This window comes from Adlercreutzia muris (genome assembly GCF_041223505.1).
GTDB classification, from domain to species: Bacteria; Actinomycetota; Coriobacteriia; order Coriobacteriales; family Eggerthellaceae; genus Adlercreutzia; species Adlercreutzia muris.
Window position 1 is genome coordinate 1 of record NZ_JBCLQK010000010.1, and the last position, 57,671, is coordinate 57,671.

At 67.2% G+C, this 57,671-nt stretch carries 47 protein-coding genes (1 of these 47 running past the window's edge); 36 read left to right on the forward strand and 11 right to left on the reverse strand.

Features of this window, described 5'->3' with window-relative positions:
* Positions 1-404: MFS transporter (locus tag AAK988_RS09310; RefSeq protein WP_369880654.1), on the reverse strand; the 404-nt coding region annotated here is incomplete at its 3' end.
* A gap of 453 nt (positions 405-857) precedes the next feature.
* Here AAK988_RS09310 and AAK988_RS09315 point away from each other — a divergent pair.
* From AAK988_RS09315 to AAK988_RS09335, 5 genes are all read left to right on the forward strand, one after another.
* Positions 858-1,394 carry a hypothetical protein gene (locus AAK988_RS09315; protein ID WP_135971180.1) on the forward strand — a complete coding sequence of 179 codons (537 nt, stop codon included), beginning with the start codon at positions 858-860 and terminating at the stop codon, positions 1,392-1,394.
* Positions 1,395-1,607: 213 nt separating this feature from the next.
* Entirely contained in the window at positions 1,608-3,011 is a 1,404-nt protein-coding gene (gene tig, locus AAK988_RS09320) for a trigger factor (RefSeq protein WP_263000153.1), read from the forward strand.
* Between the two features lie 310 nt (positions 3,012-3,321).
* Complete coding sequence (gene clpP, locus AAK988_RS09325) at positions 3,322-3,954, forward strand: ATP-dependent Clp endopeptidase proteolytic subunit ClpP (protein ID WP_117284827.1); 633 nt, start codon at positions 3,322-3,324, stop codon at positions 3,952-3,954.
* 60 nt (positions 3,955-4,014) lie between these two features.
* The gene (gene clpX / locus AAK988_RS09330) at positions 4,015-5,418 is read left to right on the forward strand and encodes an ATP-dependent Clp protease ATP-binding subunit ClpX (protein ID WP_135971182.1); all 1,404 of its coding nucleotides are present in this window, start codon (positions 4,015-4,017) and stop codon (positions 5,416-5,418) included.
* 81 nt (positions 5,419-5,499) lie between these two features.
* Positions 5,500-8,160: a valine--tRNA ligase gene (locus tag AAK988_RS09335; RefSeq protein ID WP_321194177.1), complete on the forward strand. Its 2,661-nt coding sequence runs from the start codon at positions 5,500-5,502 to the stop codon at positions 8,158-8,160.
* A gap of 181 nt (positions 8,161-8,341) precedes the next feature.
* On the opposite strand, the gene AAK988_RS09340 is transcribed toward AAK988_RS09335, so the two are convergent.
* From AAK988_RS09340 to AAK988_RS09370, 7 genes are all read right to left on the reverse strand, one after another.
* Entirely contained in the window at positions 8,342-12,934 is a 4,593-nt protein-coding gene (locus AAK988_RS09340) for a hypothetical protein (RefSeq protein WP_369880655.1), read from the reverse strand.
* Positions 12,935-13,172: 238 nt separating this feature from the next.
* Entirely contained in the window at positions 13,173-13,307 is a 135-nt protein-coding gene (locus tag AAK988_RS09345) for a hypothetical protein (RefSeq protein ID WP_262999841.1), read from the reverse strand.
* A gap of 233 nt (positions 13,308-13,540) precedes the next feature.
* Entirely contained in the window at positions 13,541-15,148 is a 1,608-nt protein-coding gene (gene panF, locus AAK988_RS09350; protein WP_262999839.1) for a sodium/pantothenate symporter, read from the reverse strand.
* The gene (locus tag AAK988_RS09355; RefSeq protein ID WP_135971563.1) at positions 15,141-15,518 is read right to left on the reverse strand and encodes a YhdT family protein; all 378 of its coding nucleotides are present in this window, start codon (positions 15,516-15,518) and stop codon (positions 15,141-15,143) included. Before AAK988_RS09355 ends, panF begins: the two co-directional genes overlap by 8 nt.
* A 91-nt stretch (positions 15,519-15,609) precedes the next feature.
* Entirely contained in the window at positions 15,610-17,529 is a 1,920-nt protein-coding gene (gene thrS / locus AAK988_RS09360) for a threonine--tRNA ligase (protein WP_135971562.1), read from the reverse strand.
* Between the two features lie 212 nt (positions 17,530-17,741).
* Positions 17,742-18,254, reverse strand: coding sequence for a zinc ribbon domain-containing protein (locus tag AAK988_RS09365; RefSeq protein ID WP_135971561.1), 513 nt, complete (start codon positions 18,252-18,254; stop codon positions 17,742-17,744).
* 249 nt (positions 18,255-18,503) lie between these two features.
* The gene (locus tag AAK988_RS09370) at positions 18,504-19,892 is read right to left on the reverse strand and encodes a cation:proton antiporter (protein ID WP_135971560.1); all 1,389 of its coding nucleotides are present in this window, start codon (positions 19,890-19,892) and stop codon (positions 18,504-18,506) included.
* A 225-nt stretch (positions 19,893-20,117) separates the two neighbouring features.
* Between AAK988_RS09370 and trxA the strand changes: the two genes are divergently transcribed.
* The 5 genes from trxA (at position 20,118) to AAK988_RS09395 (ending at position 24,923) form a co-directional block, all read left to right on the forward strand.
* On the forward strand, positions 20,118-20,426 hold the full coding sequence (gene trxA / locus AAK988_RS09375; protein WP_135971559.1) for a thioredoxin: 309 nt from the start codon (positions 20,118-20,120) through the stop codon (positions 20,424-20,426).
* Positions 20,427-20,660: 234 nt separating this feature from the next.
* Positions 20,661-21,614, forward strand: coding sequence for a thioredoxin-disulfide reductase (gene trxB, locus AAK988_RS09380; RefSeq protein ID WP_135970439.1), 954 nt, complete (start codon positions 20,661-20,663; stop codon positions 21,612-21,614).
* Positions 21,615-21,755: 141 nt separating this feature from the next.
* Positions 21,756-22,829 (forward strand): peptide chain release factor 1, encoded by a 1,074-nt coding sequence (gene prfA, locus AAK988_RS09385; RefSeq protein WP_321194104.1) that lies wholly within the window; start codon positions 21,756-21,758, stop codon positions 22,827-22,829.
* A 186-nt stretch (positions 22,830-23,015) separates the two neighbouring features.
* Entirely contained in the window at positions 23,016-24,068 is a 1,053-nt protein-coding gene (locus tag AAK988_RS09390) for a N5-glutamine methyltransferase family protein (RefSeq protein ID WP_135970443.1), read from the forward strand.
* An 18-nt stretch (positions 24,069-24,086) separates the two neighbouring features.
* A complete protein-coding gene (locus AAK988_RS09395) occupies positions 24,087-24,923 on the forward strand; it encodes a purine-nucleoside phosphorylase (RefSeq protein WP_135970437.1) in 837 nt (278 codons plus the stop codon).
* 20 nt (positions 24,924-24,943) lie between these two features.
* On the opposite strand, the gene AAK988_RS09400 is transcribed toward AAK988_RS09395, so the two are convergent.
* Both AAK988_RS09400 and AAK988_RS09405 read right to left on the reverse strand, forming a co-directional pair.
* The gene (locus tag AAK988_RS09400) at positions 24,944-25,498 is read right to left on the reverse strand and encodes a gamma carbonic anhydrase family protein (protein WP_135970436.1); all 555 of its coding nucleotides are present in this window, start codon (positions 25,496-25,498) and stop codon (positions 24,944-24,946) included.
* A gap of 212 nt (positions 25,499-25,710) precedes the next feature.
* Positions 25,711-26,907, reverse strand: coding sequence for a papain-like cysteine protease family protein (locus AAK988_RS09405; RefSeq protein ID WP_135970435.1), 1,197 nt, complete (start codon positions 26,905-26,907; stop codon positions 25,711-25,713).
* 542 nt (positions 26,908-27,449) lie between these two features.
* Between AAK988_RS09405 and ilvD the strand changes: the two genes are divergently transcribed.
* From ilvD to rnhA, 7 genes are all read left to right on the forward strand, one after another.
* Positions 27,450-29,126 carry a dihydroxy-acid dehydratase gene (ilvD, locus tag AAK988_RS09410; RefSeq protein WP_135970434.1) on the forward strand — a complete coding sequence of 559 codons (1,677 nt, stop codon included), beginning with the start codon at positions 27,450-27,452 and terminating at the stop codon, positions 29,124-29,126.
* Positions 29,123-31,180, forward strand: coding sequence for a biosynthetic-type acetolactate synthase large subunit (gene ilvB, locus AAK988_RS09415; protein WP_135970433.1), 2,058 nt, complete (start codon positions 29,123-29,125; stop codon positions 31,178-31,180). The genes ilvD and ilvB overlap by 4 nt, the downstream gene beginning before the upstream one ends.
* Positions 31,177-31,659 carry an acetolactate synthase small subunit gene (ilvN, locus tag AAK988_RS09420; RefSeq protein WP_028026253.1) on the forward strand — a complete coding sequence of 161 codons (483 nt, stop codon included), beginning with the start codon at positions 31,177-31,179 and terminating at the stop codon, positions 31,657-31,659. Before ilvB ends, ilvN begins: the two co-directional genes overlap by 4 nt.
* Positions 31,660-31,702: 43 nt before the next feature.
* Positions 31,703-32,716, forward strand: a complete 1,014-nt coding sequence (gene ilvC, locus AAK988_RS09425; protein ID WP_135970432.1) for a ketol-acid reductoisomerase — start codon at positions 31,703-31,705, stop codon at positions 32,714-32,716.
* A gap of 186 nt (positions 32,717-32,902) precedes the next feature.
* Positions 32,903-33,163: a twin-arginine translocase TatA/TatE family subunit gene (gene tatA / locus AAK988_RS09430; protein WP_135970431.1), complete on the forward strand. Its 261-nt coding sequence runs from the start codon at positions 32,903-32,905 to the stop codon at positions 33,161-33,163.
* A 119-nt stretch (positions 33,164-33,282) separates the two neighbouring features.
* The gene (locus tag AAK988_RS09435) at positions 33,283-34,827 is read left to right on the forward strand and encodes a helix-turn-helix transcriptional regulator (protein WP_135970430.1); all 1,545 of its coding nucleotides are present in this window, start codon (positions 33,283-33,285) and stop codon (positions 34,825-34,827) included.
* A gap of 95 nt (positions 34,828-34,922) precedes the next feature.
* Positions 34,923-35,402: a ribonuclease HI gene (gene rnhA, locus AAK988_RS09440; protein WP_135970442.1), complete on the forward strand. Its 480-nt coding sequence runs from the start codon at positions 34,923-34,925 to the stop codon at positions 35,400-35,402.
* Positions 35,403-35,411: 9 nt separating this feature from the next.
* Here rnhA and AAK988_RS09445 read toward each other — a convergent pair whose 3' ends face one another.
* A complete protein-coding gene (locus AAK988_RS09445; RefSeq protein WP_135970429.1) occupies positions 35,412-36,641 on the reverse strand; it encodes a deoxyguanosinetriphosphate triphosphohydrolase family protein in 1,230 nt (409 codons plus the stop codon).
* A 164-nt stretch (positions 36,642-36,805) separates the two neighbouring features.
* On the opposite strand from AAK988_RS09445, the gene dnaG reads away from it, so the two are divergent.
* The 19 genes from dnaG to AAK988_RS09540 form a co-directional block, all read left to right on the forward strand.
* Positions 36,806-38,683 carry a DNA primase gene (dnaG, locus tag AAK988_RS09450; protein ID WP_135970428.1) on the forward strand — a complete coding sequence of 626 codons (1,878 nt, stop codon included), beginning with the start codon at positions 36,806-36,808 and terminating at the stop codon, positions 38,681-38,683.
* Positions 38,684-38,832: 149 nt separating this feature from the next.
* A complete protein-coding gene (gene def / locus AAK988_RS09455) occupies positions 38,833-39,375 on the forward strand; it encodes a peptide deformylase (protein WP_240806213.1) in 543 nt (180 codons plus the stop codon).
* 1 nt (position 39,376) lies between these two features.
* Complete coding sequence (fmt, locus tag AAK988_RS09460) at positions 39,377-40,312, forward strand: methionyl-tRNA formyltransferase (protein WP_135970426.1); 936 nt, start codon at positions 39,377-39,379, stop codon at positions 40,310-40,312.
* Positions 40,305-42,404, forward strand: coding sequence for a transcription antitermination factor NusB (locus AAK988_RS09465; protein WP_135970425.1), 2,100 nt, complete (start codon positions 40,305-40,307; stop codon positions 42,402-42,404). The genes fmt and AAK988_RS09465 overlap by 8 nt, the downstream gene beginning before the upstream one ends.
* A 701-nt stretch (positions 42,405-43,105) precedes the next feature.
* The gene (locus AAK988_RS09470; RefSeq protein ID WP_135970424.1) at positions 43,106-43,690 is read left to right on the forward strand and encodes a helix-turn-helix domain-containing protein; all 585 of its coding nucleotides are present in this window, start codon (positions 43,106-43,108) and stop codon (positions 43,688-43,690) included.
* A 157-nt stretch (positions 43,691-43,847) separates the two neighbouring features.
* The gene (locus AAK988_RS09475) at positions 43,848-45,638 is read left to right on the forward strand and encodes an AMP-binding protein (RefSeq protein WP_135970423.1); all 1,791 of its coding nucleotides are present in this window, start codon (positions 43,848-43,850) and stop codon (positions 45,636-45,638) included.
* Complete coding sequence (locus AAK988_RS09480; RefSeq protein WP_321194101.1) at positions 45,638-46,420, forward strand: ParA family protein; 783 nt, start codon at positions 45,638-45,640, stop codon at positions 46,418-46,420. The genes AAK988_RS09475 and AAK988_RS09480 overlap by 1 nt, the downstream gene beginning before the upstream one ends.
* A gap of 81 nt (positions 46,421-46,501) precedes the next feature.
* A complete protein-coding gene (locus tag AAK988_RS09485; protein WP_135970422.1) occupies positions 46,502-46,708 on the forward strand; it encodes a 4Fe-4S binding protein in 207 nt (68 codons plus the stop codon).
* A 4-nt stretch (positions 46,709-46,712) separates the two neighbouring features.
* Positions 46,713-47,783 (forward strand): 3-methyl-2-oxobutanoate dehydrogenase subunit VorB, encoded by a 1,071-nt coding sequence (locus AAK988_RS09490; RefSeq protein ID WP_135970421.1) that lies wholly within the window; start codon positions 46,713-46,715, stop codon positions 47,781-47,783.
* A gap of 1 nt (position 47,784) precedes the next feature.
* Positions 47,785-48,630: a thiamine pyrophosphate-dependent enzyme gene (locus AAK988_RS09495; protein WP_369880668.1), complete on the forward strand. Its 846-nt coding sequence runs from the start codon at positions 47,785-47,787 to the stop codon at positions 48,628-48,630.
* The gene (locus tag AAK988_RS09500; protein ID WP_242369686.1) at positions 48,630-49,163 is read left to right on the forward strand and encodes a 2-oxoacid:ferredoxin oxidoreductase subunit gamma family protein; all 534 of its coding nucleotides are present in this window, start codon (positions 48,630-48,632) and stop codon (positions 49,161-49,163) included. Before AAK988_RS09495 ends, AAK988_RS09500 begins: the two co-directional genes overlap by 1 nt.
* A 9-nt stretch (positions 49,164-49,172) precedes the next feature.
* Complete coding sequence (locus tag AAK988_RS09505; protein ID WP_016308904.1) at positions 49,173-49,724, forward strand: helix-turn-helix domain-containing protein; 552 nt, start codon at positions 49,173-49,175, stop codon at positions 49,722-49,724.
* A 58-nt stretch (positions 49,725-49,782) separates the two neighbouring features.
* Positions 49,783-51,456, forward strand: coding sequence for an AMP-binding protein (locus AAK988_RS09510; protein WP_369880657.1), 1,674 nt, complete (start codon positions 49,783-49,785; stop codon positions 51,454-51,456).
* Positions 51,457-51,758: 302 nt separating this feature from the next.
* Positions 51,759-52,490 (forward strand): cytochrome c-type protein Cgr1, encoded by a 732-nt coding sequence (gene cgr1, locus AAK988_RS09515; protein ID WP_016308902.1) that lies wholly within the window; start codon positions 51,759-51,761, stop codon positions 52,488-52,490.
* A gap of 194 nt (positions 52,491-52,684) precedes the next feature.
* A complete protein-coding gene (locus AAK988_RS09520) occupies positions 52,685-53,221 on the forward strand; it encodes a rubrerythrin family protein (RefSeq protein ID WP_016308901.1) in 537 nt (178 codons plus the stop codon).
* 516 nt (positions 53,222-53,737) lie between these two features.
* Complete coding sequence (gene pyrR, locus AAK988_RS09525; protein WP_369873649.1) at positions 53,738-54,334, forward strand: bifunctional pyr operon transcriptional regulator/uracil phosphoribosyltransferase PyrR; 597 nt, start codon at positions 53,738-53,740, stop codon at positions 54,332-54,334.
* Positions 54,335-54,338: 4 nt separating this feature from the next.
* On the forward strand, positions 54,339-55,283 hold the full coding sequence (locus tag AAK988_RS09530; RefSeq protein ID WP_151430086.1) for an aspartate carbamoyltransferase catalytic subunit: 945 nt from the start codon (positions 54,339-54,341) through the stop codon (positions 55,281-55,283).
* On the forward strand, positions 55,267-56,559 hold the full coding sequence (locus AAK988_RS09535) for a dihydroorotase (RefSeq protein WP_151430059.1): 1,293 nt from the start codon (positions 55,267-55,269) through the stop codon (positions 56,557-56,559). The genes AAK988_RS09530 and AAK988_RS09535 overlap by 17 nt, the downstream gene beginning before the upstream one ends.
* 302 nt (positions 56,560-56,861) lie before the next feature.
* Positions 56,862-57,671 carry the 5' portion of an ABC transporter substrate-binding protein gene (locus AAK988_RS09540; RefSeq protein WP_151430060.1) on the forward strand. It continues 186 nt past the right edge of the window, so 810 of the gene's 996 nt are visible here — the first part of the coding sequence; its start codon is at positions 56,862-56,864; the stop codon falls past the right edge of the window.

Sequence of the window (57,671 nt, forward strand, 5' to 3'; positions counted from 1 at the left end):
AAGGGGATAAGGCCCAGCACCGAGGGGATCATGAAGCTGGCGCCGAAGCCGACGAGAATGCGGCCGCCCCAGATGAACACGGTCATGTTCGGCGACAGCGCCATGACAAGCTCGCCGGCCGCGCAGAGGGCGGCGCCCATGCGGAAGTTCGTGCGCCAGCCGATGATGGTGCCCATCAGACCGCCCGCCACCATGAAGGCGCCGGCCATGAGCGAGTACACCATGTTCGCCAGCTGGATGTCGGGGGTGGTGGCGCCCAGCACGTCGACCAGCTGCTGGTTTGCCAGGCCGAGCGCGCCGTTGTCGCCCGAGGTTCCCATCTGGGCCATGATGAGCACCAGGATGGGCAGCACCAGGAACTTCTCCGCACCTCCCTCGACTTGCTTTGCCTTGTCTTTGGTCATAGATTTCCTCCTTCTATCGGAACCGATATGCCATGCGCCTTCCTCGGCGCACGGGAGGGGGCTGCTCGGGCCGCGCGGGCGCGAGCCCTGCGAGACGAGAGACCCGAACGGCCGCCCCCTCCGTCGCCGCCATCGTAGTACCGCCGCCTCGGCGGCCATGGCAGAAGCTTTACCGCAGCAGCGGCAAGGGGCTTGCGCGGCCGGGGAGCCCCCTGTAGGGATCCCTCGCCGCAGCGACCCCGTATTTCCCCAGGTAAAACGGTTTGGAAACAACTCGGTTCCCCCTCTGTGGCGCAACGGCGGCGAAAGTGCCCCGCCGCCCACCCTTCCGTAACAGCGGTAAGGGTTCTTCCGCAGAGGCGGCGGCGCCCTCCCATAATGGAAGCGTCAGACGGCCCCGCTCCGGCTGCTATCGCCGATGCGGGCCAGCGGTTCTCGAGGAAAGGAACACCCATGGCAAAGTCAGTGGCAAGCTCGGGCGCGGCGACTCCGGCGCGTCCCGCGAAGCCCTTCAACTCCTATCTGCTGAACAAGTGCATCATCGGCTACGGCGTCATCAACGGCATCATTAACGCCGTCATCTTCTACCTGCTGCACATGGGCGAGCCCGAGGCCCTGCTCGGCCACGCCGACATTTTCCACGACTTCGCCCTGACCGGCGTGCTCCTGGGCCTTCTGCTGTTCGTCATCGTGGTGCCGCTCACCCGCATGGACCTGCGCAAGCACGTCTTCGCCGGCCCCAATGCGGCCAACCTCGGCGGGGCGGCCTCCCTCGTGCCGGCCAGCTACGCCCCGGCGCTGCTCGTCACCACCGTGGCGGCCACCGTCACCCTCATGGGCGTGGGCGCCTTCGCCTGCGTGCTTCTGCCCCTGCCGCTTACGGTCACGGCCATGATGCTGCTCAAAGGCGTCGTCTGCGCGTGCGCAGGCGGTGTGGCCGGCTACTTCACCATCTGCTACGTGGTGCGCTCCGGCAAGAGCGAGGCCTAAGGAGCCGATGCAATGACTCTTAGAGGCGCGGGCGTCCTGCCCGCGTCTCTTTTTTGTGTCATGGTTCGGGCGATGTGTAGCCACTGTGTGATGGTTGTGGCATAATGGGCAGCTGTGCGCTTCCGCGGGATTCCGCCTGGCGGATCGCCGAGGAAGTGTTCGCGCGGGCGCAAGCATCCCGCGCCGTGTCAGGAAACGATGGAGGAATTATTCGTGGAAACAAACGTTGAGTCCCTTGAGGGCAACAAGGCCAAAGTCACCGTGACCGTTGATGCCGTCGATATCGACGGGCGCATCAATAAGACCTACAAGGACTTCGCTCGCAAGTACAATTTCCCGGGCTTCCGCCGCGGCAAGGCCCCGCGCCCGGTTATCGACAACGCGCTCGGCGCCGAGGCCGTGCGCGCCACCGTCACCGACGAGGTGCTGAACAGCGCCTGGGCCGCCGCCATCGACGCCGAGGGCCTCAGCCCCGTGTCCGGCCCCACCATGGACGAGACCGAGCTTGTGGAGGCCGGCAAGCCCTACGTGTTCTCCTTCACCATCGACCTGCGCCCCCAGGTGGAGCTCTCCAGCTACGATGCCGTCGAGATCGAGCTGCCCTTCGCCGAGGCCACCGAGGCCGAGATCGACGACCAGGTGTCTGCCATGGCCGAGCACTACACCACCTTCGAGGACGCTTCCGCCGCCACGAAGCTGAAGCCGGAGAACTACGCCGACCTGGCCATCAAGGCCACCGACGCCGAGGGCAACGACATCGCCGCCATCACGAGCGAGTCCCGCCTGTACGGCCCGGGTACCGGCATGCTCTCTGAGGCCTTCGATGCCGAGATCATGGGCATGAAGAAGGGCCAGACCAAGGAGTTCACCCTGGAGGTGCCCGCCGACGAGACCGCCGTGCTCTTGGCCGACCAGGCCGGCAAGCCGGTGAACTTCGAGGTCACCTGCACCGTGGTGAAGAAGAAGGCCGCCCCCGAGATCACCGACGAGTGGGCGAAGGACACCATGGGCTTCGAGTCCGTGGCCGACATGCGTGAGCGCATCGCCGAGTCGCTGAACATGCAGAAGGGCGCCATGATGCCGCGCATCAAGGAGAACGCCATCATGACCAAGCTGCTGGAGCGCATCGACGCCGAGGTGCCCGCGGCCATGGCCGCCGAGGCCGAGACCTCGCTGCTCCAGGACTTCTTCACCCAGCTGCAGCAGGCCGGCATGACCTTCGACGCCTACCTGGGCAGCCAGGGCATCACCTCCGATCAGTTCAAGGCCGATCTGAAGGCCCAGGCCGCCGACCATGTGAAGGAGCAGCTCGCCCTTGAGGCCTGGGGCCGCCATGCCGGCATGGAGGTCACCGACGAGGAAGTGGCCGCCGAGTTCGCCAAGACCGGCGTGGAGGATCCCGCGGCTCTGGAGAAGGAGTGGCGCGAGGCGGGCCGTCTGCACCTCATCCGCACCGGCCTTCTGCGCACCAAGGCCATCGAGGACCTCATGGAGAACGCCAAGGTGACCGAGAAGGACTTCGCCGCCGAGGCCGCTGCCGAGAAGAAGGCCGCCAAGAAGCCGGCGAAGAAGAAGGCCGCCAAGAAGGCCGACGACGCCGAGGAAGCCGCCGAGTAACGGCGCTTCGCATCGCGAGTCACAAGGGCGGGGGAGACCCCGCCCTTTTTCGTGGCGAATCTTCCGGGTCGGGACCGCCCGGTATTCTGATTCGCTCAGACAGTCCTCGCTTTGTGCGACAGTCCACTGGACTGTCGCAGTCGCTGCGGAACTCGCTCGGTCAGAACACCGGGCACTCCCTCTACACTCAACCTCCGCTGCTGTGTTCATTTCCCCGTTCCCCTTGCATTGCGAACGGATGTATAGCAATATAGTTCTGAACTATGGACAGGCCGCGTTATGCGGCCCTATTTGCGAAAGAGAGGCACCCATGGGCATCGAACGCGCGAGCAACGCCCTCATCCCCTACGTCATCGAGCAGTCGCCGCGGGGCGAGCGCAGCTACGACATCTACAGTCGCCTGCTGAACGACCGCATCATCTTCCTCGGCGAGCAGATCGACGACCATGTGGCCAACTCCGTGGTGGCCCAGCTGCTGCACCTGGAGGCCACCGATCCCGATAAGGACATCTCCCTGTACATTAATTCCCCGGGCGGTTCGGTCACGGCCGGTCTCGGCATTTTGGACACCATGAACTTCATCAAGTGCGACGTGTCCACCATCTGCATCGGCGAGTGCGCCTCCATGGCCGCCGTGCTTTTGTCCTCGGGCACCAAGGGCAAGCGCTTCGTGCTGCCGAACTCCATGGTGCTCATCCACCAGCCGCTCGGCGGCGCCCAGGGCCAGCAGACCGAGATCGCCATCGTGGCCGACTTCATGCTGAAGACCCGCAAGCGCTTGAACAAGATCCTGTCCGAGAACACCGGCCAGTCCATCGAGCGCATCCAGCTGGACACCGAGCGCGACAACTACATGACCGCCGAGGAGGCCAAGGAGTACGGCCTCGTGGACGAGATCATCTACCACCACGGCGCCATGCCCGGCCAGAAGAAGGGCGAATAGCGCGCATCGCTTCCCGATGCACCGCGAAGCCGAACGAGCGAGGAACCTGAAAAGGAAGCCATGAACAACCATCATCATCCCTACGACCCCCATCGGGGCGATTACACCTGCGCCTTCTGCGGTAAGACCGGCGACCTGGTCAACGCCATGATCTCTGGCCCCAACGGCATCTACATCTGCGACGAGTGCATCTCGGTATGCGCCGATGCCATGATGCGCGACATGGGCTACACCATGGCCCAGGAGTTCGAGCCGGTCGATGACGGCCGCTTCGGCGGGGGCTGGGGCCGCTGGGGCAATCCGCCCGAGGCCGAGATGGTCCGCGAGGAGAGCCCCGTGGTCGACGACGGCCCCTCGCCGGCCGAGGTGCTGGGGGACTTGCCCACGCCCCACGAGCTGTACGCGCGGCTGTCCGAGCACGTGGTGGGCCAGGAGGAGGCCAAGCGGGCCCTGTCCGTGGCCGTGTACAACCACTACAAGCGCATCTCCATGGGGGAGGCGGCCGCCGAGGGCGACGTGGAGCTGGCCAAGAGCAATATCATGCTCATCGGTCCCACGGGCTCGGGCAAGACGCTTCTGGCCCAAACCCTGGCCCGCACCCTGCAGGTGCCCTTCGCCATCGCCGACGCCACCACGCTCACCGAGGCGGGGTACGTGGGCGAGGACGTGGAGAACATCCTGCTGAAGCTCATCACCGCCGCCGACTTCGAGGTGCCCCGGGCCGAGATCGGCATCATCTACATCGACGAGATCGACAAGATCGCCCGCAAGGCCGAGAACCTCTCCATCACCCGCGACGTATCCGGCGAGGGCGTGCAGCAGGCCCTGCTGAAGATCGTCGAGGGCTGCGAGGCCTCGGTGCCGCCCCAGGGCGGTCGCAAGCACCCCCAGCAGGAGCTCATCCCCATCGACACGACGAACATCCTGTTCATCCTGGGCGGCGCCTTCGTGGGCCTGGCCGACATCGTGGCGAGCCGCGTGGGCACCACCTCGCTGGGCTTCGCGAGCGAGCTGGCCGCTTCCAAGAAGGAGTCCGAGGCCGAGCTTCTGCGCCAGGTGCTTCCCGAGGATCTGAACAAGTACGGCATGATCCCCGAGTTCGTGGGCCGTATCCCGGTCATCACGTCGCTGAACGAGCTGTCCGAGGAAGACCTCGTGCGCATCCTCGTGGAGCCGAAGAACGCGCTCGTGAAGCAGTACACCCGCATGTTCGAGTTCGAGGACTGCCGCCTGGCCTTCGACAAGGCGGCGCTGACGGCCATCGCCCACGAGGCCGTCGAGCACGGCACCGGAGCCCGCGGCCTGCGCTCCATCTGCGAGCGCGTGCTCATGGACGTGATGTACGACCTGCCCGAGTTCGACGGCGCCTCCCAGGTGACCGTGCGGGCCAGCGACATCACCGGCGAGACGAAGCCGGTCATCAAGCCCCGGGCCAACATCGAGGGAGCCCTGCACGCTTCCTAGCAGCTATGGGCGGCGCCGTGCGTCCGTGGGGGCGCCGGCGTCGTTTTCCGTACCCACCGATTTCGCAGAGAAGGGATGAGGATGACCCAGACCGACTACGCCGCCATGGAGCGGCCCATCTTCGAGGCATGGAAGGACGCCGGCTATTTCCAGCGCACGCCGGGCTTCGGCGAGCATGCCGGCGAGAGCTACACCATCGTCATCCCGCCGCCGAACATCACCGGCGTGCTGCACATGGGCCACGCCTTGAACGACACCATCCAGGACGCCTGCATCCGTCGCGCCCGCATGCGCGGCTTTAAGACCCGCTGGATCATCGGCACCGACCATGCGGGCATCTCCACCCAGACCAAGGTGGACAAGCGCCTGGCCGAGGCTGGTATCAGCCGCCTGGAGATCGGCCGCGAGGCCTTCATCGGGGAATGCTACAAGTGGCGCGAGGAGTACGGCACCACCATCGTAAACCAGATCAAGGGCATGGGCTGCTCCTGCGACTACTCCGACGAGCACTTCACCTTAGAGCCCTCCTACGTGCGCGCCGTGCGGAAGCTGTTCGTGGACTGGTACCGCGACAAGCTCATCTACCGGGGCAAGCGCATCGTGAACTGGTGCCCGAGCTGCACCACGGCCATCGCCGACGACGAGGCCGAGTACGTGGACGAGGCGGGGCATCTGTGGTACCTGCGCTACCCCCTGACCGAGCCCGTGGACGGTCTAGAGTACCTGGTCGTGGCCACCACGCGCCCCGAGACCATGCTGGGGGACACCGGCGTGGCCGTGAACCCCAAGGACGAGCGCTTCGGGCATTTGGTTGGGCGTACGGTGAAGCTGCCGCTGGTGGATCGCGAGATTCCCATCTTCGCCGACTGGCATGTGGACACCGAGTTCGGCACCGGCTGCGTGAAGGTGACCCCCTCCCATGACCCCAACGACTGGGCCATGGGGGAGAAGGCGGGGCTTCCCCGCATCAACATCTTCGACGAGACGGCGCACGTGGTGGAAGGCTACGGGAAGTTCTCGGGGATGGACCGCGACGAGGCCCGCGAGGCCGTGGTGGCCGCCTTCGAGGAGCTCGGCCTGCTCGATCATGTGGAGGACCACGACCATTCGGTCATGACCTGCTACCGCTGCCACACCAAGCTGGAGCCCTGGGAATCCGAGCAGTGGTTCGTGGCCGTGGACGGCCTGAAGGAGGCCGCCGCCCGCGTGGTGGAGGACGGTTCCATCCAGTTCCACCCGGCCCGGTGGAAGCAAGTGTATTTGGACTGGCTCGCGAATTTGAAGGACTGGTGCATCTCGCGCCAGCTGTGGTGGGGCCACCGCATTCCCATGTACTACTGCGATGAGTGCGGCTGGGAGGACGCCTCGGTGGACGAGATTGAGGTCTGCCCGGTGTGCGGGGCGCCGGTACGCCAGGACGACGACGTGCTGGACACCTGGTTCTCCAGCCAGCTGTGGCCCTTTGCCACCATGGGCTGGACGGAAGAGGGCATGGACGCGCCCCAGATGCGCACGGCTTATCCGACCCAGGTGCTCTCCACGGCCCGCGACATCATGGGGCTGTGGGTGGCGCGCATGGTCATGGCTTCCATGTACTGCTGCGATAACACCATTCCCTTCGAGGACGTCATCATTCATCCCACGGTCATGGCCGCCGACGGCAAGCCCATGTCCAAGAGCCGCGGCAACGGCGTGGACCCGCTGCGCCTCATGGAGGACTACGGCGCCGACGGCATGCGCTTTGGCCTGCTCATGCAGGTGACCGGCGCCCAGGACATGAAGTTCAACGAGGCCAAGCTGGAAAGCTCCCGCAACTTCGCGAACAAGGTGAAGAACGCGAGCCGCTTCGTGCTCATGAACCTGGAGGGATACGAGCCCGGCGCGCCCGAGCCGGTCACGCCGGCCGACCGCTGGATCTTCTCCCGCTTGGCGAAGGTCGTGGCGGCGGTGGACGCGGCCTACGACAACTTCGAGTTCGGTGAGATCACCCGCGAGCTGTACAGCTTCGTGTGGAACGAGTTCTGCGACTGGTACATCGAGTTCTCCAAGGCGCGCCTGGCCGACGACGCCGATCCGGCCGACCGCGCCGCCTGCCAGCGCAACCTGGTGTTCGTGTTGGGGCAGATTCTGCGCCTTCTGCATCCCATCATGCCGTTCATCACCGAGGAGGTCTACGGCGAGATGCCCAAGGGCGACGCCGCCGCGCCCATGCTCATCGTGGCGTCGTGGCCCGATGCCGCCGAGCTCAGCCGCTTCGTGGACGAGGAGTCTGAACGTGCCATTGCCATGGTGTGCGAGGTGGTGGGCGCGGTGCGCTCCACCCGCTCGCGCTACGGCATCTCGCCGAAGGTGGCCCTGCCCGTGGCCGTGAAGGTGGCGGCCGAGGCCGACGCGGCCCTGCTGCTGGCCCAAGCGCACCTCATCGGCCAGCTGGCCAATGTGGAGGAGCTCGAGGTGGCTGTGGAGGCATCCAAGCCCGCCGAGAGCGCCGTGGTGCTCGGTTCGGGGCTCGAGGTGTACATCGTGCTCGCGGGCCATGTGGACTTCGATGCCGAGCGGGCGCGTCTGGCCCGTGAGCGCGATGGTCTGGCCAAGGACGTCGCCAAGTTCGAGAAGAAGCTCTCGAACCCGGGCTTTCTGGCGAAGGCCGCGCCGGAGATCGTGGAGAAGGACAAGGCGAAGCTGGCCGATCTGGCCGACAAGCTGGCGCGCATCGAGGCCCAGCTGGCCGAGCTGGGGTAAAAGGCTGCAACGCAGCGGCGGCGTGGAGTTCCGTCTCTGGGCCACCGATGTGCTGCACCGCTGCATCATCGAGGACCGTGCCGAGAATCATCGAGAGCCGTGCCGAGAACGAGAAAGGACCCGTAGGGTCCTTTCTCGTTCTCGGCCAACTTTGCGGACGCGGGTCTCTGGGCGGCGATCCCTAACCGACGCGGCGCAGACGGCGATGGCTGGCGAGGAGGGCGGCCCCGGCAGCCAGCAGGGCGGCGACGGGCAGCAGAGCGGCGAGGGCCAGGGTGTCGCTGGTCTGGGCGAGGCGCGCGTGCCGGATGGTGGTGCCTTCGTCGGCCGTGCCGTCGAGAACGCCCCCAGCGGCCGTGACGCCAGGCGGGTAGGCGGCCGGACTCGCCACGGTCTCGCGGCTCTCGTCGAAGGCGTCCCAGCCCTGATCTGGATCGAAGGGGGAGCCAGGTTCGGGGAAGGGAACGGCGGGGTCCCAACGACTCGGCGGCATGCCCAGAGCGACGGCCACGTTGCCGATGTCGCTGCCAACGGCCTCGGCGGTTACCACGGCGTCGAACACGAGGGTGACGGTCCGACCGCCATAGAGGTGGCCGGTGGCAACGGACAAGCGCCGGGTCTCATGGTTGTAGGCCTCGTCGTCCACGGCGATCTGGCGCCCGTCCGGAAGAGTGAGGGCGATGGTGCCAGCCACGGGCTCCAGGCCGCGCGGCACGTCGTCGCGAACGACGACGTCCATCCAACTGGTCGCCGGCCCGTCGTTGGCTAGCTGGATGCGGTAGCGCACAACATCGCCGACGCGGGTCTTGCCATCGGTGCTCGTAGTGTTCTCGGCCATCTTGACGATGGACACCGCGCCATCGGCGGGATCATCGCCCACGAGAATGGGGGGCTCGGCGGGGTCGGTGCTGCCCACGGGCTCGCCGCTCGGCGGCGCGGCGGGCTCTCCGGCCGGACGGTTGCCCGGCAGGCCGTCGGGGCCGACGGAGGGCACGGTGCCGTGGACGAAAGCGACATTGCCACTCTCCGCTCCCACGGCCTCAGCGCCGACGACGGCATCGAAGGTGAGGAGCCAGCGCTGGCCGCCCCACACATCGCCGACCGTGACGGCGATGGTGCGACTGGCCCGGTCGTAGGCATCGTCGGATACAACCAGCGGGCTGCCGCTCCCGTTCGCGTCGGGCCCGGCGAGGCGCAGAGTGCCTGCCACGGGCTCCAGCCCCTCGGGCAGCGGATCGGATATGATGGCGTTAACCAGGCAGCTGTCGGCAGCACCGGTGTTCTCAAGCGTCACGGTGTAGCGCAAGATGTCGCCCTGGCGCGTCACCTTGGCCTCGGGTTCGGTAACGTTCTCCACGGACTTTTCCAGCGTCATGGCGGGGTCGGCGGGTACGACGCTGGCGGGACCGGGCGGTGTGGCGGGCTTGGTAGGGGCGGGGTCAACCGGAAGGGGCTCGCCGGGATGATCCGGGTCTTCCATAGGCTTGTCGGGGTCGGTCAGACTGGGGCGCGTGCCCGTGGCCGAGGCGATGTTCTCGAGGTCGATGACATCGGGATCTGCGAAGTCGAGGGCGTCGCGGACAACCGCCTCGAAGGTGACCGTGGCCGTGCCGTTGCCAGGTACCGCTCCCAGGGGCACTGTGAGAAGGGGCCGGCCGTCCGCTCCCGGTATCGACAGCGAGAACTTGCCCGTGTCCTGGGGCCGAGCACTCGCCGTCTTGGCGAGCGGGCCATCGAGGGGCAGATAGGGGTTGGCCAGGCGCACGGTTGTCTCGTCCAACGCGAGGCAGGCGGGCAGCGGGTCGGTGACCACGGCATCGGTCCACAGCGAGCCGGCGGCGCTGTTGGCGGCTTCGATGGTGTAGCGGATGCGGTCGCCGGGCTGCGTGGGGCCATTCGGATGGGTGAGGTTCTCGGCCCTCTTAGACAGTGCCGGGGCTGGGGCGATCTTCGGTTCTGGTTTCACGGTCACGTCGATGACGAAGGTGCTCCCCGTGAAGGCGCCGTTGGGCTCTTGCTTGACGACGAGCTCGCTGGACCCCACAGCCACGGGATCAACGACAAGGGTGATCTTTCCGTCGTCGTCGCGCAGGGGCTTCCCGTCTTCGTCGAGGACGATCTCGGCCTCGACGATGCGTCCGTCCGCGGTGGTCACTGTGATGGGACCCGACGAGGGGGTGTCCAGCTTGATCTCCACGCGACCGGGGTTGGGGTCGGTTCCGTCGGGCTGCTTGTAGTACAGGGTGAGGTCGCCGTGGTAGGTCTTGTCCCCAGGCTTGGACGGGTCGGCGCCGGGCTTGTCGGGCGTGGGGTGAGCGTAGTCAATATCGAGGGACGGCTGCGGCTCGCTCGGGTCGGCGCCGGGGTCGGGAGGCAGGGTCGCGGTGGGGTTGGGATCGATGGGATCGATGGCCACCTCGGCCCGGGGCACCGTGGGATCTTCGGTGGGATTGGCGCTCTCGAGGTAGTTCGCGGGAACGCCGTCCGCCGCTTGCTCGTCAGAGGGCGGGAGGAACTGGAGGGAGATCTCATGGCGCCCTTCCTGGCCCTGGGTGGGCACGAGGAAGTCGGAAGTGGCGGCGGCGCGGGCAAGGGAGAAGTGGGTGCGGGTACCCCCGGCTCCGTTGTCCTCGACGGTGGCGTTTATCCGGGGGTCGCCAGCGGGGATTGGCTTGCCGTCCTCACTGAGGTCACCGGCGAACACGAGCGGCTCGGGAGCGCCGACGGGCTCGCCATCGACGTAGATCTGCACGCGGCCGCGTGGCGCCTGGCACGTGCCCTTGGTCTTCTCGGAATTCGGCTCGCCGTCTACCGTGGGGGCTCGGTCGATGATGGCCTCAACGCGGAGAACCTGGTCGGAGGGGTGAGGAACGAGCCCGGGCTTCTTGTCGTCTACCCATTCGGCTCTCACGTCGCGCACGATGGAGGCGATGGGGGAGATGGTGAAATCGCCGACCGCGCGGTGACCCCAGTAGCTTTCGGAGAAGTTGTTGGCGGTGTCCTTGGAGTACTGGGTGGAGATGGCCGTGAAGCGCATGCGGCCCACGTCGGCGCCGTTGTCCGTCTCGGTTCCGACGGGGTTACCGGCATCGTCGAGGCGCTGGTACTTGAACTTGATGGCGTCCGCGTCGGTGAGGTTGCGGCCGTCGGGGGTGCGCAGGGGCAGCGTGAAGAGGGGCGCGCCCTTGCCGTCGTAGTATTTGTTCAGAGATGCCAGGTAGTCGTCATCCAGGGTGAAGTCGGCGTAGCGGCGCAGCTTTCCGTCATCGGGCGCATCCGGGGGCATCTGGCTGTCGGGCGGTCGGAACAGCGGGAGCGGTGTTACGGGGGTGGGGTTACCGTTCTCGTCCAGCTTGTTGGTGTCGAGGTAGGTGAAGTTAACGGTGACCTCGCTGTTCTGCTTCACTGTCTGGGGGAGCCAGAGGTAGAGGTGCCCCTTGTCGAACTCGGCCGGTGCGCCGTAGTCGAAAGGTTCTCCGTCAACGAGGAGCTGCCAGTCAGTGAGTTTGTAGGTGTTCTCGCCCACATCCGAGGTGAGATCCACCTGGATCATTTCGATGGGCTCGCCCTGGGCGTTGTGCGCGCTGCCCACGAAGGAGAAATCGCCTGGCTTGCGGCCGTTGCCGATGGAGCCGCCGGTGATGGTGATGTCGGCACCGGGTGCGCCGATGTCCCCGCAGTTTATGAGGGGAGGACTAACGGTTGAGGGGATGAGGGTGCCGCCCGTGAGGACGATCTTGAAGGCGGAGCTGTTGGCCGGTTGGCAGGCGGCTCCGAACCCGCTGCCGTGGTCGCCGCCCTTGGAGATGACGTAGCCCCCGTTGATACGAATGTTGCCCGTCGCGCCGGCATTGCCGCTGCCGATACCGGCACCGTGGTACCCGGCGATGGCGCTCAGGCGGCCGCCGTTGATGGTGATCCACTCGCTAGAACCCGTGCCGTCGCCGCTCCAGCCGCCTCCCCCGATTCCCGCGCCACAGTGGGTGCTGGGGGATGCCTTGTTGGCCGAGCAGCGAGCGGTCACGATACCGCCATACATGGTAAACGATCCTCCGGCCTCGCCGTGGTCACCGCCAATCCGGTCGCTTTCGCCGCCAATGCCTGCTCCGTTGCCATCTCCGGTGACACCGGCAAGAGCATAGAGCACGCCGGGATTTTTGCTATCCATGGAGGAGAGGGGATCGCCCTTTTTCACTTTCATGCCGTTTGCCAGGGTGAGATCGGCCGGGACGAGGCCATCGACGGGAACGACGGGGTTGCCGCTCGCATCTTTGTTGGGTATGGAGTCATCGATAGTCAGGGTGGCTCCCGTGGGATTGTGGATGCCGGCTCTGACGTTGCCGGTGGAGGCGAAGGAGTTATAGCTCTGATCGGCGAGCACCAGGTTGCAGGTCGCTCCTTTGGAGATCTCGAAAGGGTTATCGGCCCTCACACCTACGCCTGCCAGGGTAATGTTCGCCGTTTGGCCTGCGGGAATGACGAGAGACGTGGTGTTGGGTTTCGCATGGACACCTGCGGCGTTGTCTTCCGACGGCGTTTTCCCGACAATGGTCTGGTCGTCCGTTTGCAGGGCGAAGTGCTTGTCGGTGTTCACCGTGAGGGTCTTGGCCGCCTCGTCGTAGGCGAAGTCGGAGGCGGTCACCGCGTCGCCGTCGACGCCCCAGATGGTGAACCCGCCCAGCTCGAAGGAGCCGGGGCCGGGAGCCGGTTTCGCGCCGTCGGATACGGGGATGGCCGTCGCCGATGCCGACTCGCCGGCGGTCAGGTGGGCCATGCCGGCCGTGATGCGGCCCAGGGGCGATGTCGTTGCGCCAGTTGCGGCGGCGGAGCCCGGTGCGTCGCCGGGGGATGAGTCCTCCCCGCCGGCCGATGCGCCGCCGGAGGGGCTGGTGGCCGCAGGGGAGCCGTCCTCGCCGGAGGAGGCTGGGGAGTCGGAAGAGGAAGATGGGTCCGGGGAGTCCGGGGGAGAGGAGGAAGGAAGGCCGCCGTCGGGCGATACGTCGCCTACCGGCTCAGAAAACTCGATGGGGGGGGGTCTCCGTGCCCTGGCCCTCGGGCTCGGCGAGGGCCGCCGCGGGGAACATCCCGCAGGCGAGCGCGGCCGCCAGGCCGAGGCTCAGGAGCGAGACCGCTCGCTTCTCTCTCATGTCGGATCTCCTTCTCTCGCAGGCCGGCGCGCGCCCCTCGGGTGCGCAGAACCGTTGCCGACCTGTCAGCATACCGTGGCCGAATATACCCCTTCGCTCTGCTTTTCGCAACCCCAAGCGTCGCGGTCGGACTTGTTCCGTCTGCCGGAGAGGAAAAGGGCGGCAAGCAGCAGAGGGGCCGCTCGCAACCTTTGCGCGAGCGGCCCCTCTGCTGCTTGCCGGCTGAGCCTCTCTTATGCGGCGGGGGGTTCGTCTTGCGGGAAGAACACATCCAGGCGGGCGCTGGGTCTCTGCTTGCCGATAAGGGAGCCCACCACCATGAGCGCGCCCGCCACGGCAATGCCGATGACGATTTGGTGCAGGTCGGCCACCTTGAAGCCCAGGGCCATGGTGGCGCAGTAGGTCGCTGTGCCACCCGCGAGCGAAAGCAGGGCGCCCAGCGCATTGGCCCGTTTCCAGAACAGGCCGCAGACCAGCACGAAGAAGAACGCCGTTTCCAACCCGCCGAAGGCGAACATGTTGATCTTCCAGATCACATCGGGGGGAACCACAGCCAAGGCGAGCACCAGGACCCCGAGACCGAGGGTGATGAGCTGGCTCCAGAAGGCCACCTTCCCGTCCTTGGGGGCGATACCGCGCCGCTCGCAAGCGGACAGGCACACGTCCTTGACGATGGCCGAGGCCGAGGAGATGAGCAGCGACGATACCGTGGAGATGGAGGCGGCCACGGGCCCCACGATGGCGATGCCGGCCACCACGGGCGGCAGGGTGCCCACGATGGCCGAGGGAATGATGTCGTCCACGGTGCCCCCGTAGACGGCGATGTCCTCGGTGAGCACGCCGGCCGTGAGCACACCCAGGGCCGTCACGCCGATCATCATGGCGCCGATGATGACGGTGCCCCAGATCATGGCGGAGTGCAGGGCCCGGGTGTCGCGGTAGCCCATGGTGCGCACCACCGATTGGGGCAGCACGAAGGTGAAGACGCCCACGAGGAGCCACTGGGTCAGGTAGAGGGACGGCGGCATGGCGCCCCCCGCGAAGGGCTCGAGCATCTGAGGCTCATGGACGGCGATGGACTGCATGATGGCCTCGTAGCCGCCGCCGGCCTCCAGAATGCCCCCCGCTAGGACCGCTATGCCGACGAGCATCATGATGCCGCAGAGCGCATCGGTCACGGCCACGCCGCGGAAGCCCCCGATGACGGTGAACAGAACTGCCGCCGCGCCGAACAGAAGCAGGCCGGTGGTGTAGGAGTAGCCGGTCACGGCCTCGAAGAGCTTGGCTCCTCCCACGAACTGGGCCACCATGGTGGCCACGAAGAACAGTACGATGACCAGCGCCGATAGGTTCGCCAGGGCGTTGGAGCCGTAGCGGGCCCGGATGACGTCCGCCACGGTCACGGCGTTCAACTTGCGGGAGATAAGCCCCATCTTCTTGCCGAAGATGCCGTAGAGCAGCACGAGGGCCGTCACCTGCACCACGGCCATGTACACCCAGCCGAAGCCGATGCTCCAGGCCTGGCCGGGTCCTCCCACGAAGGAGCTCACCGAGCCGTAGGTGGCGATGGTGGTCATGGCCAGCACGAAGCCGCCCAGGGCGCGGCTGCCGATGAAATAGCGGTTCGCGAAGTCGCCCGCGCCCCGGCGGCTGCGCACCCGTGCCACGATGGCGGCGATGAGGGTCACGAAGAGGAAGAGGACCAACGGCGCCAGGGGCGCTGCGGCGGCCAGGGTGCCGTCGGCGAGATAGGGTTCGGCGAGGGCCGCGAGCCCGTCGGCCGCCTCGTGCATCGCGCTGCCAAGGGAAAGGAGCAGACCGTCCCAATCGAAGCTATCCACGGCGCACCTCCTCGCCGTCCTCGATACGCGCGGATTCGGTGACGGCGCTCGCAGCCACGCCGGCGGCCGCCCGCTCGCTCGCAGGAGCCGCGGCGGTGCCGTCCTCGGGGGCATCGTCATCGAGGCTGAAGTTCGCGAAGACGCCGCAGCCGAGCACGAGGGCGGCGAGCACGGCCATGAGCCAGGTGCCCACGCAGCCACCGATGATCCAGATCGGAGTGGAGAAGAGCTCGATGTCGCTGTCGGCGAGGCCGATGCCCCAGGACAGCCAGGTAACCGCGATGATGACCAGGGCGGCCACAGTGGCCAGGGCCTCCCGGTTGGCCTGCCGCATCTTCGCGGCGTAAGTCGTGAACTTCCTCTTGCCCATAGGGCTCCTCTCCTTGAAAAAAGGCACCGAGGCCAGTGTAGCCCCGGTGCCTTGGCTGCGGCCGCTCAAAGGGCGGGAATCTGGTGAGCGATTACAGGGCGGCGTCCCGGATGACGTCCAGGAACTTGGCGCGGTCCCACTGGCCCAGGTCGCCCTCGGCCCGATCGCGCACCGAAACGACGCGCTCCTCCACTTCCTTGTCGCCCAAGACCACCATGTAGGGGATCTTCTGGCTCTGGGCCTTGGCGATCTTCACCTTCATGGGCTCGTTGGCGTCCATGAACTCCACGCGGCCGCCGACGGCCTTCAGCTCCCCGACGAACTCGGCCGCCGCCTCCTTGTGGCGGTCGGCGATGGGGATGACGGCCACCTGCACCGGCGCGAGCCACAGGGGCAGGGCCCCGGCGTAGTGCTCGATGAGGATGCCGAGGAAGCGCTCGATGGATCCGAAGATGGCGCGGTGCAGCATCCAGGGGGTCTCCTCGGTGTTGTCCTCGGTGCGGTAGGTCAGCCCGAAGCGCATGGGCATGTTGAAGTCGATCTGCACCGTGGAGCACTGCCAGGTGCGGCCGATGGCATCCTTCACCTTGATGTCGATCTTCGGGCCGTAGAAGGCGCCGTCGCCCTCGTTGATCTCGTAGGCGAGCCCCCGCTGCTTGCAGGCCTCCATGAGCGAGTTGGTGGCGTGCTCCCACATATCGTCGGTGCCGATGGACTTGTCGGGGCGCGTGGAGATCTCGGCCTCGTAGGTGAAGCCGAAGGTGTCCATGATGTAGTCCACCAGCTCCAGGATGGCCACCACCTCGTCGACCACCTGGTCCTTGGTGCAGAACACGTGGGCGTCGTCCTGGGTGAAGCCGCGGGCACGCAGAAGCCCGTGCACCACGCCGCTCATCTCGTGGCGGTATACCGTGCCGAACTCGAAGTAGCGCAGCGGCAGGTCGCGGTAGGAGTGCAGCTCGTTCTTATACAGCAGCACGTGGCCCGGGCAGTTCATGGGCTTCACGCCGTACTCGGAGTAGCGCGGCTCCTCCTCGGTGCCCTCGTTGATCTGGAAGAAGTACATGTTCTCGTGGTAGAAGCCGTAGTGGCCGCTCGTCTTCCACACGTCGGCGTTGTAGATGTGCGGGGTGATGACCTCCTCGTAGCCGCGCTCGTACAAGTCGCGACGCAGCCATTCCTGCAGGGTGCGGATGACCCGCGCCCCCTTGGGAAGGTAGAGCGGCAGGCCCACACCGGCCATGGGCTCCATCATGTAGATGCCCAGCTCGCGCCCGAGCTTGCGGTGGTCGCGCTTCTCGGCCTCGGCCAGGTTGTGCAGATGCTCCTCCAGCTCCTTCTTGCTGAAGAAGGCGGTGCCATAGATGCGGGTGAGCATCTCGCGGTCGGAATCGCCCTTCCAGTAGGCGCCGGCCACCTTGGTCAGCTTGTAGGCGCCCAGTTTGTCGGCGCCGGGCATGTGGGGGCCGCGGCACAGGTCGGTGAAGGCACCGAGGCGGTAGACGGAGATGGTCTCGTCCTCAGGCAGCTCGTCGATGAGCTCCAGTTTCAAGGGCTGGTCGGCGAACAGGGCGCGGGCCGCCTCGCGGCTGACCTCCTCGCGCTCGATGGCCGGGGCGGCCTTGGCGATCTCGGCCATGCGGGCCTCGATGGCCGGGAAGTCCTCGGGGGAGAGGGAGACGCCCTCGGGCAGCCGCACGTCATAGTAGAAGCCGTTCTCGATGGCCGGGCCCACGCCGAACTTCACGCCGGGGTACAGGTCGGTGAGGGCGGCGGCCATGAGGTGGGCCGTGGAATGGCGCAGCAGATCGAGGGCCTCAGGGCTCTTGGCGGTGACGATGGCCACGGTGTCGCCGTCGGCCACGGGGGCGGTCAGATCGACGGGGGTGCCGTTCACGATGCCGGCCAGGGCCGCGCGGGCGAGGCCGGCGCCGATGGCGGCGGCGGTGTCGGCGACGGTGGCGCCCTCTTCCAGGGCCTTCTTCGATCCGTCGGGCAAAACGATTTCCATAGTGCTTCCTTTCTGGCGCCGGGTGCAGACAGAGCACCTGCGCACGTTTCGCCGCGGCGTTGACTACCGCGACGATGGGGTGACGGCCGGCTTGTATGCCGGCCCTTTCTATTAAAACAGAGCCGCCGGGGCGACTCCGTTTCAATCGGGTGGAACGGGAGCGGGGTTCCCGATGGGTTCGCGCTCAGCGGCCCTCGACCGCGACCGCTGACTTACTTCTGCGCGCCGCCGCGGGAAGAGCGGCCCTGGCCCGAGGAGCGGCGCGGGCGGCTGCCGGAGGAAGGCGCCGGGGCGGCGGAGCCCACGGGGGTGGCGCAGTAGGGGCAGACGGTCCAGGAGGGCTCCAGGGCGTGGTTGCAGCGCATGCAGAGGTTCTTCAGCTGGGTGTGGCAGTTCGGGCAGAGCACGAAGTCGGCCTCGACGGGGTAGCCGCAGGCGGCGCACTCGCCGTACTTCATGAGCTGGCGCTGCTTGAGTGCGATCTCCAGCTCCTGCTCGTCGCGATCCAGCTGCAGCAGGGGCGGACGGAGCAGGCAGTAGGCGATGACGCCGAGCACCGGCACGAGGGCCACGATGGCCCATAGATACCACATGGTGCCGCGCAGGTAAGCGTCGCGCACCACCCACACGATGGAGAGCACGTACAGAATGACCAGGAGCACCAGCACGACGGTAAACGCAGCTTGCAGCTCCGGGGTCCAAAGCTGGGACAAAAGCTCGCTCATGGAATGACCTCTTCTTCGCTGACGGAGGGCCCGCGGCGGTCGCGAGGGGCCGCAGAACCCGGATAACTCGGATCATCGCATTCGATGACACGGTGACATAGTATAGCAAAAAAGAAACACCGTTCCCGCAGGCTGCACGAATGTACCGCATATCCCACCATTCGGCGCGGCGCGGGGCCGTCGGGATCGCGGGTGGAGGCGCGGCGGTTCGGCTCATGTCGCGGTTCGGGGTCCGCTGGGCCGTGCCTCCTAGCGGCCGTCGTCCTCGGCCTCGGGCACGGGGCACACGCCGCCCGGGCAGCGCTCGGTGAGGTCGAAGACGTCGCTGTGCCTAAGGCCCGCGGCGCGCAGACGCTCCTTCAGCTGGCGGTGCAGCTCGCGCTCGCGGCGGCGGTGCTCGGCGAGGATGTGCCCGACGGCCCGGGGATGCTCGCGGATCTCCCGCAGGGCGCTCCCCAGATCGGCGTTGACCGAGTGGGCCGTGAGCGATGCCAGAAGCGGCATGATGAACACGGTGATGCCGCCGGCCGCCACGAGCACGCTGGCCGTGGCCTGGCCCATGGCCCCGGCGCCCACGGCCACGGTGGTCACGGCCACAATAATGGGCAGGGCCGTGGTGCAGTAGAAGGCCACGGTCAGCCGCTCGGGCACCGTCATGTCGCGGGAGGTCTTCCCCAGGCTGAGGGAGATGAAGATGGGCAGGGCCCGCACGAACAGCAGAAGCCCGATGAACATGAGCAGAAGCCCCGGGTTCGCGGCGATGGCGGTCACGTCGATCTTCGCGCCGGACACGACGAAGAACAGCGGGATGAAGAAGCCGTAGGCCATGGCCGAGTGCTTCATTTCCAGGGTGGGGTCGCCGTCGGGGATGAGGTAGCGCATGATGAAGCCGGCGGCGAAGGCCCCCAGCACGATGTCGAGGTCGAACAGGGCCGAGATGGCCGTGAGCCCGATGAGCATCAGGTTCACCGTGCGCACGAGCATCTGGGAGTTGGTGTTGGCGTTCTCCACCACGAAGCGGTAGACCCAGCCGCCCAGCCGCTCGGCCCGCTTCGGCACGGCGGCGGTGAGCAGGGCGATGGCAACGAAGGCCATGAGGATGAGCATGGTCTCCCATTTCGCCCGGGTGGACAGGAGCAGGGTCATGGCCAGCACCGGCAGAAGCTCGCCCCAGGTGCCATAGGCCAGAATCTCGCTGCCGATACGCGTGTCCATGAGCTTGCGCTCCTGCAGAATGGGCAGCAGGGTGCCCAGGGCGGTGGTGGTGAGCGCGATGGCCACGGCCATGCCGTCCACGGAAAACAGCGAGAACGAGGGCCAGGCCGCCACCACGACGGCCGCGACGGCGAAGGTGACGGCCCAGGTGGCCGCCCCGCGCTTGCCCTCGGCCCCGGTGAGGTTCTTGGGGCTGATCTCGTAGCCGGCCAAAAGGAACAGGAAAGCCAGGCCCAAATCGGACAGGAGTGCCATGGCGTCGGTCACCTGCACGATGTTCAGCACATGGGGGCCGCACAGGGCGCCGGCCGCCAGCAGGAGCACCGTCTCCGGCACCGCCTTATTAGGAATGAGGCGGCAGAGAATGGGACAGGCGAAGGCGATGAGCGCGATGATCGCGAGGGATACGAGGTCGGTTACCATAGGGGCCCTTATCTTTAGCGGGGTTGCGTGGCTCCTATGATACACCGCGACCCGCCCCAGCGCGGCCGGGCGGCGCCATCGGCGGTGGTACATTTCTGTGTCAATCGGTTGACGATTCCCCATGCCGGGGGCCGCCGACCCCTTCCGCGCTACAATCTTCGGAGCGCGCAGGCCCATGCCGGGTCCCTCGCGCACCCGAGAAACCCGACTTCCCAGGAGGTTATCATGGCAGAGGTAATCAAGTCCGTCGATGAGTTCCAGACCAAGGTACTCGAGGCGAAGACCCCCGTGCTCGTGGATTTCTTCGCCACCTGGTGCGGCCCGTGCCGCATGGTGGCCCCGGTCATCGACGAGATCGCCGCGGAGAAGGCCGGCGAGCTGGCCGTCTACAAGGTGGACATCGACCAGAGTCCGGAGCTGGCCTTCAAGTACCAGGTGTCCAGCGTGCCTACCCTCATCGTCTTCGAGAACGGCCAGGTCAAGAACGAGCGCCTCGGCGCCCAGCCGAAGCAGAACATCTTGGCGATGCTGTAAAGTTCCGTCATTGGTGACGCAACGACGGGATCGTCGATGCTGCGGTTCCGACAGGCACCTGGCCTTGCCATTCAGCGCTTTCCCTCGCGGCGCGAAGGCCGCTCGGCCGCGCTTCAAGGCAATTCCAGGCACCTGTCGAAACCTCGCTGACTTCCTTGGGCGAACCGATGGGGTGAGATGGTAATTTTTTTAGGGGCGGCCTTCCGGTCGCCCTTTTCTGAAAGGAGGGCGTTTATGGCGAAGCAAGCTGGGGCCGCGGAGCGCGAGGTGCTCGATGTGGCCATTATCGGGGCGGGGCCGGCCGGGCTCACGGCGGCGCTGTACGCGGCGCGGGCCGGGCTTGACTGCGCGATGTTCGAGATGCTCTCGCCCGGGGGCCAGTGCGCCCAGACCGAGCATTTGGAGAACTACCCGGGCTACACCCGCTCAACGAGTGGCTTCGAGTTGTCCATGGACATGTACGACCAGGCCGCGTCCTTCGGCGCCCGCACCATTTCCGAAGAGGTGACCGCGGTGGACTTCACCACCGAGCCGAACATGCTCACCACCCCCTTCAACACCTACTTCGCCAAGACGGTCATCGTGGCCACGGGCACCAAGGCGGCCCAGCTGGGGCTGCCCCGGGAAGAGGAGCTGCGCGGCCGCGGCATCTCCTACTGCGCCACCTGCGACGGCAACTTCTTTCGCGGCAAGGACGTGGCGGTCATCGGCGGCGGCAACACCGCCGTGGCCGACGTGATCTATCTGGCGCGCATCTGCCGCAAGGTGTACCTGGTGCACCGTCGCGACAAGCTGCGGGCCACGGCCATCTACCACCAGCGCCTGGCCGAGCTGGACAACGTGGAGCTGTGCTGGGACAGCGTGGCCACAGAGTTTCTGACCGAGAACGACGAGCGGCCGCGCGTGAGCGGCCTGCGCATTCGCAACCAGAAGACCGATGGCGTGCGCGACCTGGCGGTGTCGGCGGTGTTCATCGCCGTGGGCACCACTCCCAACACCGAGTTCCTCGGCGGGGCCCTGGCCCTGGATGCGGGCGGCTATATCATCGCCGACGGCACGGGGCGCACTGCCACCGCCGACGTGTTCGCCGCCGGCGACGTGCGCACCAAGGAGCTGCGCCAGGTGGTGACCGCCGTGGCCGACGGGGCCAACTGCGCCGAATCGGCCGCCGACTTCCTGAACGCCTAAGGTTTCCTGCCGGCCTTCCGCAACGCTGCGCCTGTGGGCATTAGCCGACAGGCGCCTCATCGGTGTGCCTTTCTGCTACAATATGGCGTCGCGCTTGCGGGCGCTATTGAACCCACCCCGTTTCACGCAAAGGACGCACCCATGCAGGAAACTGATATGAAAGAGAAGCTCGTCAAGATCATCGAGGCCTACGACGAGCTGCAGGCCAAGATGGGCGACCCGGCGGTTCTGGCCGATCAGAAGGAGTACAACCGCCTGGCCAAGGAGTATGCCTCCCAAGGCCCGCTGGCCAAGAAGGCCGCCGAGTACGTGAGTGCCATGGATGACCTGGAGGCGGCCAAGGAGATGCTCTCCGACGCCGACATGAAGGAGTTCGCCCAGGAGGAGATCGCCGGCATCGAGGCGCGGCTGCCCTCGTTGGAAGAGGACATCAAGTTCATGCTCATCCCGGCCGACCCAGCCGACGAGAAGGACATCATCGTGGAGATCCGCGCGGCGGCCGGCGGCGATGAGGCCGCCATCTTCGCCGGCGACCTCTACAAGATGTACGAGCGCTTCGCCGCGTCCCAGGGCTGGAAGACCGAGACCATGGACGCCTCGCCCTCCGAGGCCGGCGGCTTTAAGGAAGTGCAGTTCAAGGTGAAGGGCGACCATGTGTACTCGGTCATGAAGTTCGAGAGCGGCGTGCACCGCGTGCAGCGCGTTCCCAAGACCGAGAGCCAGGGCCGCATCCACACCTCTACGGCCACGGTGGCGGTGCTGCCCGAGGCCGATGAGGTGGAAGTGGAGATCAACGAGGGCGACCTGCGCATCGACGTGTACCGCGCCGGCGGCCCGGGCGGCCAGTGCGTGAACACCACCGACTCGGCCGTGCGCATCACGCATCTGCCCTCCGGCTTGGTGGTGCAGTCCCAGGACCAGAAGTCCCAGCTGCAGAACAAGATCGCGGCCATGGCCGTGCTGCGTGCGCGCCTCTACGAGAAGATGCTCGCCGAGCAGCAGGCCGCCGAGGGTGCCGAGAGGTTGGCCCAGATCGGCTCGGGCGACCGGTCCGAGAAGATCCGCACCTACAACGGCCCGCAGGACCGCGTGACCGACCACCGCATCGGCTTCAACTCCACCTACAACGGTGTGCTTTTAGGCGACAACCTGGGCGATGTGATCACCGCTTTGCAGGCGGCCGACCGCGCCCAGAAGCTGGAAGCGGCTGTTTAGTTTCGTCGTTGCTCACGCAACGACGGGAACGCCGATGCTGCGGATCCGACAGGCACCTGGCCTTGCCATTCAGCGCTTTCCCTCGCGGCGCGAAGGCCGCTCGGCCGCGCTTCAAGGCAATTCCAGGCACCTGTCGAAACCTCGCTGACTTCCTTGGGCGAACCTATGTGACAAAGGGCGATATTGTTGAATAATATCTGGACCATAAAATCTGCTTTGGAGTGGACTGAGGGGTATCTGGCCGAGAAGGGGGATGAGAACCCGCGGCTGTCGGCCCAGTGGCTCTTGTCCGAGGCGACGGGGCTTACGCGCATGCACCTGTTCGTGAACTTCGACCGGCCGCTCTCGGAGGATGAGCGTTCGACGCTGCGCGATTACGTGCGGCGCCGAGGGGCGGGGGAGCCGCTGCAGTACATCACCGGCGAGGTTGCCTTCCGGCACATCACGGTGAAGGTACGGCCCGGGGTGCTCATCCCGCGGCCTGAAACTGAGGTGCTTGTGAGCGAAGTGCTGGCCATGCTGCCGGCTCCGGCTAAGCACGAGGCCCAGTGGAACCCCGAGGCCGCCGAGCGGGAAAACGCTGCGGTGGAAGCGGTGAAGAAGGCGTTGGACGAGGCGGGCGTCGGACTGATAGGATCGGAAGAGACTCCCATTTCCGAAGATCCCGCCCGCCCCCTGCTCGTGGCCGATCTGTGCACCGGCACGGGGTGCATCGCCTGCTCTCTTGCGGCGGAGCATCCCGATGTGCGGGTCATCGCCACCGACATCGCCCCCGAGGCCGTGGCCCTGGCCCGGGAGAACGTCGCCGCCCTGGAGTTGGACGACCGCGTGGCCGTGCTGGAATGCTCGCTCGGCACCGGTATCGGCGAGAAGCGCCTGGGCACCTTCGATGCCGTGGTTTCCAACCCGCCCTACGTGCCCACTGAGGTGATGGCCGATATTCCCCGCGAGGTGGCAGACTTCGAGCCGGCGCTCGCGCTGGACGGCGGCGCTGACGGTCTCGATGTGTTCCGGCCTCTCGCGGCATGGGCGGCCCGCGCCCTGAAGCCGGGCGGCGTGCTTGCCTGCGAGCTGCACGAGGGGCACCTGGATGCCGCCCGCGCCGTGGCCGAGGCTGCGGGTTTCACCGACGTGCGCATTGCAGACGACCTGGCCGGCCGGCCTCGCGTGCTTGTGGGGCGCAAGGGCGCCGGTGCGTCGGCGGCCTGCGGCGCGGCTTTTCCAAGCGAGGCGCGCTGACCCGAGAAAGGACTTCCCATGACTTTGAACGACGGCAACCTCGTTGAGACGTTGGATGCGGCGCAGGCGGCGATGGGGGAACGCCTCGGTGGCTTCGCGCCCGAGGTCGGCCTCATCTTGGGATCGGGCCTCGGTCCTCTGGCCGATCGGATCGAAAGCCCCGTATTCGTCCCCTTTGGCGAGGTGCCCGGCATGGGGGTGTCCACGGCCTCGGGCCATGTGGGGCGTTTCGTGGCCGGCATGCTCGGCGGCAAGCGGGTGCTCGCCATGCAGGGGCGCCTGCACGGCTACGAGGGCTATTCGGCTCAGGAAGTGGCCTTTCCCGTGTGGCTCATGGAGCGTCTCGGCGCGCGCACGCTCATCACCACGAATGCCGCCGGGGCCATTAACGAGAGTTATCGCGTGGGCGAGTTCTGCATCATGGCCGACCAGCTGAACTTCACCGGGCGAAATCCCATCACGGGCGCGGCGCCCGATTCCATGGCGCCGCGCTTCTTCAGCATGCTGGACGCCTACGACCCCTCGCTGCGCGCGTTGGCGCACCGTGTGGCCGACGAGCTGTCGATTCCCGTGCAGGAGGGCGTGTACTTGGGACTTTTGGGCCCCTCCTTCGAAACCCCGGCTGAGATCCGCATGTTCCGCAAGTGGGGAGCCGATACGGTGGCCATGTCGGTGTGCGAGGAGGTTATCGCCGCGCGGCACGGGGGGATGCGCGTGCTCGGCATCTCGCTGGTGAGCAACATGGCCTGCGGGGTGGAGGGCGCGAGCCCTTCCGATGAGGAAGTCCACGAGGTGGGAGAGGCCCGCCAGGAGGACTTCTGCTGTCTCATCGAGGGGATTTTGGAACAGCTGTAGGGTCCGGCTCGGGAAGCCCTCTACGCCAGGGCGATGGTGCGGATGTCGCGGGGCACGTCGGCGCCGGCGTAGAGGATGCCCTCCTCCACGAGCTCGGCTCCGATGGCGACGTAGCCCGCGGCGGCATCGCGGTTGCCCTCGATTTCCTCGGGTGTGAGCGCCCGGCGCACCTTCGCCGGCACGCCCACCACGAGCGAGCCTTCCGGCACAACCATGCCCTCAGTGACGAGGGCGCCGGCAGCTACGAGCGAGTTGTCGCCGATCACGGCGCCGTTCATCACCACGGCCCCCATGCCCACGAGCACATTGTCGCCGAGGATGCAGCCGTGCACCACCGCCCCGTGTCCGATGGTTACGCCGCGGCCCACGAGGCAGTCCTGGTCGTAGTCGAGGTGCAGGCAGCTGTTCTCCTGCACGTTGGAGCCCTCGCCGATGCGGATGCGGCTGCCGCAGTCGCCGCGCAGGCAGGCGTTGAACAGAATGGTGGCGTTCTCGGCCACCTCCACGTTGCCCACGAGGGTGGCGTTCGGCGCGATGCGGCAGGCGGGGTGCAGACTCACGTTGCGGTAGGTCATGGCGTCTCCTTTGGCGATGGGTCAGGCGCGCCGGCGGCCGGCGCGATGCGATGTTCTCTTGCTTTCCCTACCTTAGCGCTCCCGATGATCGAAGGAAACACCCAAACCGCTCGAACCGTTGCATCTGCGCCCGCCCGCGGCCTCGAAGGGGCGCATTTTGTAGCCCAAAGGCGCCAGATCCCCCGCCGCGGAGGTGTTCCGCCCGAAAGCCGCTAGGCGGCGGACACCTCGTAGGCGGCCAGGGCAGCGCCGGTGATGTCGTCGAAGCTCCAGCTCTTCGCCGTGCGCGCCGCGCTTGCGGGGTCGTGGAGCACGATGCGGCTGTTGCCGTCGATGTCGTCGAGGACGATGAGGCTGGCCACGGGGGCGAAGGTGCCGGGCTCAGTCACGACGATGACGGGGATGTTCGAGACGATGGCCCGGCGCAGGGCGTGATCATCCACCTCGATCAGCTTCAGCGAGAGGCCGAACTCGGAGGCCGCCTCGGCGAGGAAGGTCTGCACCGTGTCGGCGCCGGCGGCCGTCAGGTCGTGGTCGGTGGCCCACTGCGCGAAGTCCGCCGGGGTCTTGGCCGTATCTCCCGTGACGGCCACATAGGCCATGGCGAAGCCCGTGGGAGCGGCGCCGGCCTCGCCCAGGGTCGCCTGGCCGTAGGGAATGTCGCCCCAGGCGGCATCGGCCTGGTACAGGGAGGGTATCTCGCCGGCCTTCCACTGGCTTGCCGGGGTGCTTGTCGGCGCGGCCGTCTCGGCGGTCTCGTAGGGGGAATTGGCCGAGGCGGTGGCGGGCGCCAGGCAGAAGTAAGCCGCGAGCGCCACCAGGGTGAGCACGAGGGCCGCCCCCGCCGCCGCGACGGCGAGCGCGAGAGCGCGGTGGGCGCGCATCATGGCGGGCAGCCCCACGGAGCGCAGCTCGTCCCAGTCGGAGCGGTCGGTGACGTAGCCGCGGAAAGCGTGCCACGACGGCGCCGCCAGGGGATATGTGCCCCGCCGGGCCCGGGTGGCGATGACGGCGTCGGCGCGAACCGCGCCGCCGTTGGGGGAGAGGGGCTCGCTCGTGGCGGGGAGCACCCGGCTGCGGTCTCGGCGCGCTGGAGCGGTCGCTGGGGTGGGGGTGAGGGCGTCTCGCACCGCGCCGACGGCCTTGCGCGCGGCGGCGAGAGGCGCGGGCGACGGCCCTGATGCTGCGAGTGGGCCCTTACTCGTTTCGGCATCGTCTGCCGATGAGGCGACCGTCGGCGCAGCCTTGGTGCCGCGGCCCTCGCGGACGGGCAGGGCCTCCTTGAGCCGGGTTGCTGCCGCCGTCATCCAAGCCGATGCCCTCTTTCGGGCCTCAGCTACGGTCTCGCTGCGTCGCACCGCGGCGGGGCTCTTCCGGCGGTGCACTCTCACGGTAGTCGTCGCGGCCATGGTCCCTATCCTCTCTCACGACGCGGATACAGTCGCTTAAGATCATACGAACTCCCCGCGTAGCATCAGTGACAACCTGTCAACCGTCACCGGAAGGAGGAGGACTCGTCGCCCGCCTGTGGCGCTGCCGTTGCCTGTTGTGGCGCGGCCGTTTCCGAGCCGTTGGAAAGAAAGTTGAGCATTTCGCCTTGCGTTGGCGCGGCGAAGGGGTATACTGCGCAGCCAAGTTCATAGCGCACATGCGTTGACGAGGACCAGTAGGGGCCAAGCCGTCTGACAGCAAGCCTGCGGAATCTGCGAGCAGGCGTCGGCCGTTCCGAACAAGCCCTCCGAGCAGTTTGGTGAGAACGACGCCCGTGCTGCCGGCTTACCGCCGGGTGCGGGTGCGCAAGTAGCACTGGACCGGCGACACCGTCATATGTCGAGGCTCTTCTGCGGCCAGGCTCGCCCTGGCGTAGGCTGACCCATCCCGGACCCGGTGCGAAAGCAGCGGGTTTTTTGTTTGTCGGAGTGAAGTCCGGCACGGGAAGAAAGGAGAGCCAGTGGCACTGCGCAGCGACCAGATCAAGCGCGGGGCGGCCCGCGCGCCGCATCGGAGCCTGCTGAAGGCCGACGGTATCACCGACGAGGAGATGGCGCGCCCCTTCATCGCCGTCGTCAACGCGCGCAACGACATCATCCCCGGGCACACCCATCTCGATAAGATCTGCGAGGCCGTGAAGGCCGGCATCTATATGGCCGGCGGCGTGCCCTTCGAGATTTCCACCATCGGGGTGTGCGACGGCATCGCCATGAACCACGAGGGCATGCACTACTCGCTCGTGAGTCGCGAAGTCATCGCCGACTCGGTGGAATGCGCCGTGGCCGGCCACGCCTTCGACGGCATGGTGTGCATCCCCAACTGCGACAAGATCGTGCCCGGCATGATCTTAGGGGCGCTGCGGGTGAACGTGCCCACGGTGTTCGTCTCGGGCGGCCCAATGCTGCCTGGCACCGCACCCGACGGCACCGCCGCCGACCTGAACACGCTCTTCGACGGGGCGGGAAAGGTGGCCGCCGGTACTATGACCGAGGAGGAGCTCGCCTATTTCGAGGACACGGCCTGCCCCACCTGCGGCAGCTGCTCGGGCATGTTCACGGCGAACTCCATGAACTGTTTGTGCGAGGCTTTGGGGGTTGCCCTCCCCGGCAACGGCACCGTGCCGGCCGTTTATTCCGAGCGCATTCGGCTGGCCAAGCGCGCCGGCATGAAGGTGATGGAGCTCGTGGGCGAGAACGTGTGCCTGAAAGACATCCTGAACGAGGCGGCCGTGCGCAACGCCATGGGATGCGACATGGCCTTCGGCGGCTCCACCAACACGGTGCTGCACCTCACGGCCATCGCGAATGCGGCGGGCTGCCCTATCACCATGGACACGTGGAATGCCGTCAGCGCCCGCACGCCGCATCTGGTGAAGCTCGCGCCGGCCGGCCCGCGCCCGCTCATCGACCTGTACCGCGCGGGAGGGGTGCCGGTGGTGCTGGCCGAGCTCGACCGGCTGGGCCTCATCGACCGGGACGCCCGCACCTGCATGGGGCCCATGGGGGACTACCTCGATTACATGCACGCCGCCTGCGCCGGGGCCGACGGCGAGGTCGTCCGCGCCCACGACAACCCCTTCTCGGCCGAAGGGGCCCTGCGGGTGCTCCACGGCAACATCGCGCCGGACGGGGCCATCGTGAAGAAGGCCGCTGTGGCCCCTTCCATGCTGTGCCACACCGGCCCGGCCCGGGTGTTCGACTCCGAGGAGGAGGCCTGCGCGGCCATCAACGGCGGGGCCATCTCTCCCGGCGACGTGGTGGTCATCCGCTACGAGGGGCCGGCCGGCGGCCCGGGCATGCGCGAGATGCTCGCGCCCACCTCGGCCATCTGCGGCCGCGGGCTCTCCGAGAGCGTGGCGCTCATCACCGACGGGCGCTTCTCGGGCGCCACCAAGGGGCCGGCCGTGGGGCACGTGAGCCCCGAGGCGGCCGCCGGCGGCCCCATCGCGCTCATCTGCGAGGGCGACTCGGTCACCGTGGACATCGAGGGCGGTCGTTTGACCCTGAACGTGGAGGCCGACGAGCTCGCCCGGCGCCGCGCCGCTTGGGTGCCGCCGGCGCCCAAGCACCACCACGGGGTGCTGGCCAAGTACGCGAAACTGGTAACTTCTGCCGACAAGGGGGCGATTATCCAATGACCGAGACCGAGAACAGGGAAGGGGCGCGGCCCGCGCGCCGCAGCGCCGCGAGCGAGGGCGCATGCCGCGGCTTGGGAAGCCGCACGGCCAAGCAGGGCACCTCCATGCTCGGGGCCGAGGCAGTGGTGGCGAGCCTGGAGGCCGAAGGCGTCACGACGGTGTTCGGGTACCCGGGTGGCCAGGCCATCAAGCTCTACGACGCCCTCTACGGCTCCGAGCAGATCACCCATGTGCTCGCCCGCCACGAGCAGGGGGCCGTGCACATGGCCGACGGCTATGCGCGGGCCACGGGGCGGCCGGGCGTGGTGATGGTCACCTCGGGCCCCGGCGCCACCAACACCGTCACGGGCATCGCCACGGCCTACATGGACTCGGTGCCGCTCGTCGTCATTACCGGCCAGGTGGGACGCGGGGTCATCGGCACCGACTCGTTCCAGGAGTCCGACATCGTGGGCATCACCATGCCCGTGGTGAAGCACTCCTATCTGCTGCAGTCCACCGACGAGCTCACGCGCACCATCCGCGAGGCCTTCCACATCGCCGTCACCGGGCGCCCCGGCCCGGTGCTCATCGACATTCCGAGCGATGTGGCCGGCGAGGAGATGATCTTCGAGTACCCCGACGAGGTGAGCCTGCCCTCCTACAAGCCCACCTACCGCGGCAACGCCAAGCAGATCCGCACGGCCTGCCGCCTTCTGGAAGAGGCCGAGCAGCCGCTTTTGTACGTGGGCGGCGGCATCGTCTCCTCGGGGGCCACCGAGGAGCTTACGGCCCTCATGGACGCCATGCAGGTGCCCGCGGTGGTTACCCTCATGGGCAAGGGCGGCGTGCCGGCGAGCCATCCGCTGAATTTGGGGCCGGTGGGCATGCACGGGGCGAAGTACTCGAACATGGCCATGACCGAGGCCGACCTCATCATCGCGGCGGGGGCCCGCTTCTCCGATCGCGTCACCGGGCGCGTGTCCGAGTTCGCCCCCAACGCCAAGATCGTGCATATCGACATCGACCCGGCCGAGATCGGCAAGATCCGCGATGCTGACGTGCCCATCGTGGGAGACTTGAAGGGCGTGCTCGCGGGCATGCTGGAGTGCCTGGCCAAGGCCGGCGCCGCCCCGCGCGATGACCAGTGGGTGGCCGATATCGCCGCCTGGCGGGAGCGCTACCCGTTCTACCACCCCAACATGGCGGTGAACGAGGAAGAGGACGAGATCGTGCCCGAGCTGGTCATCGCCGAGCTCGGGCGCCAGCTGGACCCGGACGCCTCCATCGTCACCACCGAGGTGGGCCAGCACCAGATGTGGGCCCACCAGTTCCTGCACCGCGAGCGGCCGCGCACCTTCCTGTCCTCCGGCGGCCTGGGCACCATGGGCTTCGGCTTCCCGGCGGCCATCGGGGCCGCGGTGGCGCGCCCGGAGGCCGCGGTGGTCTGCATCGCCGGCGACGGGTCGTTCCAGATGAACTCCCAGGAGATGGCCACCGCCGCCATCAACGGCGTTCCCGTGAAGGTGATGATCCTCGACAACCGCTGCCTGGGCATGGTGCACCAGTGGCAGAAGCTGTTCTACGGCCGCCGCTACTCCCAGACGCTTTTGGCGCCGGTGCCCGATTTCGTGAAGCTGGCGGAGGCCTACGGCTGGGAGGGCGAGCGCGTGGAGGCGCCCGGCGAGGTGGCCGGGGCCATCGCCCGTATGCTGGCCGCGCCGGGCCCCTACCTCTTGGACGTGGCCATCTCGCCCGAGCAGAACGTGTATCCCATGGTGGCCCCGGGGGCGGCCCTCGACAACGTCATGGGCGCCATCGACGTGGCCGTGGGGGCCGTGCGCACCGATGTGCCCGCCGCTTCTGGATCCCCGCGGGCCCGCATGGCCGGCGCGCCGTCCGGGGCCACGTCGCCGTGCGCGAAGATCGACGCCCAGTTCGGCGGTCGATGGGAGGTCGACCCGCAGGACACCGGCGCGCGTTTGGGCCAGGACGGCTCCACGGTGGACGTGCGCCCTGAAGACTGGAAGACCCTCTTCCGCGCCGGCGACGAGGGAAAGGAGGACCGGCGATGAAGCACATCCTGTCTGTTCTGGTGGAGAACCGCCCCGGCGTGCTCTCCCGCGTGACCGGCCTCATCTCCCGGCGCGGCTTCAACATCGAGTCGCTGTCGGTGGGACCTACCGAGGACGCCACCATGTCGCGCGTCACCGCCATCGTCATGGCCGACGATGTGGCCTTTGAGCAGATCACCAAGCAGCTGCACAAGCTCATCAGCGTCCACAAGATCACCGATCTCACCGACGAGGGGGCCATCGAGCGCGAGCTGGCGCTGTTCAAGGTGAGCGCGCCTCCCGAGCGAAGAAGCGAGGTCATCGAGATCGCCAACATCTTCCGTGCGAAGATCGTGGACGTGGGACGTGCGACGCTCACCGTGGAGGCCACCGGCGACGACGCGAAGCTCACTGGTCTGGAGGATCTGTTCCGCGCCTACGGCATCAAGGAGATCGTCCGCACCGGCAAGATCGCCCTGTCGCGCTCGAGCCGCGACTAACTTCTATTTACCGAACACCAGCCAACGACGAGAAAGGAAACCCATGGCTGTCACCATCTACTACGAACAGGACTGCAACCCCGAGGTTATCAAGGATAAGAAGATCGCCGTCATCGGCTACGGATCCCAGGGCCACGCCCATGCGCTGAACCTGAGGGATTCCGGCTGCGACGTGCGCGTAGGCCTGCGCGAGGGCTCGGCGTCCCGGGCTGCGGCCGAGGAGGCGGGCCTGCGTGTGTGCGACATGGCCACGGCCGCCGAGGAGGCCGATCTCATCATGATCCTCGTGCCCGACGAGCTGCAGCCGGCCGTCTACGAAAAGTTCATCGCCCCGCACCTGAAACCCGGCGACACTCTTGCCTTCGCCCACGGCTTCAACGTGCACTACGGCTATATCACCCCGCCCGAGGATGTGGACGTCATCATGTGCGCGCCGAAGGGCCCCGGCCACATCGTGCGCCGCCAGTACACCCAGGGCTTTGGCGTGCCGGACCTCGTCTGCGTGGCCCAGGACGCCTCGGGCACCGCTTGGGACACGGCGCTCTCCTACGCCTGGGGCGTGGGCGGGGCGCGCTCCGGCATCATCAAGTGCACCTTCGCCCAGGAGACCGAGGAGGACCTCTTCGGCGAGCAGGCGGTACTCTGCGGCGGTCTTGTGGAACTGGTGAAGGCCGGCTTCGAGACGCTCGTAGAGGCGGGCTACCCGCCCGAGCTCGCCTACTTCGAGTGCTACCACGAGATGAAGATGATCGTGGACCTTATGTACGAGCGCGGCATCCACTTCATGAACTACTCCATCTCCAACACCGCCGAGTACGGCGAGTACTACGCTGGCCCCAAGGTCATCAACGACGAGAGCCGCGAGGCCATGCGCGAGATTCTGGCCCGCATCCAGGACGGTTCCTTCGCCCGCGAGTTCGTGGCCGACTACGAGAAGGGAAGTCCCTGGCTCCACAAGCAGCGCGAGGCCATCAATGGCCACGAGATCGAGAAGACCGGCGAGCGCATTCGCTCCATGTTCTCGTGGGATAAGGAATGCAGCGGCCCGAACAGGTAAAACTTCCTTTGTCACATAAAGACGTGACGGGGAATTTCTCGGCTCGCGTGACAAAATCACGGGTCTGCGTGATAGGCGGCGGCGTAGGGACGAGGCATAGTGGACGCCATCGAAGCGCAAGCAACTCGGCGCGTCCGTGAGTACCATCGGCGGGCGCGCCCCTCACCTCGAGAAGGAGAATGCCTCATGAAGATCCTCGGACTGGGCGTGCCCGAACTTGTTATCATCCTCGTTGTCGTGCTGCTCATCTTCGGCCCGAAGAACCTGCCCAAGCTCGGCGCCTCCCTCGGCAAGACGGTCAAGAGCCTGCGCGAGGGCATGGCCTTCGACAAGAATGACGACGAAGAGGAAGAGGTCGTCGAGATCGTCGAGGACGAGCCCGCCCCCGCCACGGCCGGCGCCCCGACCACCGCGGTCAAGAAGGTCGTCAAGAAGAAGGCCGAGTAACTTCCCTTTGTGAACCGACCCCGTTGCTCTCGGGCGCGGGGCGTTCAACCCTCCCTCCCAAGCGAAGCGGCGTCTGCCTTTTGGCAAGCGCCGCTTCGCTTCGTTATGGGGTACAATGGATGGCTGGTAATGAACGACGGTTGAGAGGGGGGCTCGTGGGCTATCCGGCACCGCCGCAGCTGCGGCAGGCGCGATGCGCCATCATCGGCTTCGGCTGCAACCAGGCCTTCCTCTTCACAATGCTGTATCTGGACGGCTCGGTGGCCGGGCCCGAGCACGGGTTTTTGGCCGATCGCGCCGACCTGCTCTGCCTGCTCGCCGTGATGGCAGCCACGTTCGCCCTCATGCTGCACCGCCGGTGCCGCTCGGCGCTGTTGCGGGCCGGCGACGGGCTCGCGAATCTGTTTGCCGCCCCGCTCGTGCTGGCCCTCTTGGCCCTCGTGGCGCTGCGAGCGTTGCTGCCCGAGGCGCCGTGGGTCGGATTCGCCCTGATGGAGGGTCTGCTCGTGGGGGTGCCCCTGGCGCTGCTGCTGTGCCTGTGGGGCCGTGCCCTGGGGGCGGTGCCCATCGACCGATCGGTGCCCGAGGTGTTCATCGGCAGCGCTTTGGGGGCGGCCGTCTGCTTTTTGGTGGTGGCGCTGCCTGTGGCCGAGGCCGCGCTTTTGCTGTACGCCCTGCCCCTGGGGAGCGCCTGGGGGCTGCGGGCCCTGGCGGCCACGGCCGACGGCGGCGCTGCAGATGGGGGAGCGGGCGGGGAAGGCGCCGCCGCTGCCGCTTCGGCCCCGAGCGCTTCCGATGCCCCTGATGACGACGCCTCGAAGCTGTCGGGCCGCATCCTGGCGGGCACCGTGGTGTTCGGCCTGGCCACTGGTGCCATCGAGGCCATGACGGCCCGGGCCCAGGCGGCCTCCCACACCTCGCTCTCCGTCACCTTCATCCTGTTCGTGCTCTACTGCGTGGCGGCTCTGCAGCTCTATGGCGGCCGCCCGCTGTCGCTCGGCACCCGTGCGGTGCTGCCGACCGGATCTAACCAGGAAACGGGCCCGCTCGGCGGTGCCTACCGCTTGGCCGTGCTGCTCATGGTGGGCGGCTTCATTGCCGTGCCGCTTCTGGAGCGCGTGGGCGTGGCCGGCGTGGCTGTGGTGCTGGCGGGGTACCTCGGCGTGTTCTCGGTGCTCGTGTCGCTGTTCCTCATCATGGGGCGCATCGCTGGCCGCGATGCCACCGCCTCCATCGCCCGGGGCTTCGCGGCCCTGTTCGCCGGCGAGATCCTCGGTGTGCTGGCCGGTGCCGGGGCCCTGGCGGCCTTCGGCGGGGCGGGCTCGGCGCCGGTCCTGGTTACGCTAGCCGGGGTGGCGGCGCTCTACGCCTACCTGTTCCTGTTCACCGACCGCGATCTGGCGGCCCTGTCAGTGGTGGTGTCCAAGAGCGACCGCTTCGGCGAGGCCTGCGCCCGTATCGCCGCCTCCGCCAAGCTGTCCAAGCGCGAGGCGGAGATACTGCCTCTCGCCCTGCGGGGCCGCACGGCCGAGCGCATCGCCGGGGAATTCTTCATCTCGAAGAACACCGTGGACACCCACCTGCGCCGCATCTACGCCAAGTGCGGCGTGCACACCCGCCAGGAGCTCATCGATCTGGGCGAGCGCACGGAAGGAGAGCTGTAGCCATGGCCGATCAGACGGGTTTCAGCTTCAACGAGTTCGCCGAGGCTGGCCGCGTGGGCGACGGTCGCCGCGCGGCGCGAGAGGGAAAGGACGTCATGGACGTAACCTTGTATTCCGATGGAAGCTCCCGCGGCAATCCGGGTCCGGGCGGCTACGGTACCATCCTGCGCTACCGGGCCCCCTCGGGAGCCGTGCACGAGAAGGAGCTCTCCGAGGGCTTCTCCTGCACCACCAACAACCGCATGGAGCTGCTCGGCTGCATCGTGGGCCTGGAGGCCCTGCGCCGTCCCTGCACCGTGACGGTGTACTCCGACTCCCAGTACCTCGTGAACGCCTTCAACCAGAACTGGGTGGCCGGCTGGCTCAAGCGGGGCTGGAAGAACGCGAGCAAACAGCCCGTGAAGAACGTGGACCTGTGGAAGCGACTGCTAGCGGCCAAGGAACCCCATACCGTGAAGTTCGTATGGGTGAAGGGCCATGCGGGCCACGCCGAGAACGAGCGCTGCGATGCCCTGGCCACCGCCGCCGCCGACAACCCCGCCTGCCATCGGGTGGATGTGGGGTTTGAAAAATAACCGTCAGTCTCAAACGAGATCGGCGCAGTAGCCGCGGGTCCGGATGGTGCGGGGGCTTTGCGGGAAGAGGTGCTCGTAGATGGCCATGAAGTAGCTGTCGGTCATGCTCGCCATGTAGTCCGCGACGATCTGGTTGGCCTCGCCGGCCAGGTACTCCTCGGCCACGATGGAGCGGGAGGTGGCGGCCAGGCGCGCCGCGTGGTGGCGGAAGATGGGAGAATCCTCGCGCCCGGCCGTCAGGTCGGCCATAAGGCGGTCGTACATCTCCTCGAACATCTCCTCCACGAGGTTCTCGGTGTCGTCCACCATGCCCTCTTTCAAATAGATGACCTCGTAGTTCTGCCGCTTCGCCCGCTTCAGGTCAGCGAAGACCTCCTCGCTCATGGCGATCTCGCCGCGGCCATAGGAGTTGTTCACGATGTCCACGGTGAGGTTGTTGATGATCTTGGCGTTGGTGGTGCCGATGACGTCGGAGTCGAAGACGTCTGCGGAATCGATGACCCCCATGGCCAGGGCGTCCTGGCGGTCCTTGCCGATGTAGGCGATCATGTCCGACACGCGCACCACGCAGCCCTCCAGGGTGGAGGGGCGCAGGGTCTTGATGACCGTCTCGTCGGCGTTGCAGGCCTCCACGAGGGCGTCCAGGTCGGCGAAAGAGCCGCAGGTGCCGCGGACAAGGCGCTGCTGGGCGAACTCGCCGTTGTGACAGAGCACGCCGTCCAGGGTCTGGAGGGAGACGTTGCGGCGGTACAGGGCATCGAGCACCCGCACCGAGTGGACGTTGTGGTTGAAGTAGCGCCCGGTGCGGCGGTGGTAGCAGGCCGAGAGGAAGCGCTCGCCGGCGTGGCCGAAGGGGGTGTGGCCCACATCGTGGCCGAGCGCGATGGCCTCGATGAGGTCGCAGTTCAGGCCGAGCAGGCCGCCGATGCCCCGGGCGATGCGGCTCACGAGCTGCACGTGGAGCCCGCGGCGGCTGATCTCGTCGTTCTCGGTGAACGAGAACACCTGGGTCTTGTCGGCGTAGCGGTTGTAGGCCGGGATGTTCAGCACCTTCTCGATGTCGCGCACGAAGGCGGGGCGGGTAAGGGTGGCGGCATCGTGGGGGAGGTCGCGCCGGCGCACCACTGCCTCGTCGGGGAAGCGCCAGGGGGATACCGCCCCGGTGGCGCGGTCCTCGCGGATGGCCGCTTCCACAAGGGGGTCCAGGGTCAGATAGGGAATGGCATTCGTCGCTGTCACGGTCGCTCGCTTTCTCGTCGCTGATTTCGGCCTATTGTAGGCTCTGAAACATTTGTTTGCGGCGACGGTGCTATACTTCACAGGAAAAAGAGCAGCGGGACGGTGCGCGCGGGGCCCGGCAGGGCCTCGGCGCGGGCGTCCCCGAGAAACGGGAAGGGCGGGCCGTGGCGGGCATTAGCGACGAGGACATTCAGAAGGTGCGCGACGCCAGCGACGTGGTGACCGTCATCGGGGAGCGGGTGCCCGTGAAGCAGCGCGGCCGCGACTTCTGGTGCTGCTGTCCCCTGCACCAGGAGAAGACCCCCTCGTTCAAGATCGACCCATCCACTCAGTTATGGCACTGCTTCGGCTGCGGCGAGGGGGGCGACGTGTTCTCCTTCATCATGAAGACCGAGGATCTGAGCTTCCCCGAGGCCGTGCGCCGCCTGGCCGAGCGGGCCCACATCGACATCGTGGAGACGGGCGGCCGCGGCTCCATTCCGGCGAGCCGCAAGGCGCGCCTGAAGGAGGTGTGCGCCCGTACGGCGGAGTTCTACCACACCCAGCTCATGCGCGGACGCGGCCCCGAGGCCGACGCGGCCCGGGCCTACCTGGGCGGCCGGGGCTTTGGGGGCAAGGTGCCCGACACCTGGTGCCTCGGCTTCGCCCCGGGTCGCGGCGCCCTGGTGCGCCACCTGTCATCGCTGGGCTTTACGGGGGAGGACCTGGTGGCCGCCAACGTGGCGGTGGAGCGGGGCGGGCAGCTGCGCGACCGCTTCTACAACCGGGTGATGTTCCCCATCTTCGATGTGGCCGGCGACTGCATCGCCTTCGGGGGCCGCGTTATCGGCTCCGGCGAGCCGAAGTACCTGAACTCCGGGGAGACGCCCCTGTTCCACAAGTCCCAGGTGCTCTACGGCCTCGACCACGCCAAGGGGGCCATGACCGCCACGGGCACCGCCATCGTGGTGGAGGGCTACACTGACGTCATCGCCCTGTCCGAGGCCGGCATCGCCAACGTGGTGGCCACCCTGGGCACCGCGCTGACCATGCGCCACATCCGGGTGCTCTCGCGCCACGCCTCCAAGCGCATCGTCTACCTGTTCGACGGCGATGCCGCCGGGCAAAAGGCCGCCGATCGGGCCCTGGCGTTCATCGACAGGTCCATGACGCCCGAGGCGGGGCGCTCCCAGGTGGAGCTCGTGGCCGTGACGCTGCCGGACAATTTGGATCCGGCGGAGTTCGTGCAGGCCCGGGGCGCCGATGCCCTGCGGGCGCTGCTCGACGACGCCACGCCCCTCTTGGAGTACGGCATCGAGCGGCGCCTGGCCGGGTTCAACTTGGACGCGCCGGCCGAGCGGGACCGGGCTCTTCGGGAGTGTCTGGGGCTTCTGGCCCCCATCAAGGAGTCGCTCGTGGCCAAGGACTACGCCGTGCGCATCTGGTCGACGCTGCGGGCCCACGGCCGTCTCGGCATCGAGGAGAGCGACGTGCTGAACTTGCTGGCAGCCCTGGAGCCGCCCCGCGCCGCCGAGCGCGAAGGCGGCCCCGCCGGCGGCAGCGCGGGGACGCCGCCCTCGGCCGCTCCGCGCCGGGCGCTCTCCCGGGCCGAGCTCAACCGCTTGTGCTTCGAGCGGGAGTTCCTGAGCCTGGCGGCTCAGAACCCCCTCGTGGGGCTCGCCCACGCCGACGCTCTGGCCCAGATCCAGTGGCGGGAGGACGTGCACCGGGTGCTGGCCGAATCCATCCTGGCCACCTTGGCCGAGAACCCCGCCGCCTCTCCGGCCGATGTGGTGGCCCGGGCCACGGTGGCTACGCCCCATGCGGGCCGCGTGCTCACGGGCGGCGCCAGCCAGGCGGGGGAGCCGGCGGCCGTGGGGGCCTATCTGGCTGAGGAGCTGGCCCTGGGCGATGCCGAGGAGGCCATCGGCTCGCTCACGGCCCAGCTGAACGCCGGGGTGTCAGCCGAGGAGGCCGAGCTGCTCCACGCCGCAGTCACCACGTTGCAGATGGACGTGGCAGCCCGACGGCTCGCCCACCGCACCCTGCCCTCGGCTCCCTAGGGCGCCGTCGGGCGTTCCTCGGCTTCCGTAGATTTCGCGGGCGCTCTGGACGGCGCAGGCGCGGAGGTTCACAATAAGTTAGTTAACCCATGCCTGCGCGGCGGGCCGGCATTGCTCGGCCCGCCGCGCGGAAGAGAAAAGGAACCGCTGTGCTGCCCATCGTCATCGCCCCCGATCCGCTGCTCGCCACCGTGTGCGAGCCGTGCGATTTGTCCGACAAATCCCTCAAGCGCCTCTCCAAGCAGATGGCCCACGCCATGTACAAGAACTACGGCTGCGGTATCGCCGCGCCCCAGGTGGGCATTACCAAGCGCCTTGTTGTCATCGATGTGGACTGGGACGGCGAGAAGGGGGAGAAGAACCCCATCGTGCTCGTAAACCCCGAGATCGTGGAGCTCGCCGGCGAACCGGAGGAGGGCGGCGAGGGCTGCCTGTCGTGCCCCGGCGTCACCGTGCCGGTGAAGCGTCAGCCCTGGGCGCGCGTGCAGTACTACGATCTGGACGGCGAGCTGTGGGAGATCGAGGGCGACGGCCTGCTCGGTCGCTGCCTGCAGCACGAGATCGATCACTTGAACGGCCGCACCCTCTTCGAGAGCTGCGATCCGGTGACCCGCATCGAGGCGCTGCGGGCCTACGACGAGGCCAAGGCCGCCGGCGCGCGACCCGGCGACACCGACATCGAGGTGAAGTAGGGTGCGCGTCGTCTACATGGGCACGCCGACCTTCGCCGCCGCCATCCTGGAGCAGCTCATTCCCCACCATGAGGTGGTGGCCGTCTACACCCGTCCCGATGCCGTGCGCGGCCGGGGCAGTGCGCCGGTGGCCTCTCCCGTGAAGGAGGTGGCCCTGGCCGCCGGCATTCCCGTGCGCACCCCCCGCACTCTGCGGGACGCCTCCGAGCAGGCGGCCCTGGCCGCGCTTGCCCCCGACGTCATCTGCGTGGCCGCCTACGGGGCCATCCTGCCGCCGGAGGTGCTGGCCATCCCGGTCCACGGCTGTCTGAACGTCCACGGCTCCCTTCTGCCCCGCTGGCGTGGGGCGGCCCCCATCGAGCGGGCCATCCTGGCCGGCGACGAGGAGGTGGGCGTGTGCATCATGGCCATGGAGGAGGGGCTCGACACCGGCGACTACTGCGTGTGCCGCTCCATTCCCGCGGCTGGGGCCACGACGGAAAGCCTCACGGCCGACCTGGCCGATCTGGGGGCGAGCGCGCTTCTGGCGGCGCTGACCCAGGTGGAGGCCGGGCGCGTGGCCTGGGTGGCCCAGGACGAGGCCGCGGTCACCTACGCGGAGAAGATCGCGAAGGGGGAGCTGAACCTTGATCCGGCCGAGGACGCCGTGACGAACGATCGCCGCGTGCGGGCCTCGAGCGCGGCCCATCCAGCCCGCTGCATTCTGGGGGCCCGGGCAGCCACAGTGCTGCGCGCCCGGGTGGCCGACGACGCCCCAGTTGCCCTGGTCCCCGGTCAGGCCATGCTCGCCGGCAAGCGCCTGTACCTCGGCTGCATCGAGGGCATCCTGGAAGTAATCGAAGTGAAACCGGACGGGAAGCGCGCCATGGAGGCGCGCGCTTTCGCCGCCGGCGTCCCCGCGCTGCGGGGCGAGGAAGGAACTTGGTCCCGTGCATAACGACAATCACTCTCAGAATCAGCGCCGCTCTTCCGACCGGCCGTCCTCGGACGGCCATCGCGGGGCCCGCTCTGGCGGCCCGGGCGGCAACGGCTATCGGGGCCGCGACGACCGCGGCCCGCGCAAGGACCATGGGGGTCGTGGAGGCGACCGCTCCCGTGACGACCGCGGTCCGCGCAAGGATTTCGGATCCCGGGACGGCCAGGGCGGCCGTAATGGGAAACCCGGCGGCTTCCGCAAGGGCGGCAAGCCCGGTGGATACCAGGGCGGCAAGTCCGGGGGGTACCGCAAGGACGACCGCGGGCCTCGCGGCGGCAAGTCCTTCGAGCGGAAGCGCGGCGAGGGCGACCGCTCCCAGGGCGATGGCGACGAGCGCCGGGATTTCCGCGGCCCCCGCAAGGACTTCCGTGATTGCGGCGACGGCCCGCGCGGCCCGCGCCGAGACTTCTCGGACCGCCGTGAGAGCGGCCCTCACGATGATCGCGAGTCCCGCAAGGACTTCCACCCTCGGGACGATCAGCCCCGCGGCCCACGGCGCGACAGCCGCGGCAGCGGTCATCCGCGCGAGGTGTTCGTGGATGGCAAGCTCATGGCCGCCCCCGATCAGGGTGATGGGCGCGACCGGGGTCGCGTCCGCGACTTCGGCGGCCGCGGCGATCGCCCGCGGGACGGCCGGCCCCCGCGCCGCGACGACGGCGCTCGGGCCAAGCGGCCGAACAGCCACCATGCCACTTCGGCTCGGGAGCTGGCTCTCTCGGCCCTGCATCAGCTGCGGGAGCGCGACGCCTTCGCCCAGGATATCATCGCCAAGACCATCGACAAATCGAGGCTGTCTCGGGAGGACCGCGCCTTCGCCACGCGCCTTGTGCTGGGCGTGACGAGCACCCGCGGCACCCTGGAAGACGTCATCGACGGCTGCATGGACTCGCCCGATGATGCTGCTCCGGCCGTGCGCGATGCCCTGGCCCTTTCGGCCTACGAGATCATCTTCCTGCAGAAGAGCCCGCACGCGGCTGTGGACCAGGGCGTGGAGCTCGTGAAGACGGTGGCCCCGCGGGCCGGCGGCCTGGCCAACGCCGTGCTGCGCCGCGTGGTGCGGGCCAAGGAGCATTTCCCCTTCGGCGACCCGCGCACCGACATCGCCGCCTACGCCCGCCTCCACGGGTTCCCCGTATGGCTCGCCGAGCGGCTCATCGCCGAGCTGGGTCCCGAGGGTGCCCGCGACTTCATGGTGGCCTCCAACGAGCCCGCTCCGGTGTTCGTCTCGGTCAACGCCGTGAAGGCCTCCGAGGACGAGGTGGTCTCCGTGCTGGCCGCGGCCCACGGCGATCCGACCCCGGTGACGGTGGCCGGCCGCCCCGTTCCCGGCTGTTACCGGGTGTCATCCGGTGTGCCCCTGCTCGACGGGCGCGTGCGCCGCATGTTCAGCCAGGGGCTGCTGCTCGTCTCCGACGCCACGTCCCAGGCCGTGGCGAGCCTCGTGGTGGGCGATGAGGCCCCCGCCTCCTTCCTGGAGATCGGGGCCGGCCGCGCCACGAAGACCATTCTCGACCAGAGCTGCGCCTACCGCCGCTTCGGCAGGCAGATCAGCGACTACGTGACCGTGGACGTGCACGCCTTCAAGACCCGGCTCCTCCAGGAGCGCGCCGAGCTGTACGGCGTCACGGTGACCGAGCCAATCATCGGCGATGCCACCGACCTGGACGCGCTGGTGGGCGAGCGCACCTTCGACCGTGTGTTCATTGACGCGCCCTGCTCCGGCCTGGGCACCCTGCGCCGCCACGCCGACATCCGCTGGCGCCTGCGACCCGAGACCATCGACGAGTCGGCCGACCTGGATGCGCACCTACTCGCCAGCGCCGCGGCCCACGTGGCTCCCGGCGGCATCCTGGCCTACGCCACCTGCACCATCACCCATGAGGAGAACGCCGACGCCGTGGATCAGTTCCTCGCCACGGAGCTCGGCTTCGCCTTCGAGGTGATTCCCTACGAGAACCCCGAGCTCGGCGTCGAGCGCCCCTTCTTCTCCATCCCCCTGGAGCCCGGCGGCCCCGATGCCCACTTCTTGGCCCTTCTGAGGAAGAAGGCCTGAGGATTTCTCAGCTACGGTCTCAAGGCGGCTACCCTTCGGGGTGGCCGCTTTTGCGATGCGGATCCGCTGGGAGCTCCCGGCTTCTCGGCGGCTTCTCTTCCAAGATGAAAAGCGGAAAATGCGACAAAACGACCAATCGGGCGACATTTGACGGCTCGAAGTAAGCCTATGTGCGACAAATAAGACGATTGGGCGACATTTCGCGGCATGTGATGTCGCCCAATCGGTTGATTTGTCGCATTTTCTATCCCCGAGTTAGGGCAGCGGCACCCCGCCCGACCGCAGGGCCCCCTCTCTCTCCGGCCAGGGTGGAGACGCTGCGCCCTGGCCGGAGGGCCCTCCTGGCCAGAGCAGTGCCGCCCGGATCGGGCAGTGGCATTCGCGATTGGGTTGGAGAAGGAGCCTCAGAGGGCTGCGCGGCGGTTGCTCGTTCTGCGCGCAAACGGTCGGCGGCGCGGTTTTCGCCTGGGACATCAGGGAGCCCTGCGGAGTGGTTGTCCTTGCTTTTCGACGGCGCCTATGGCGCGGGGCCCTTCCGGGCCTTCCGCTCGCGGCCAACCATTGGGGCGATGGCGGGTTGGCGGCAAAAACTATGGGGTTGGTCACCGATGTTTTAACGGATTTGAAACGTTGACCGTCTCGGTGTCAGTACAATAGCAAGCTACATCATTCCCTATGTCCGGAAAAGGAGGTCGCAGGTCGTGGAGCCGAACATCAAAGAGGTGGCGGGGCGCATCCGCGCTCTGCGCGAGGATTTGGATCTCACCCTGCAGGAGATGGCGGAGGCCACGGGCCGCACCACCGCCGAGTACGCCGCCCAGGAGAGCGGGGAAGAGGATCTGTCCTTCACCTTCCTATACAAGTGCGCCGAGAAGTTCGGCGTGGACGTCATCGAGCTGCTCACCGGCGAGAACCCCCATCTGACGGGCTATTCGCTCACCCGCGCCGGCACTGGCCTTTCCATCAAGCGCCGCGCGGGCTTCGAGTACCTGCACAAGGCACCGCACTTCCGCCACAAGCTGGCCGAGCCCTTCGTGGTGACGGCGCCGTATCTGGAAGAGCAGCAGAACGTGCCGGTGCATCTGTCGCGCCACGAGGGCCAGGAGCTCGACTTCATCATCTCCGGCCAGATGCGCTTCGCCTACGAGGACCACGAGGAGATTCTGAACCCCGGCGACGTGGTCATGTACGACTCCGGCCGCGGCCACGGCATGGTGGCCACCGGAGGCGCGCCCTGTGTGTTTCTCGCCATCGTGATGAAGCCCGGCGACGAGAAGATTATCTAGGCGGCCCGGCTCGCCGCGGTGCACTCCGCGGCCCTGGCGTCGCCCGACTCCATGAGAGGCGCCTTCGGGCGCCGCGACTCCGCAGCCCGGCCGCAAGGGCCCTTGCCGCGGAGTCGCCCCTGATCTTTTCGCCCCCGACTTCACCTGAGGAACTATCATGCGCAATATCAACGAACGCTACGTCACCGAGGCCTATGACGAGAACGGCCTGCTCACCCAGTTCGACGTGGACGTGCCCGCCGACTTCAACTTCGCCTACGATGTGGTGGACGACATCGCCGAGCACGATCCCGACCGCACCGCCATGGTGTGGTGCAACCCGGAAGGGGAGGAGCACGTCTTCACCTTCGCCGATATGAAGCACTGGTCCGACAAGACGGCCAACTTCTTCGCGGAATGTGGCATCGGGCGGGGCGACTTCGTCATGGTCATCTTGCGGCGCCACTACCAGTTCTGGTTCACCATGCTGGCTCTGGAAAAGCTGGGGGCCGTGGCGGTGCCCGCCACCTTCATGCTGAAGGAGCACGATCTGACCTACCGCTTGAATGGGGCCGATATCAAGGCCGTGGTGTGCACGAGCGCCGGCGACATCGCCGATGTGGTTGACGCCGTGGTCGCCGAGTGCCCCAGCGTGGAATCGCTCATTCTGGTGAACCCTGCCGGCGCGGGACTGACGCCCCAGAACGCCGATGGAAGCTGGGCGCTGCCCGAAAACGAGCCCGCCGGCCCGGCCCTCTCGGGCCCTGAGGGCATCTGCGCGGCACCTGCGGCCCGCGAAGGCTGGCGCGACTTCAACAGCGAGGTGCGCGCCACCAGCGCCGACTTCGCCCGGCGCGAGACGGCCGCGGCCGATCCCATGCTCATGTACTTCTCCAGCGGTACCACGGGCAACCCCAAGATGGTGCTGCATAATTCCGGCTACGCCGTGGCCCACCTCATCACGGCCAAGCACTGGCACAACGTGAACCCCGAGGGCCTGCACTTCACCATCGCCGACACCGGCTGGGGTAAGGCCGTATGGGGCAAGTTCTTCGGCCAGTGGCTCATGGAGGCCGCCGTGCTCACCTACGACTTCGACCGCTTCGATGCCGCCGACATCCTGGGGCTCATCGGCCGCTTCGGGGTGACCACCCTGTGCTGCCCGCCCACCATGTACCGGCTCATGACCGAAGTGGACATGGACGCTTTCGACCTGTCCAGCCTGGAGTACTCCACCACGGCCGGCGAGGCGCTAAACCCCGATCTGTTCGACTTCTGGCGCGAGCACACGGGGCTGACCATCTACGAGGGCTTCGGCCAGACCGAGACGCCGCTCACCGTGGCGAACCTGACGAACTCCACGCCGCGGCCCGGCTCCATGGGCAAGCCCGTGCCCCTGTACCAGATGGCCATCCTGCGCGGCGACGGCACCGAGTGCGACACCGGCGAGACCGGCGAGATCTGCATCCATGTGGATCCGCATCCGGCGGGCATCATGATGGAATACTACCGCAACCCCGAAAAGACCGCCGAGGCCATGGACGGCACCTGGTACCACACCGGCGATACCGCCTGGCGCGACGAGGAGGGCAACTACTGGTACGTGGGTCGCAACGACGACGTCATCAAGTCGAGCGGGTACCGCATCGGCCCCTTCGAGATCGAGAGCGTGCTTCTGGAGCACGAGGCCGTGCGCGAGTGCGCCGTCACCGGCGTGCCCGACCCGGTGCGCGGCTTCGCGGTGAAGGCCACCGTGGTGCTGGCCGACGGATGGAAGGGCTCCGACGCCCTGACCCAGGAGCTGCAGAAGTGGGTGAAGCGCCAGACGGCCCCCTACAAGTACCCGCGCATCATCGAGTACGTGGACGATCTGCCCCGCACCGTGAACGGGAAGATCCGCCGCGCCGCCATCCGCGAGGCCGACCAGACCCACCGCGCGTCGGAGAAGACCCCCGAGGGGCTGATCTGATGGGCGCCCCGTCCGACCCCGCGGCCGCGGGCGCGGCCATGCCCTTCGACCTGGCACCGGTCACGGTGGTGGTGGGGCACTACGGGGCGGGCAAGACCACCTTCGCCCTGAACCTGGCTCTGGACGCCGCCGCGGCCGGCTGCGCGGTCACCCTGGCCGACATGGACGTGGTGAACCCCTATTTCCGCTCGAGCGAGTACGCCGAGCTTCTGGAAGGGCGCGGAGTGCGGCTCATCGCCCCGGTGTTCGCCCGGGCCGGCACGTCCTTGGACGTGCCGTCGCTCACCGGCGAGGTGGTGCCCGCCATCCAGGCCGCCTACGCCTGGCAGCGGGCCAGCGACGGCGGCGAGCGCCCCGCGGCCCCGCGGCCCGTGGTCATCGTGGACGCCGGCGGCGATGATGTGGGCGCCACGGCCCTGGCCCGGTTCGCTGCGGCCCTGGCGGCCGGCCCCGGGGAGGTGCTTTACGTGGCCAACGCCTATCGCAACCTGACCCGCAAGGCCGCCGAGGCCGTGGCGGTGCTGCGCGAGATAGAGGCGAGGGCCTCGGTGCCGGTGGCGGCCGTGGTTGGCAACTCCCACCTGCAGGGGGAGACCACCGTGGCCCTTGTGCGGGACGCGGTCCCGTTTGCCCAGGCCGTGGCCGATGGCGCCGGGGTTCCGCTGCGGTGCGTTACGGTGCCAAAGTCGGCCATTCAACGGGAAAGCGACGGGCGCGGGGCCCTGGCGGGACTGCCCGATGTCTATCCTGTGGAGGTGTACGTATCGCCGCCCTGGTCTTGAGGGCTCCGGGCGTAGGAGAGATTGAAGGGAAGCCGCGCGGCCCCAGGGCCGATGCGGCGAGGACAGTGCAAGGAGGTTTCCATGGCGCGCGTTACCATCGACGACCACTTCTGCAAGGGCTGCGGCCTGTGCGTGGACGTCTGCCCCACGGCCATTCTGGAACTGGATGAGGCCGTCATCACGGCCAAGGGCTACCATCCGGCCCATTGCATCGATCAGGAGAAGTGCACGGGTTGCTGCTCGTGCGCGACGATGTGCCCCGATGTGGCCATCACGGTGGAAAGGTAGGCTCATGGCGCAGAAAGTACTCATGAAGGGTAACGAGGCCATGGCCGAGGCGGCCATGCGGGCCGGTTGCCGTCACTTCTTCGGCTATCCCATCACGCCCCAGACCGAGGTGGCCGCCTACATGGCGAAGATGATGCCGAAGGTGGGGGGCACCTATCTGCAGGCCGAGTCCGAGGTGGCGGCCATCAACATGGTCTACGGCGCCTCGGCGGCCGGCGCCCGGGTGATGACCTCCTCGTCGAGCCCGGGCATCTCGCTCAAGAGCGAGGGGATCTCCTACATGGCCGGCGCCGATCTGCCCGGCGTCATCATCAACGTGCAGCGCGGCGGCCCGGGCCTCGGCGGCATCCAGCCCTCCCAGGCCGACTACTGGCAGGCCACAAAGGCCACGGGCCATGGCGACTTCCAGATCGTCGTGTTCGCCCCCTCTACGGTGCAGGAGATGGCCGACTACGCCTTCGAGGCCTTCGATGTGGCTGACCGCTACCGCGTGCCGGTGATGATCCTGGCCGACGGCATGCTCGGCCAGATGATGGAGCCCGTGGTGCTGCCCGAGGCTGTCGACCCGGCCACGCTGCCGGCCAAGCCCTGGGCCACGGACGGCCACGGCCACGCCCGGCCCCACAACGTGGCGAACTCCCTGTACCTGACCGCTGCGGCCCTGGAGGACCTCAACCGCGAGCGCTACGAGCGCTACGACGCCATCAAGGCCGCCGAGCAGCGGGCCGAGTGCTACCGCACCGAAGATGCCGATATCGTGCTCGTGGCCTTCGGCGGGGCGGCCCGTGTGGCCCGCAGCGCCGTGAACGCCGCCCGGGAGCGCGGCATCAAGGCGGGCCTCGTGCGCCCCATCACCCTGTGGCCCTTCCCCGAGGACGCCCTGGCCGAGGCCTTGGGCCGCGGGAAGGCGGCGCTGGTGGTGGAGATGAACATGGGCCAGATGGTGGAGGACGTGCGCCTCGTGGCGAACGGGACCGTGCCCGTGGAGTTCTACGGGCGCACCGGCGGCGTAATTCCCGCGCCGGAGGAGGTTCTGGCCGCGGTGGAGGCCCTGAACGGAAAGGTCGGTGAATAGCATGGCGCAGGACGAGCGCGAGATGAAGGTGGTCTACGAGCGCCCCCATGCGCTGTTGCCCGTGGTGACCAACTACTGCCCGGGCTGCCCCCACGGCATTGTGGAGCGCCTTGTGGCCGAGACCATGGACGAGCTGGACATCGAGGGGAAGACCATCGGCGTGGCGCCGGTGGGCTGCTCGGTGATGGCCTATGATTTCTTCGGCTGCGACATGATCGAGGCGGCCCACGGCCGGGCCCCGGCGGTGGCCACGGGCGTGAAGCGCGTGCACCCGGACAAGATCGTCTTCGCCTACCAGGGCGACGGGGATTTGGCCTCCATCGGCATGGCCGAGACTATCCACGCGGCCACCCGCGGCGAGCATATCGTCGTCATCTTCATCAACAATGCCATCTACGGCATGACCGGCGGCCAGATGGCCCCCACGTCCCTGCCGAACCAGGTGACTCAGACGAGCCCCTACGGCCGCGATGTGGCCACGGCCGGCAATCCCATCCGCGTGAGCGAGCTGTTGGCCACCCTCGACGGGCCGGCCTACATCGAGCGCGTCAGCGTGGACAGCCCCAAGAACGTGCGCAAAGCCAAGAAGGCCATCAAGCGGGCCTTCCAGAACCAGGTGGACGGCGTGGGCTACTCCTTCGTCGAAGTGATCTCCACCTGCCCCACCAACTGGGGCATGACCCCGCAGGCCGCCTTCGAGTGGATGCGGGAGAATATGCTGCCGTACTACCCGCTCGGCGTGTACCGCGACGTGGTGGCCGACGGCTTCGCCAACGCTGCCGAGGCCGCGGCAGCCCGCAACGCCGCGTGTCCCATCGCCCATCCGGAGAAGAAGGGGGAGAACTAATGAGCCGCGAGCTTCAATGCGTCATCGCCGGCTTCGGCGGCCAAGGATCGCTTTTTGCCGGCAAGGTCATCGCCACGGCCGGCCTCATCGAGGATCGCGAGGTGTCCTGGATGCCCTCCTACGGCCCCGAGATGCGCGGCGGCACGGCGAACTGCTCCGTCACCCTGGCCGACGAGCCCATCGGTAGCCCCCTCGTGCTGCACCCCAACGCCCTCATCGCCCTGAACCAACCCTCCTTCGACAAGTTTCTGCCCACGGTGGATGCGGGCGGTATCGTCGTGGCCGACACGGCCATGGTGCCCGAGCTGCGCGAGGTGCCGGGCGTGACCGTCGTCGGCATTCCCGCCGCGAAGCTCTGCGAGGAGGCCGGCATCAAGGGCCTGGGCAACATCGTGCTCATCGGCAAGCTGTGGGCTGAGTTCCCCTTCTGCGGGCGGGAGGCCCTGGAAGGGGCGCTGGCCCAGGTGGCCGGCAAGAAGCCCGCGATGCTGGAGAAGAACAAGATCGCCCTCGAGCTGGGCATGAAGGCATAGGAGAGCGTCATGGAAGAGAACCTGAAAGAACTCGGCATGCGCGTCCAGGGCCTGCGCGAGGCCTGCGACGTGTCGCGCCACACCATGGCCCAGGAGCTGGGCGTGGACATCGACACCTACCGCGCCTGGGAGGAAACCGGGGTGGACATCCCCATCTCGGCCATCTACCACATGGCCACGAAGTTCAACGTCGATCTCGCCGAGATCCTCACGGGCACGGCGCCGAAGCTCGACACCTACCATGTGGTGCGCAACGGCGAGGGAATCGACGTGGACCGCTTCCCGGGTTACCAGTACGAGGATCTGGCCTGGCGCTACGCCCGCAAGATCATGCAGCCCCTACGCGTGGTGCTCGATCCGGCCGACGACGACGCCGAGCTGGTGAGCCATGGCGGCCAGGAGTTCAACTACGTGGTAGATGGCTCCATCACGCTCGTGTTCCAGGATCGCGAGATCGTGCTGAACGCCGGCGACTCCATCTACTTCAACCCGAACTACCCCCACGGCCAGCGCTGCAACGGCGATGCGCCGGCCACCTTCATCACCATCATCGCCGAGTAGTCTTGTCCCGGAAGAGCAGCGCGGACGACCACAGGAGAACAGAGAGAAGCAATCAACCATGGATCATGTTCTGAAGAAATACTGCCCCCGTATCGAGTTCGACTCCTACGAGGACTTCGCGGAGAACTTCCGCATCGAGGTTCCCGAGGCCTTCAACTTCGGCTTCGACGTGGTGGACGAGTGGGCCCGCGTGGAGCCGGAGAAGCGCGCGCTTCTGTGGTGCAACGATGCCGGCGAGGAGCGCACCTTCACCTTCACCGATATCAAGCACCTCTCGAACCAGGCCGCCAACGCCTTCGCCGACATGGGCATCGGCAAGGGTGATGTGGTGATGTGCATCCTGCGGCGGCGCTGGGAGTACTGGGTGTGCGCGGTGGCCCTGTGCAAGCTGGGCGCCACCATCATCCCCGCGTCCCTGCAGCTCACGCGCAAGGACGTGGTGTACCGCGCCAACAGCGCCGACGTGCGCGCCATCGTGGCGGTGAACGACGACTACGTGTGCACCCAGGTGGAACAGGCCATGCCCGACTGCCCCACGGTGCGCGAGAAGTTCATCGTGGACGGCAGCCGCGAGGGCTGGGTCGACTTCGACGACCTCATCGCCGGGTTCCCCGACACCTTCGAGCGGCCGGCCGGCGAGGCGGCCGTCACCTCCCAGGACATCATGCTCATGTACTTCACGAGCGGCACCACGGGCAACCCCAAGGCCGTCGAGCACAACTTCGCCCACCCGCTCGGCCACATCATCACGGCGAAGTACTGGCAGCAGGTGCGCGAGGACAAGCTGCACATGTCGGTGACCGACTCGGGCTGGGCCAAGTTCGGCTGGGGCAAGATCTACGGCCAGTGGATCTGCGGCGCGACCATCTTCGCCTACGACATGGACAAGTTTGTGCCCGCCAAGCTGCTGCAGAAGATCCAGGACTACAAGCTCACCACCTTCTGCGCGCCGCCCACCATGTACCGCTTCATGCTCCAGGAGGACGTGGCCGCCTACGATCTGTCCAGCGTGGAGAACTTCGCCACGGCTGGCGAGCCTTTGAACGCCGAGGTGACCATCCAGTGGGAGCGTCTCACGGGCAAGAAGATCCGCGAGGGCTTCGGCCAGACCGAAGGGCCGGTGCTCCTGGCCACCTTCCCCTGGGTGGAGCCGCGCCCCGGCTCCATGGGCAAGCCCTCTCCGCTTCTGAACGTGAAGCTGCTGGACGACGGGGGGCGCGAGGTGGAGGACGGCGAGGAGGGCGCCATCTGCGTGACGGGCCTGAAGGAGGCCTACCCGCCGGGCCTGTTCGTCGGCTACTACGGCAACCCCGAGAAGACCGCCGAGGCCGTGGGCGGGGAGTACTACAACCTCCACGACATGGCCTGGCGCGACTCGGACGGCTACTGCTTCTTCGTGGGCCGCAACGACGATGTCATCAAGTGCTCCGGCTACCGCATCGGCCCCTTCGAGGTGGAAAGCGCGCTCGTGGAGCATCCGGCGGTGGTGGAATGCGCCGTCACGGCCGCGCCCGATCCCATCCGCGGCAAGGTGGTGAAGGCCACGGTAGTGCTGGCCCGGGGCTACGAGGGCACCGATGCGCTCACCCGCGAGCTGCAGGAGCACGTGAAGAAGACCACGGCGCCCTACAAGTACCCGCGCATCATCGAGTACGTCGACGAGCTGCCCAAGACCATCGGCGGCAAGATCAAGCGCAAGCTCATCCGCACCAACGACGGCATCGAGGAATAGTCACGCCGCGGGCTGCGGTCGGTATTTGGCAACGAACGGTTGAAGAGGGCGCCTTGCGGGGCGCCCTTGCCATAATCGGGCGCTTATCGGCAAAAATAGCCTGAAACGGCGTTGTCAAGAAGTAGGGATTTCGGGTATTATGAGCGATGAAGCGAAACCCCCAGGGTCGATGACGCTGTGCGCGTGGCGAGCCGTGTGTCCTCGTTCCTCGAGGTTCTGATCGGCTGGGGAGGGCAGATCTGCTCGCTTCGCACGAGGGAGGCGCATCCGCGCCTCGAAATCCCCAACTGGAAGGATGGAGTATGTCCGAAGAAGAGAAGACCGCCGAGGTCGCCGCGGTAGAGGAGACCGAGGCTGCGCCGGCTGCCAAGAAGGCGCGCAAGAAGTGGCCCATCGTGGTCGGCGTTGTCGTGGCTGTGCTGGTCGTAGCCGGTGCCGGCTTCTGGGTGTGGCATGAGCAGCCGAGCTTCTGCAACGCCATCTGCCATACGCCGATGGATCCCTATCTGCCGACCTACGAGGCTACCCCGGGCGAGCCCGCCACTGACAAGTGGGGCAACGAGCTCGAGACCGCCAGCGGTATGCTGGCCGCCGTGCACCGTGCCGATGAGTCTTCCGACATCACCTGCATGGGCTGCCATGTGCCCACCCTGTCCGAGCAGATCGGCGAGGGTATCAGCTGGGTGACTGGCAACTACGAGGTTATGGCGACTCAGGCCGGCATGCACGTGGTGCCCGAGAAGTCCCTTGAGGATCTCGTGGCCGCCCGCGGCATCGAGCCCGATCAGTTCTGCCTGAACGAGGGCTGCCACAACATGACCCGCGACGACCTGATCAAGGCCACCGAGGGCATGGCTCGCAACCCCCACGTGCCGCAGCATGGCGAGGTTGCCTGCGGCGACTGCCACAAGGCCCATCGCGCGTCGGTGAACTACTGCTCCAGCTGCCACAACGACGCCGAGATCCCCGAGGGTTGGATCTCCGCTGCCGACGACAAGAAGCTTGTCAAGGAGCTGGAGTCGATGAACAAGTAACTTCTCCCTTCGCCACGGGGAAAGTGGGAGGAAGGCCGTCTTCGGACGGCCTTCTTTCGTTTTGCCCAAAAGACGGTTACGGTTATGTGTCCGCTCATGGTTTCGCCACCGCGTTCGCGCGCGGGCGGTTCACTATGGGTCTGTGATCGCGAGCCGCCCACGGTAAGCGGCGACACAGGCGAAAGGAGCGGATCATGGAGCTAGAGAAGTCCCAGACATGGAAAAACTTGGAAACGGCCCTGTCCCAGGAGGCGGTGGCCTACGCCGAGTATACCTTCTACGCCCAGCAGGCGGCCAAGGACGGCTATACCCAGATCTCCGAGATCTTCAACGAGACGGCGGGCAACGAGCTGCACCATGCCAAGCTGCACTTCAAGAAGCTGCATGACGGGGCCGTGCCCGATACGCTGCAGAATCTGAAGGATGCCCAGGACGACGAGGACGCCGAGGTGAAGGTGTACACCGGCTTCGCCAAGACGGCCCGCGAGGAGGGCTTCGCCGAGCTGGCCGACTTCTTCGAGGGCCTGGCCGCCATCGAGAAGAGCCACCAGGACCGCTTCGATCTGCTCATCGAGCGCATCGAGAACGGCGAGGTGTTCCGCCGCAAGGAGGTGAAGGTGTGGGTGTGCACCGTGTGCGGCCACATCGAGATCGGCACCGAACCTCCCGAGAAGTGCCCCGTGTGCGCCCATCCGCGCGGCCACTTCAAGATCAAGGCCGAGAACTACTAATGAAATTCCGTTCGTCCTGACGGAGCGAACGGAATTGCCGATGCTGCGGCTCCGACAGGCACCTGCCCTTGCCATTCAGCGCTTTCCCTCACGGCGCGAAGGCCGCTCGGCCGCGCTTCAAGGCAATTGCAGGCACCTGTCGGAGCCTCGCTGACTTCCTTGGGCGAACCTCGCATCGTATTCTTTATTTTATTTAGGTGCCTCCTCTCTTCTCGGCCATTCTCGATTACATCCTCCTCTCACCCTTTTCTTTGGGAGAAAACTAAATCAGTGCTTGCAAATCATCTTTTCGGGGTGTATGGTGCAACCGTCCTTTAAATGCGGTACAGAGAGGCCGACAAGGTACACCCCGTGCGCGGGGGCGCGACTGGCAAGCGTCGCGAACATAAGCGCACTCAGTGAGCCTCGTCGTCCGACGGGCTTTTTTATTGCCCGCCGGCGGCAGCGGAAGCGCGGGAAACTCGGACGCGCTTTCGGGTTTCGTCTGTACGCACTGAACCTGAGAAGGGAGTGTGTATGAACGACGCAAGCTTGGTCAAGTCCGTCTGCATGGATGCAGACGAGATCGAGAGGGCGGTGACGCGCATCGCGCACCAGATCCTCGAGGCCAACAAGGGGGCTGAGAACCTGGCGCTCGTGGGCATCGTGACCCGCGGCGATCTTCTCGCCAAGATGCTCGCCCACAAGATTCAGGAGATCGAGGGGGTGGATGTGCCCCTCGGCAAGCTGGACATCAGCTTCTACCGCGACGACTTCGCGACTCATTTCGCCCCGGAGGTCCATTCCACCGACATCCCCTTCGACATCGACGGCAAGACCGTCGTGCTCGTAGACGACGTGCTCTACACCGGGCGCACCATCCGCGCGGCGCTCGACGCCCTCATGGACATCGGCCGTCCGGCCGCCGTGCAGCTGGCGGTGCTCGTGGACCGCGGCCACCGCGAGCTGCCCATCCGCGCCGATTTCGTGGGCAAGAACGTGCCCTCCGCCTCCGACGAGAACGTGCGTCTGTTCCTCGAGGAAGTGGACGGCATCTCCGCCGTGGAGATCCTGGAAATCGAGCCGGGCAAGCGCGCCGGTTCCGCGCCGATCAAGAACAACGGGGGTGAGTAGGGCCATGGCCTTCAACCACAAGCATCTCATCGACATCACGGAGTATTCCGCCGACGATATCATGACCATCCTGGAGACGGCCAAGAACTTCAAGCAGGTCAACGAGCGCCGCATCAAGAAGGTGCCGACGCTCAAGGGCTTCACCGTGGTGAACATGTTCAACGAGCCGTCCACCCGCACCCGCTCCTCCTTCGAGATCGCCGAGAAGCGCCTGAGTGCCGACTCCCTGAACTTCGGCGGATCCTCCACGGCCACGGTGAAGGGCGAGAGCCTCGTGGACACCGTGAAGACGCTGTGCTCCTACAAGATCGACTGCATCGTGGTGCGCGACCGCTGGGCCGGCGTGCCCCGCAAGATCGCCGACGTGTCCGGCGTGTCGGTCATCGACGCCGGCGACGGCAAGCACCAGCATCCCACCCAGGCCCTGCTCGATCTGTACTCCATCTGGGAGGAGAAAGGCGACCTCGCCGGCCTGCACGTCGGTGTCGTGGGCGACATCGCCCACTCCCGCGTGTGCGGCTCGCTCATCCCGGCGCTGAAGATCATGGGCTGCGAGGTGACGGTCATCGCCCCGCCCACGCTTTTGCCCGCGCGCCCCGACATCCTGGGCGCCGACCATGTGACGAGCAACCTCGACGAGGCCCTGCCCGAGCTGGACGTGGTGTACATGCTGCGCATCCAGCGCGAGCGCTTCGAGGGCGCGCCCTACCCGAACCTGCGTGAGTACAATCTGCTCTATGGCCTGACCAAGGAGCGCGACAAGCTGCTGAAGCCCGATGCCTGCGTGTGCCACCCGGGCCCCATCAACCGCGGCGTGGAGTTGGACAGCTTCATGGCCGACCACCCCAAGCGCTCCATCATCCTCGACCAAGTCTACGCCGGCGTCCTTGTGCGCATGGCCGCCCTGTACCTGCTCCTAGGAGGTAGCAACGATGGCATTGATGCTTAAGAACGCCCGTCTGATCGACCCGCAGATCGGCCTGGACGACGTGGCCGACATCCTCATCCGCGACGGCAAGATCGTCGAGGTGGGCACGAACCTTTCCATGGAGAAGGGCGTCGAGCGCGATCTCGCCGGCAAGATCGTCACCCCGGGCCTCGTGGACATGCACGTGCACTTCCGCGATCCGGGCCAGGAGCAGAAAGAGGACATCGCCTCCGGCTCCCGCGCCGCGGCCCATGGCGGCTTTACCGCCGTGTGCACCATGCCCAACACCGACCCGGTCATCGATGACGCCGTGGCCGTGGAATACGTGAAGGCCCGCGCCGCCGCGGTGGGGAAGTGCCGCGTCATCCCGTCGGGCGCCTGCTCGAAGAATCTCAAGGGCGAGGTGCTCGCCGACATGGGCGACATGTACGCCCACGGCGCCCCGGTGTTCACCGACGACGGCCACGGCATCCAGGACGCGGGCATGATGCGCCGCGTCATGGACTACGCCCGCCAGTTCGACACCGCCATCATGGTGCACTGCCAGGACGACTCGCTCGTGGCCGACGGCCAGGTGAACGAGGGTGTGGCTTCCACGCGCCTGGGCATGGTGGGCTGGCCGGCCGAGGGCGAGGAGCTGGAGATCGCCCGCGACATCGCGCTCTGCCGCCTGACCGGGTGCCCCCTGCACATCCAGCACATCACCACCAAGCGCGGGCTCGATCTGGTGGCCGCCGCCAAGGCCGAGGGGCTGCCCGTGACCTGCGAGGTGACCCCGCACCATATGTTCCTCACCGAGGACGCCATCACCGCCGAGTACCAGACCTCGCTGAAGGTGAACCCGCCCCTGCGCGCCGCCGAGGACGCCGCCGCCCTGGTGGAGGGGCTGAAGAACGGTGTGATCGACGCCATCGTGACCGATCACGCCCCCCACACCGATTGGGAGAAGGACCGCGAGTTCGAGCTGGCGCCCTTCGGCATGACCGGCCTGGAGACCTCCCTCGGCCTCGTGCTCACGCACCTCGTGCGCGCCGGCGTCATCGACTACGGCCGCATGGTCGAGGCCATGGCCGTGGCCCCGCGCGCCATCCTGCGCCAGGAGCCGGTGAAGATTGAGGCCGGCAGCACCGCCGACCTCACGGTCATCGATCCGGAGGCCGTCTGGACCGTGGAGGTGGAGGACTTCTGTTCCAAGGCCAACAACTCCGGCTTCATCGGCGCCGAGCTTGTGGGCCGCGCCACCGACGTCTATGTGGGCGGCTGGGCCACCATGGAGGACGGCGCCATCGTCGAGTAGCCCCGGCTTTCGATATCAGTGCTCGTGCGAGACCCCCTTCAGCGAAGGGGGTCTTTTCTATGGGGGCAGCAAGGGCTGCGGGGCGGACGGCTTCTCTCTTTCTATACGAAAGGGCCTCAGGGAGAAAACGTGTGGGTGATCGGGTCGTTTCGGTGCGGGAAGGCTCTCCTACAATGGGATGCATCGGCGCTTGTGGAGGTTTTCTCCGGAGTTGAGCGAAGCAAGTAAACCTATGCTAACATCTCCCGCCGTAAGTTTTCTAAAGCTAACTTATTTCGTCAACAAAGAGAAAGGAACTGACCATGGCCCCTCTTTCCCGCCGCACCTTCGCCGCCTTCCTCGGCATTGCCGCACTGACCCCCGTGCTCGGGGGCTGCGCCTCGAGTGCGACCGGCACTGCCTCCGGCTCCGGTGACACCGGCACGGCCAGCGACGCCGGCGCCGCCGCCTCCGGCTCGGGCATGCGCACCGTGGATACCGACAAGGGGCCGGTGGAGATTCCCGCGAACCCCCAGACCATTGTGACCGACTACTATCTCGGCGAGTTTCTGGCCGTGGACGCAAAGCCGGTCATCGCGAGCCCCTATGCGCTGAACAACCCCTTCCTGGCGGGGCTGTGCGACGGCATCGAGGCGCTGAACACCACGTCGGCCGAGACCTCCCTGGAGATGATCGCCGAGAAGCAGCCCGACCTCATCGTCACCATCACCGAGGCCGACTACGACAAGTACGCCAAGATCGCGCCGACGGTCTACATCGCCGACGGCACCCGCTCCGACGAGGATCTGTTCCGCTACATCGCGGGGCTCGTGAACAAGGCCGAGGCGGCCGAGGCCTACATCAGCGAGTTCAACGACAAGGTGGCCACGGTGAAGGACGAGATCGCGGGCATCGTGGGAGACCGCACCGTGTCCATCCTGGAAGTATGGCCCCAGGAGATCTACACCATGGGCAGCCACTTCGCCCGCGGCGGTTCCATTCTCTACGATATGTGGGGGCTGAAGGCGCCTGAGGCCATCCAGGGCCCCATGGTGGATGGAGACGAGGCCTATAAGGTGATCGCGGTGGAGGCGCTGCCCGACTATGCCGGCGACTTCATCTGCTATGGCGTG

What these genes read in the sequence shown, in the direction of transcription:
- AAK988_RS09315 (WP_135971180.1), top strand. Translation starts at nt 858, where the DNA reads ATGGCAAAGTCAGTGGCAAGCTCGGGCGCGGCGACTCCGGCGCGTCCC.
- clpP (WP_117284827.1), top strand. Translation starts at nt 3,322, where the DNA reads ATGGGCATCGAACGCGCGAGCAACGCCCTCATCCCCTACGTCATCGAG.
- clpX (WP_135971182.1), top strand. Translation starts at nt 4,015, where the DNA reads ATGAACAACCATCATCATCCCTACGACCCCCATCGGGGCGATTACACC.
- AAK988_RS09335 (WP_321194177.1), top strand. Translation starts at nt 5,500, where the DNA reads ATGACCCAGACCGACTACGCCGCCATGGAGCGGCCCATCTTCGAGGCA.
- AAK988_RS09340 (WP_369880655.1), bottom strand. Translation starts at nt 12,934, where the DNA reads ATGGCCCACCTGACCGCCGGCGAGTCGGCATCGGCGACGGCCATCCCC.
- AAK988_RS09345 (WP_262999841.1), bottom strand. Translation starts at nt 13,307, where the DNA reads ATGAGAGAGAAGCGAGCGGTCTCGCTCCTGAGCCTCGGCCTGGCGGCC.
- AAK988_RS09355 (WP_135971563.1), bottom strand. Translation starts at nt 15,518, where the DNA reads ATGGGCAAGAGGAAGTTCACGACTTACGCCGCGAAGATGCGGCAGGCC.
- thrS (WP_135971562.1), bottom strand. Translation starts at nt 17,529, where the DNA reads ATGGAAATCGTTTTGCCCGACGGATCGAAGAAGGCCCTGGAAGAGGGC.
- AAK988_RS09365 (WP_135971561.1), bottom strand. Translation starts at nt 18,254, where the DNA reads ATGAGCGAGCTTTTGTCCCAGCTTTGGACCCCGGAGCTGCAAGCTGCG.
- AAK988_RS09370 (WP_135971560.1), bottom strand. Translation starts at nt 19,892, where the DNA reads ATGGTAACCGACCTCGTATCCCTCGCGATCATCGCGCTCATCGCCTTC.
- trxA (WP_135971559.1), top strand. Translation starts at nt 20,118, where the DNA reads ATGGCAGAGGTAATCAAGTCCGTCGATGAGTTCCAGACCAAGGTACTC.
- trxB (WP_135970439.1), top strand. Translation starts at nt 20,661, where the DNA reads ATGGCGAAGCAAGCTGGGGCCGCGGAGCGCGAGGTGCTCGATGTGGCC.
- prfA (WP_321194104.1), top strand. Translation starts at nt 21,756, where the DNA reads ATGCAGGAAACTGATATGAAAGAGAAGCTCGTCAAGATCATCGAGGCC.
- AAK988_RS09395 (WP_135970437.1), top strand. Translation starts at nt 24,087, where the DNA reads ATGACTTTGAACGACGGCAACCTCGTTGAGACGTTGGATGCGGCGCAG.
- AAK988_RS09400 (WP_135970436.1), bottom strand. Translation starts at nt 25,498, where the DNA reads ATGACCTACCGCAACGTGAGTCTGCACCCCGCCTGCCGCATCGCGCCG.
- AAK988_RS09405 (WP_135970435.1), bottom strand. Translation starts at nt 26,907, where the DNA reads ATGGCCGCGACGACTACCGTGAGAGTGCACCGCCGGAAGAGCCCCGCC.
- ilvB (WP_135970433.1), top strand. Translation starts at nt 29,123, where the DNA reads ATGACCGAGACCGAGAACAGGGAAGGGGCGCGGCCCGCGCGCCGCAGC.
- ilvN (WP_028026253.1), top strand. Translation starts at nt 31,177, where the DNA reads ATGAAGCACATCCTGTCTGTTCTGGTGGAGAACCGCCCCGGCGTGCTC.
- ilvC (WP_135970432.1), top strand. Translation starts at nt 31,703, where the DNA reads ATGGCTGTCACCATCTACTACGAACAGGACTGCAACCCCGAGGTTATC.
- tatA (WP_135970431.1), top strand. Translation starts at nt 32,903, where the DNA reads ATGAAGATCCTCGGACTGGGCGTGCCCGAACTTGTTATCATCCTCGTT.
- AAK988_RS09435 (WP_135970430.1), top strand. Translation starts at nt 33,283, where the DNA reads ATGGCTGGTAATGAACGACGGTTGAGAGGGGGGCTCGTGGGCTATCCG.
- rnhA (WP_135970442.1), top strand. Translation starts at nt 34,923, where the DNA reads ATGGACGTAACCTTGTATTCCGATGGAAGCTCCCGCGGCAATCCGGGT.
- AAK988_RS09475 (WP_135970423.1), top strand. Translation starts at nt 43,848, where the DNA reads ATGCGCAATATCAACGAACGCTACGTCACCGAGGCCTATGACGAGAAC.
- AAK988_RS09480 (WP_321194101.1), top strand. Translation starts at nt 45,638, where the DNA reads ATGGGCGCCCCGTCCGACCCCGCGGCCGCGGGCGCGGCCATGCCCTTC.
- AAK988_RS09485 (WP_135970422.1), top strand. Translation starts at nt 46,502, where the DNA reads ATGGCGCGCGTTACCATCGACGACCACTTCTGCAAGGGCTGCGGCCTG.
- AAK988_RS09490 (WP_135970421.1), top strand. Translation starts at nt 46,713, where the DNA reads ATGGCGCAGAAAGTACTCATGAAGGGTAACGAGGCCATGGCCGAGGCG.
- AAK988_RS09495 (WP_369880668.1), top strand. Translation starts at nt 47,785, where the DNA reads ATGGCGCAGGACGAGCGCGAGATGAAGGTGGTCTACGAGCGCCCCCAT.
- AAK988_RS09500 (WP_242369686.1), top strand. Translation starts at nt 48,630, where the DNA reads ATGAGCCGCGAGCTTCAATGCGTCATCGCCGGCTTCGGCGGCCAAGGA.
- AAK988_RS09505 (WP_016308904.1), top strand. Translation starts at nt 49,173, where the DNA reads ATGGAAGAGAACCTGAAAGAACTCGGCATGCGCGTCCAGGGCCTGCGC.
- AAK988_RS09510 (WP_369880657.1), top strand. Translation starts at nt 49,783, where the DNA reads ATGGATCATGTTCTGAAGAAATACTGCCCCCGTATCGAGTTCGACTCC.
- cgr1 (WP_016308902.1), top strand. Translation starts at nt 51,759, where the DNA reads ATGTCCGAAGAAGAGAAGACCGCCGAGGTCGCCGCGGTAGAGGAGACC.
- AAK988_RS09520 (WP_016308901.1), top strand. Translation starts at nt 52,685, where the DNA reads ATGGAGCTAGAGAAGTCCCAGACATGGAAAAACTTGGAAACGGCCCTG.
- pyrR (WP_369873649.1), top strand. Translation starts at nt 53,738, where the DNA reads ATGAACGACGCAAGCTTGGTCAAGTCCGTCTGCATGGATGCAGACGAG.
- AAK988_RS09530 (WP_151430086.1), top strand. Translation starts at nt 54,339, where the DNA reads ATGGCCTTCAACCACAAGCATCTCATCGACATCACGGAGTATTCCGCC.
- AAK988_RS09535 (WP_151430059.1), top strand. Translation starts at nt 55,267, where the DNA reads ATGGCATTGATGCTTAAGAACGCCCGTCTGATCGACCCGCAGATCGGC.